General features: G+C 69.3%; 55 protein-coding genes, 1 tRNA gene and 1 other RNA gene (1 of these 57 only partly in view). 30 read left to right on the forward strand and 27 right to left on the reverse strand.

Annotated elements, in window-relative coordinates; translation table 11 throughout:
- The first annotated feature begins 102 nt into the window (after positions 1 to 102).
- The 4 genes from rplM to VGU03_RS15225 all read left to right on the forward strand — a co-directional run bounded on the left by rplM (position 103) and on the right by VGU03_RS15225 (position 3,284).
- Complete coding sequence (gene rplM, locus VGU03_RS15210) at positions 103 to 531, forward strand: 50S ribosomal protein L13 (protein WP_291193219.1); 429 nt, start codon at positions 103 to 105, stop codon at positions 529 to 531.
- A 65-nt stretch (positions 532 to 596) separates the two neighbouring features.
- Positions 597 to 989, forward strand: a complete 393-nt coding sequence (gene rpsI, locus VGU03_RS15215) for a 30S ribosomal protein S9 (RefSeq protein ID WP_327472728.1) — start codon at positions 597 to 599, stop codon at positions 987 to 989.
- A 54-nt stretch (positions 990 to 1,043) separates the two neighbouring features.
- A tRNA-Gln gene (locus VGU03_RS15220) sits at positions 1,044 to 1,117 on the forward strand.
- Positions 1,118 to 1,400: 283 nt separating this feature from the next.
- Positions 1,401 to 3,284, forward strand: a complete 1,884-nt coding sequence (locus VGU03_RS15225) for a chloride channel protein (RefSeq protein ID WP_327481967.1) — start codon at positions 1,401 to 1,403, stop codon at positions 3,282 to 3,284.
- Positions 3,285 to 3,332: 48 nt separating this feature from the next.
- Here the strand turns inward: VGU03_RS15225 and rpiA are convergent, their stop codons facing one another.
- From rpiA to VGU03_RS15255, 6 genes are all read right to left on the reverse strand, one after another.
- Positions 3,333 to 3,971: a ribose-5-phosphate isomerase RpiA gene (rpiA, locus tag VGU03_RS15230; protein WP_327481969.1), complete on the reverse strand. Its 639-nt coding sequence runs from the start codon at positions 3,969 to 3,971 to the stop codon at positions 3,333 to 3,335.
- A gap of 56 nt (positions 3,972 to 4,027) precedes the next feature.
- Entirely contained in the window at positions 4,028 to 4,495 is a 468-nt protein-coding gene (locus tag VGU03_RS15235) for an EVE domain-containing protein (RefSeq protein ID WP_327481971.1), read from the reverse strand.
- Positions 4,495 to 5,097, reverse strand: coding sequence for a 5-formyltetrahydrofolate cyclo-ligase (locus tag VGU03_RS15240; RefSeq protein WP_327481973.1), 603 nt, complete (start codon positions 5,095 to 5,097; stop codon positions 4,495 to 4,497). The genes VGU03_RS15235 and VGU03_RS15240 overlap by 1 nt, the downstream gene beginning before the upstream one ends.
- A 95-nt stretch (positions 5,098 to 5,192) precedes the next feature.
- Positions 5,193 to 5,378, reverse strand: a non-coding RNA gene (gene ssrS / locus VGU03_RS15245) — 6S RNA.
- Between the two features lie 7 nt (positions 5,379 to 5,385).
- Positions 5,386 to 5,703 carry a cell division protein ZapA gene (locus tag VGU03_RS15250; RefSeq protein ID WP_327481975.1) on the reverse strand — a complete coding sequence of 106 codons (318 nt, stop codon included), beginning with the start codon at positions 5,701 to 5,703 and terminating at the stop codon, positions 5,386 to 5,388.
- A gap of 1 nt (position 5,704) precedes the next feature.
- A complete protein-coding gene (locus VGU03_RS15255) occupies positions 5,705 to 5,929 on the reverse strand; it encodes a TIGR02449 family protein (RefSeq protein ID WP_327472742.1) in 225 nt (74 codons plus the stop codon).
- A 133-nt stretch (positions 5,930 to 6,062) separates the two neighbouring features.
- Between VGU03_RS15255 and VGU03_RS15260 the strand changes: the two genes are divergently transcribed.
- The 4 genes from VGU03_RS15260 to cydB all read left to right on the forward strand — a co-directional run bounded on the left by VGU03_RS15260 (position 6,063) and on the right by cydB (position 10,505).
- Positions 6,063 to 6,626 carry a UPF0149 family protein gene (locus VGU03_RS15260; RefSeq protein ID WP_327481977.1) on the forward strand — a complete coding sequence of 188 codons (564 nt, stop codon included), beginning with the start codon at positions 6,063 to 6,065 and terminating at the stop codon, positions 6,624 to 6,626.
- Positions 6,584 to 7,933, forward strand: a complete 1,350-nt coding sequence (locus VGU03_RS15265; RefSeq protein ID WP_327481979.1) for an aminopeptidase P N-terminal domain-containing protein — start codon at positions 6,584 to 6,586, stop codon at positions 7,931 to 7,933. Before VGU03_RS15260 ends, VGU03_RS15265 begins: the two co-directional genes overlap by 43 nt.
- Before the next feature lie 159 nt (positions 7,934 to 8,092).
- Entirely contained in the window at positions 8,093 to 9,493 is a 1,401-nt protein-coding gene (locus VGU03_RS15270; RefSeq protein ID WP_327481981.1) for a cytochrome ubiquinol oxidase subunit I, read from the forward strand.
- A 1-nt stretch (position 9,494) separates the two neighbouring features.
- Positions 9,495 to 10,505 (forward strand): cytochrome d ubiquinol oxidase subunit II, encoded by a 1,011-nt coding sequence (gene cydB, locus VGU03_RS15275; RefSeq protein WP_327481983.1) that lies wholly within the window; start codon positions 9,495 to 9,497, stop codon positions 10,503 to 10,505.
- Positions 10,506 to 10,550: 45 nt separating this feature from the next.
- Here cydB and pepQ read toward each other — a convergent pair whose 3' ends face one another.
- From pepQ to rph, 8 genes are all read right to left on the reverse strand, one after another.
- Positions 10,551 to 11,873: a Xaa-Pro dipeptidase gene (pepQ, locus tag VGU03_RS15280; RefSeq protein WP_327481984.1), complete on the reverse strand. Its 1,323-nt coding sequence runs from the start codon at positions 11,871 to 11,873 to the stop codon at positions 10,551 to 10,553.
- Positions 11,874 to 11,970: 97 nt separating this feature from the next.
- A complete protein-coding gene (locus VGU03_RS15285) occupies positions 11,971 to 12,315 on the reverse strand; it encodes a PilZ domain-containing protein (protein WP_327481986.1) in 345 nt (114 codons plus the stop codon).
- Positions 12,315 to 14,423, reverse strand: coding sequence for a DUF1631 family protein (locus tag VGU03_RS15290; protein ID WP_327481988.1), 2,109 nt, complete (start codon positions 14,421 to 14,423; stop codon positions 12,315 to 12,317). The genes VGU03_RS15285 and VGU03_RS15290 overlap by 1 nt, the downstream gene beginning before the upstream one ends.
- A gap of 69 nt (positions 14,424 to 14,492) precedes the next feature.
- A complete protein-coding gene (locus VGU03_RS15295) occupies positions 14,493 to 14,840 on the reverse strand; it encodes a PilZ domain-containing protein (RefSeq protein ID WP_327481990.1) in 348 nt (115 codons plus the stop codon).
- The gene (locus VGU03_RS15300; RefSeq protein ID WP_327481992.1) at positions 14,837 to 17,161 is read right to left on the reverse strand and encodes a DUF1631 family protein; all 2,325 of its coding nucleotides are present in this window, start codon (positions 17,159 to 17,161) and stop codon (positions 14,837 to 14,839) included. The genes VGU03_RS15295 and VGU03_RS15300 overlap by 4 nt, the downstream gene beginning before the upstream one ends.
- 25 nt (positions 17,162 to 17,186) lie before the next feature.
- A complete protein-coding gene (gene hemW / locus VGU03_RS15305; RefSeq protein WP_327481994.1) occupies positions 17,187 to 18,350 on the reverse strand; it encodes a radical SAM family heme chaperone HemW in 1,164 nt (387 codons plus the stop codon).
- Positions 18,351 to 18,357: 7 nt separating this feature from the next.
- Positions 18,358 to 18,948: an RdgB/HAM1 family non-canonical purine NTP pyrophosphatase gene (gene rdgB / locus VGU03_RS15310; RefSeq protein ID WP_327481996.1), complete on the reverse strand. Its 591-nt coding sequence runs from the start codon at positions 18,946 to 18,948 to the stop codon at positions 18,358 to 18,360.
- A gap of 1 nt (position 18,949) precedes the next feature.
- Positions 18,950 to 19,672 carry a ribonuclease PH gene (gene rph / locus VGU03_RS15315; RefSeq protein ID WP_327481998.1) on the reverse strand — a complete coding sequence of 241 codons (723 nt, stop codon included), beginning with the start codon at positions 19,670 to 19,672 and terminating at the stop codon, positions 18,950 to 18,952.
- 79 nt (positions 19,673 to 19,751) lie between these two features.
- Between rph and VGU03_RS15320 the strand changes: the two genes are divergently transcribed.
- A complete protein-coding gene (locus VGU03_RS15320; RefSeq protein ID WP_327482000.1) occupies positions 19,752 to 20,615 on the forward strand; it encodes a YicC/YloC family endoribonuclease in 864 nt (287 codons plus the stop codon).
- A 10-nt stretch (positions 20,616 to 20,625) separates the two neighbouring features.
- Here the strand turns inward: VGU03_RS15320 and VGU03_RS15325 are convergent, their stop codons facing one another.
- From VGU03_RS15325 to VGU03_RS15365, 9 genes are read right to left on the reverse strand one after another with little or no spacing between them, the layout of a single operon-like run.
- On the reverse strand, positions 20,626 to 20,868 hold the full coding sequence (locus VGU03_RS15325) for a hypothetical protein (RefSeq protein ID WP_327482002.1): 243 nt from the start codon (positions 20,866 to 20,868) through the stop codon (positions 20,626 to 20,628).
- Positions 20,865 to 21,437, reverse strand: coding sequence for a lipocalin family protein (locus VGU03_RS15330; protein ID WP_327482003.1), 573 nt, complete (start codon positions 21,435 to 21,437; stop codon positions 20,865 to 20,867). Before VGU03_RS15330 ends, VGU03_RS15325 begins: the two co-directional genes overlap by 4 nt.
- 11 nt (positions 21,438 to 21,448) lie before the next feature.
- Positions 21,449 to 22,531 (reverse strand): cyclopropane-fatty-acyl-phospholipid synthase family protein, encoded by a 1,083-nt coding sequence (locus tag VGU03_RS15335; RefSeq protein WP_327482005.1) that lies wholly within the window; start codon positions 22,529 to 22,531, stop codon positions 21,449 to 21,451.
- Positions 22,528 to 23,319, reverse strand: a complete 792-nt coding sequence (locus VGU03_RS15340; RefSeq protein ID WP_327482007.1) for a DUF1295 domain-containing protein — start codon at positions 23,317 to 23,319, stop codon at positions 22,528 to 22,530. The genes VGU03_RS15335 and VGU03_RS15340 overlap by 4 nt, the downstream gene beginning before the upstream one ends.
- Positions 23,316 to 23,849 carry a DUF2878 domain-containing protein gene (locus VGU03_RS15345; protein ID WP_327482009.1) on the reverse strand — a complete coding sequence of 178 codons (534 nt, stop codon included), beginning with the start codon at positions 23,847 to 23,849 and terminating at the stop codon, positions 23,316 to 23,318. The genes VGU03_RS15340 and VGU03_RS15345 overlap by 4 nt, the downstream gene beginning before the upstream one ends.
- Positions 23,846 to 25,120: a cyclopropane-fatty-acyl-phospholipid synthase family protein gene (locus VGU03_RS15350; RefSeq protein ID WP_327482011.1), complete on the reverse strand. Its 1,275-nt coding sequence runs from the start codon at positions 25,118 to 25,120 to the stop codon at positions 23,846 to 23,848. The genes VGU03_RS15345 and VGU03_RS15350 overlap by 4 nt, the downstream gene beginning before the upstream one ends.
- Positions 25,117 to 25,893, reverse strand: a complete 777-nt coding sequence (locus VGU03_RS15355; protein ID WP_327482013.1) for a DUF1365 domain-containing protein — start codon at positions 25,891 to 25,893, stop codon at positions 25,117 to 25,119. The genes VGU03_RS15350 and VGU03_RS15355 overlap by 4 nt, the downstream gene beginning before the upstream one ends.
- Complete coding sequence (locus VGU03_RS15360) at positions 25,890 to 27,179, reverse strand: NAD(P)/FAD-dependent oxidoreductase (protein WP_327482015.1); 1,290 nt, start codon at positions 27,177 to 27,179, stop codon at positions 25,890 to 25,892. Before VGU03_RS15360 ends, VGU03_RS15355 begins: the two co-directional genes overlap by 4 nt.
- A 1-nt stretch (position 27,180) precedes the next feature.
- On the reverse strand, positions 27,181 to 28,134 hold the full coding sequence (locus tag VGU03_RS15365; protein WP_327482017.1) for an acyl-CoA desaturase: 954 nt from the start codon (positions 28,132 to 28,134) through the stop codon (positions 27,181 to 27,183).
- Between the two features lie 147 nt (positions 28,135 to 28,281).
- On the opposite strand from VGU03_RS15365, the gene VGU03_RS15370 reads away from it, so the two are divergent.
- The gene (locus VGU03_RS15370; RefSeq protein ID WP_327482019.1) at positions 28,282 to 28,911 is read left to right on the forward strand and encodes a sigma-70 family RNA polymerase sigma factor; all 630 of its coding nucleotides are present in this window, start codon (positions 28,282 to 28,284) and stop codon (positions 28,909 to 28,911) included.
- Entirely contained in the window at positions 28,908 to 29,582 is a 675-nt protein-coding gene (locus VGU03_RS15375) for a ChrR family anti-sigma-E factor (RefSeq protein WP_327482021.1), read from the forward strand. Before VGU03_RS15370 ends, VGU03_RS15375 begins: the two co-directional genes overlap by 4 nt.
- A gap of 20 nt (positions 29,583 to 29,602) precedes the next feature.
- On the opposite strand, the gene VGU03_RS15380 is transcribed toward VGU03_RS15375, so the two are convergent.
- A complete protein-coding gene (locus tag VGU03_RS15380; RefSeq protein WP_327482023.1) occupies positions 29,603 to 31,015 on the reverse strand; it encodes a deoxyribodipyrimidine photo-lyase in 1,413 nt (470 codons plus the stop codon).
- Between the two features lie 242 nt (positions 31,016 to 31,257).
- On the opposite strand from VGU03_RS15380, the gene gmk reads away from it, so the two are divergent.
- The 6 genes from gmk (at position 31,258) to VGU03_RS15410 (ending at position 35,447) form a co-directional block, all read left to right on the forward strand.
- Positions 31,258 to 31,878 carry a guanylate kinase gene (gmk, locus tag VGU03_RS15385; protein ID WP_327482025.1) on the forward strand — a complete coding sequence of 207 codons (621 nt, stop codon included), beginning with the start codon at positions 31,258 to 31,260 and terminating at the stop codon, positions 31,876 to 31,878.
- 96 nt (positions 31,879 to 31,974) lie between these two features.
- Positions 31,975 to 32,802: an ABC transporter ATP-binding protein gene (locus VGU03_RS15390; RefSeq protein ID WP_327482027.1), complete on the forward strand. Its 828-nt coding sequence runs from the start codon at positions 31,975 to 31,977 to the stop codon at positions 32,800 to 32,802.
- A complete protein-coding gene (mlaE, locus tag VGU03_RS15395) occupies positions 32,799 to 33,569 on the forward strand; it encodes a lipid asymmetry maintenance ABC transporter permease subunit MlaE (RefSeq protein ID WP_327482029.1) in 771 nt (256 codons plus the stop codon). The genes VGU03_RS15390 and mlaE overlap by 4 nt, the downstream gene beginning before the upstream one ends.
- A gap of 20 nt (positions 33,570 to 33,589) precedes the next feature.
- Entirely contained in the window at positions 33,590 to 34,450 is an 861-nt protein-coding gene (gene mlaD, locus VGU03_RS15400) for an outer membrane lipid asymmetry maintenance protein MlaD (protein WP_327482031.1), read from the forward strand.
- A 29-nt stretch (positions 34,451 to 34,479) separates the two neighbouring features.
- Positions 34,480 to 35,151 carry an ABC transporter substrate-binding protein gene (locus tag VGU03_RS15405; RefSeq protein ID WP_327482033.1) on the forward strand — a complete coding sequence of 224 codons (672 nt, stop codon included), beginning with the start codon at positions 34,480 to 34,482 and terminating at the stop codon, positions 35,149 to 35,151.
- Positions 35,148 to 35,447: an STAS domain-containing protein gene (locus VGU03_RS15410; protein WP_327482035.1), complete on the forward strand. Its 300-nt coding sequence runs from the start codon at positions 35,148 to 35,150 to the stop codon at positions 35,445 to 35,447. The genes VGU03_RS15405 and VGU03_RS15410 overlap by 4 nt, the downstream gene beginning before the upstream one ends.
- 90 nt (positions 35,448 to 35,537) lie before the next feature.
- Here the strand turns inward: VGU03_RS15410 and VGU03_RS15415 are convergent, their stop codons facing one another.
- A complete protein-coding gene (locus tag VGU03_RS15415; protein ID WP_327482037.1) occupies positions 35,538 to 36,374 on the reverse strand; it encodes a VacJ family lipoprotein in 837 nt (278 codons plus the stop codon).
- A 190-nt stretch (positions 36,375 to 36,564) separates the two neighbouring features.
- On the opposite strand from VGU03_RS15415, the gene rpoZ reads away from it, so the two are divergent.
- The 7 genes from rpoZ (at position 36,565) to VGU03_RS15450 (ending at position 44,917) form a co-directional block, all read left to right on the forward strand.
- Positions 36,565 to 36,855: a DNA-directed RNA polymerase subunit omega gene (gene rpoZ / locus VGU03_RS15420; RefSeq protein WP_327472794.1), complete on the forward strand. Its 291-nt coding sequence runs from the start codon at positions 36,565 to 36,567 to the stop codon at positions 36,853 to 36,855.
- 91 nt (positions 36,856 to 36,946) lie between these two features.
- Entirely contained in the window at positions 36,947 to 39,127 is a 2,181-nt protein-coding gene (locus VGU03_RS15425; protein ID WP_414655972.1) for a RelA/SpoT family protein, read from the forward strand.
- A gap of 235 nt (positions 39,128 to 39,362) precedes the next feature.
- A complete protein-coding gene (locus tag VGU03_RS15430; protein WP_327482041.1) occupies positions 39,363 to 39,746 on the forward strand; it encodes a RidA family protein in 384 nt (127 codons plus the stop codon).
- A 102-nt stretch (positions 39,747 to 39,848) separates the two neighbouring features.
- Positions 39,849 to 41,966 carry an ATP-dependent DNA helicase RecG gene (gene recG / locus VGU03_RS15435; protein WP_327482043.1) on the forward strand — a complete coding sequence of 706 codons (2,118 nt, stop codon included), beginning with the start codon at positions 39,849 to 39,851 and terminating at the stop codon, positions 41,964 to 41,966.
- A gap of 90 nt (positions 41,967 to 42,056) precedes the next feature.
- Positions 42,057 to 42,989, forward strand: coding sequence for a nucleoside hydrolase (locus VGU03_RS15440; protein ID WP_327482045.1), 933 nt, complete (start codon positions 42,057 to 42,059; stop codon positions 42,987 to 42,989).
- A 138-nt stretch (positions 42,990 to 43,127) separates the two neighbouring features.
- Complete coding sequence (locus VGU03_RS15445; RefSeq protein ID WP_291194450.1) at positions 43,128 to 43,373, forward strand: type B 50S ribosomal protein L31; 246 nt, start codon at positions 43,128 to 43,130, stop codon at positions 43,371 to 43,373.
- Positions 43,374 to 43,621: 248 nt separating this feature from the next.
- Positions 43,622 to 44,917 carry a citrate synthase gene (locus VGU03_RS15450; RefSeq protein WP_327482049.1) on the forward strand — a complete coding sequence of 432 codons (1,296 nt, stop codon included), beginning with the start codon at positions 43,622 to 43,624 and terminating at the stop codon, positions 44,915 to 44,917.
- A gap of 88 nt (positions 44,918 to 45,005) precedes the next feature.
- Here VGU03_RS15450 and VGU03_RS15455 read toward each other — a convergent pair whose 3' ends face one another.
- Both VGU03_RS15455 and VGU03_RS15460 read right to left on the reverse strand, forming a co-directional pair.
- Entirely contained in the window at positions 45,006 to 45,683 is a 678-nt protein-coding gene (locus VGU03_RS15455; protein ID WP_327482051.1) for a hypothetical protein, read from the reverse strand.
- Between the two features lie 66 nt (positions 45,684 to 45,749).
- The gene (locus tag VGU03_RS15460) at positions 45,750 to 48,281 is read right to left on the reverse strand and encodes a penicillin-binding protein 1A (protein WP_327482053.1); all 2,532 of its coding nucleotides are present in this window, start codon (positions 48,279 to 48,281) and stop codon (positions 45,750 to 45,752) included.
- A gap of 250 nt (positions 48,282 to 48,531) precedes the next feature.
- On the opposite strand from VGU03_RS15460, the gene VGU03_RS15465 reads away from it, so the two are divergent.
- From VGU03_RS15465 to VGU03_RS15490, 6 genes are all read left to right on the forward strand, one after another.
- Complete coding sequence (locus tag VGU03_RS15465) at positions 48,532 to 49,590, forward strand: pilus assembly protein PilM (RefSeq protein ID WP_327482055.1); 1,059 nt, start codon at positions 48,532 to 48,534, stop codon at positions 49,588 to 49,590.
- The gene (locus tag VGU03_RS15470; protein ID WP_327482057.1) at positions 49,590 to 50,240 is read left to right on the forward strand and encodes a PilN domain-containing protein; all 651 of its coding nucleotides are present in this window, start codon (positions 49,590 to 49,592) and stop codon (positions 50,238 to 50,240) included. Before VGU03_RS15465 ends, VGU03_RS15470 begins: the two co-directional genes overlap by 1 nt.
- A complete protein-coding gene (locus VGU03_RS15475; RefSeq protein WP_327482059.1) occupies positions 50,237 to 50,899 on the forward strand; it encodes a type 4a pilus biogenesis protein PilO in 663 nt (220 codons plus the stop codon). The genes VGU03_RS15470 and VGU03_RS15475 overlap by 4 nt, the downstream gene beginning before the upstream one ends.
- Positions 50,896 to 51,438 (forward strand): pilus assembly protein PilP, encoded by a 543-nt coding sequence (locus tag VGU03_RS15480; protein WP_327482061.1) that lies wholly within the window; start codon positions 50,896 to 50,898, stop codon positions 51,436 to 51,438. Before VGU03_RS15475 ends, VGU03_RS15480 begins: the two co-directional genes overlap by 4 nt.
- 77 nt (positions 51,439 to 51,515) lie before the next feature.
- Positions 51,516 to 53,735, forward strand: coding sequence for a type IV pilus secretin PilQ (gene pilQ, locus VGU03_RS15485; RefSeq protein WP_327482063.1), 2,220 nt, complete (start codon positions 51,516 to 51,518; stop codon positions 53,733 to 53,735).
- A gap of 172 nt (positions 53,736 to 53,907) precedes the next feature.
- A protein-coding gene (locus VGU03_RS15490) for a MoxR family ATPase (RefSeq protein ID WP_327482065.1) crosses the window boundary here: on the forward strand, positions 53,908 to 54,874 show its 5' portion. The gene runs 29 nt beyond the window's last position; only the first 967 of its 996 coding nucleotides appear in the window; its start codon is at positions 53,908 to 53,910; the stop codon falls past the right edge of the window.

The following is a 54,874-nucleotide window of genomic DNA, read 5'->3' on the forward strand; positions in this document are numbered from 1 at the left end:
CTGGCAGGCTTGCGCGATCGATGACGGCTCCGCTATCATCTCGCGCCTTTGTTCCACCGATTCCGCTTACCGCCCTCGTGGCGGCAGACAGGTATTCTTCAAATGAAAACGTTCAGCGCCAAGCCGGAAAGCGTCAAGCGCGACTGGTACGTGGTCGACGCCACGGGCAAGACGCTCGGCCGTCTCTCCACCGAGATCGCCCGTCGCCTGCGCGGCAAGCACAAGCCGGAATTCACCCCGCACGTCGACACCGGCGATTACATCGTCGTGGTCAACGCCGAGAAGGTCGCGGTCACCGGCGCCAAGCTGGACGACAAGATGTACCACCGCTTCACCGGCTACGTCGGCAACCTCAAGAGCATGAACCTCAAGGACATGCTGGCCACGCACCCGGAGCGGGTGATCGAGATCGCCGTCAAGGGCATGCTGCCGAAGAACCCGCTGGGCCGCGCGATGTACCGCAAGCTCAAGGTGTACGGCGGCGCCGAACATCCGCATACCGCCCAGCAGCCGCAGGCGCTGGAGCTGTAATACGCGGTCCCTGCGTGCAAAAGCGGCCATCCGTGGCCGCACTTTCGAATAAGACCCGGAAACTTATGGCAATCCAGCAGAATTACGGCACCGGCCGCCGCAAGACCTCCGCCGCCCGCGTGTTCCTGCGCAAGGGCAGCGGCGCGATCGAAGTCAACGGCAAGCCGCTCGACCAGTTCTTCGGCCGCGAGACCTCGCGCATGATCGTGCGCCAGCCGCTCGAGCTGACCCAGAGCGCCGACAAGTTCGACATCAAGGTCACCGTCGCCGGCGGCGGTATCACCGGCCAGGCCGGTGCGATCCGTCTGGGCATCGCCCGTGCGCTGATCGAGTACGACGAAACGCTGAAGTCGCCGCTGCGCAAGGCTGGCTTCGTGACCCGCGATGCCCGCGAGGTCGAGCGCAAGAAGGTCGGTCTGCACAAGGCCCGCCGCGCCACCCAGTTCTCGAAGCGCTAATCCCGCTTCGAGGGACGATGCATCCGGTCAGAGCGCATCGGTCCCTTTAGTTCTTGGGAGATCGTCTAACGGTAGGACAACGGACTCTGACTCCGTTTATCTAGGTTCGAATCCTAGTCTCCCAGCCAACGCAAGAGGCCCACCATCGGTGGGCCTTTTTTTGTGCGTGTGATCCTCAGGCAGGAAAGCGACGGATCCCGGAAGCGACCTTCCGGATCATGCGAATCCTGCGAAGCGAGCCACACCGGGGGTGCATGGTCCGGTACCGGACCTGGCTCGAGTCGGGTTAGGCGTGCCGTGCCGTTGCCGGTGGATGTACGTCGTTCCGGATGCGGGTCGGCCCCTGCAGCGCCGCTCTTCGGTTCCGGCCGCCGCAAGCGTAAAATCCCCGTTTTCCATCGCGGTTTTCCCATGACACCTCCCACCGAGAATCCGGCGCACCCCGGCGTGCGCCTGGAAGGCAGCACCGATGCCTTGCCTCTGTCCCCTGCGTTGGGGGTCAGCCTCGACGCCACCCGCATGCCGCGGCGCTCGACCCTGGTCGACCGCCGGGTGTTGCGCATCACCGCGGTGGCGGTCGTGCTCGGCGTAGCGGCCGCCTTCATCGCCCAGGTGCTGACCGGCCTGATCGGGCTGGTCACCAACCTGGCCTTCTATGGCCGCTGGTCGAGCGCTTTCTCTTCCCCGGCCGGCCATCATCTGGGCGCCTGGGTGATCGTGGTGCCGGTGGTCGGCGGCCTGATCGTCGGCGCGATGGCGCGCTGGGGGTCGCGGGCCATCCGCGGGCACGGCATTCCCGAGGCGATGGAGCAGGTGCTGCTCAACGAATCGAAGATCCCGCCGCGGATCACCTTCCTCAAGCCGGTATCCTCGGCGATCGCGATCGGCACCGGCGGCCCGTTCGGCGCGGAAGGCCCGATCATCGCCACCGGCGGCGCGCTGGGATCGTTCATCGGCCAGTTGCTGCGGGTGACCGGTGGCGAACGCAAGGTGCTGCTGGCTGCCGGCGCTGCAGCCGGCATGGCGGCGGTGTTCGCCTCGCCGGTGGCGGCGGTGGTGCTGGCGGTGGAGCTGTTGCTGTTCGAACTGCGTCCGCGCTCGCTGATCCCCGTGGCGTTGGCAACCGTGGCCGCCACTTCGGTGCGCTACGCCTTCCAGGGCACCTCGCCGGTGTTCGCGATGCCGAACCTGGCCGAGCCGGGTGCCGTGGCGCTGGCCTGCTACGTGGCCGTGGGCGCGTTGCTCGGCCTGGTCAGCGTGGGCGTCACGCGCATCGTCTACGGCATCGAGGACGCGTTCGAGCGGCTGCCGATCCACTGGATGTGGTGGCCCGCGCTCGGTGGCGTCGCGGTGGGCGTGGTCGGCTATTTCGCGCCGCTCACCCTGGGCGTGGGCTACACCAACATCGAGGGCATCGTCAGCGGCAGGTTCACCTTGCACACGCTGTTCTTCCTGTGCCTGATGAAGTTCATCTCCTGGTCGATCTCGCTGGGCAGCGGCACCTCCGGCGGAACGCTGGCGCCGCTGTTCACCATCGGCGGCGCGCTCGGCGCGCTGATCGGCCTGGGCCTGGCCGCACTGCTGCCGCACTTCGGCATCGACCCGCGCATCGCCGCGCTGGTGGGCATGGCGGCGATCTTCGCCGGCGCCTCGCGGGCGCTGCTCACGGCGGTGGTGTTCGCCTTCGAGACCACCGGCCAGCCGGCCGGCCTGCTGCCGCTGCTGGGCGGTTGCACCGCGGCCTACCTGATCTCGGCGCTGCTGATGCGCAACACCATCATGACCGAGAAGATCGCCCGTCGCGGCGTGCGCGTGCCGTCCGAATACGCGGCCGACTATCTCGACCAGGTGGCGGTGGGCGATGCCTGTTCCCGCCAGGTGGTGACCCTGCGCGCGAGCCAGACGCTGGGCGAAGTGCGCCACTGGCTGGGTGAGGGTTCGCCCGAGGCGCAGCACCAGGGTTATCCGGTGATCGACGAGCACAACCAGGTGCAGGGGGTGCTCACGCGGCGCAGCCTGCTCGACCCGCAGTGGTCCTACACGCTGACGCTGGGCGAGCTGGTCATCCGCCCCCCGATCATGGTCAAGGAGGACCACTCGTTGCGCGAGGCCGCCGACCACATGGTGGCCGAGCAGGTCGGCCGGCTGATCGTGGTGAGCAAGGACGCGCCGCACCGGCTGGTGGGCATCATCACCCGCGGCGACCTGCTGAGCGCGCACAAGCGCCGGCTGCAGGAGGCGCGCAACGCGAGCCGCCACCTGCGTTTCGGCAGGAAAGGCGTGCGTACCGCCTGAAGTGGCGCTCCCCGCGGGCGGGCTCGGGCCCGCCTGCGGGTTCCGGCGCTACATTTCGCGGTCGCCGATCAGCACCACGTCGGCCGGCCGGCGGGCGAATAGGCCGACCGTGACCACGCCCGGAATCTGGTTGAGTTCGGCCTCCAGCGCGACCGGATCAGTGATCTGCCAGCCGTGCACGTCGATCACCCAGTTGCCGTTGTCGGTCACCACGCCGTCGCGCCAGACCGGATGGCCGCCGCGCTTGACGATCTCGCGACCGACCAGGCTTCGCGCCATCGGGATCACCTCGATCGGCAGCGGGAAGCGACCGAGCAATTCCACCCGCTTGCTCGAATCGATGATGCAGACGAACTGCGCGCTCGCCTCGGCGATGATCTTCTCGCGCGTGAGCGCTGCTCCGCCGCCCTTGATCAGCCGCTTGTGCGGGTCGCACTCGTCCGCGCCATCGACGTAGAGCGACAGCGGTCCGGTCGCGTTGAGGTCGAGCACCGGGATGCCGTGCTTCTTGAGCTGCGCGGTGGATTGCTCCGAGCTCGACACCGCGCCGTGGACGCGCTGCTTGATCTGCGCCAGCGCATCGATGAAGTAGGCCACGGTCGATCCGGTGCCGACGCCGACGATGGCGCCGTCCTCGACGTAGCGGATGGCGGCTTCGCCGGCGAGGCGCTTTTCGTTGGTGCTCATGGAAGGGTTCCGCAAGGTGGGTAGTCGGTTCAGGCCGGGCTGCCGGGGCGGCCGGTTCACTCCAGCGCGAGGATGAAATCCCAGTCCCGCGTATCCACGGGCATCACCGAAAGCCGGTTGCCCTTGCGCACGAGCGCCATGTCGATGAGCGCGGGCTGGCTCTTCAGCTCGTCCAGCGTGATCACGCGCTTGAGCTTGCGCACGAACTTGACGTCCACCAGGAACCAGCGCGGGTTGTCGCGCGAGCTGGCGGGGTCGAAGTACTTGCTCTTGGGATCGAACTGGCTGGGGTCCGGATAGGCTTCGCTGGCCACCGCGGCAAGGCCGGCGATGCCCGGCTCGGCGCAGTTGGAGTGGTAGAAGAACACCTGGTCGCCCTTGCGCATGCCGTCGCGCATGAAGTTGCGCGCCTGGTAGTTGCGTACGCCGTCCCATGGTTCGCGCTTGCGCTGCTTCAGGTCGTCGATGGAGAAGGTGTCCGGCTCGGACTTCATCAGCCAGTGGGTATAGGGCCGCGCGTTCATCAGGGAGCCTCCGGGTGGCAGTCGATCAGCTCGCGGTCGGTGGCGACGAAGTCGAGCCGCACGTCCCAGGCCTCCGGCTTGATCGCGGGCAGCTCCTGGAAATCGTAGGCGATGCCGACCAGCAGCGGCTCGGTCGGACGCGCCTGTTCGGCGAGAAAGGCGAAACTGCGGTCGTACCAGCCGCCGCCGTAGCCGAGCCGATGGCCGTGGCGGTCGAAGCCCAGCAGCGGCACCAGCACCAGGTCGAGCTGGAACGGCGCGAACCACTCGCGCGGCGCGGCCGGTTCGGGAATGCCGAAGCGGTTGGGCTGCACCGCCTCGCCGGCGGCCCACGGCGCGAAGCGCAGCTGGCGGTCTTCGCCGAGCATCGGCAGCAGGAACCGCTGCCCGCGTGCGGCCAGGGGAGGAATCACGAGGTTGAGCGGCAGTTCGCCGTCGCAGGCCCAGTAGCCGGCCACGCGCGCGTCGGTGTGGTACTCGGGAAGCTGTTCGAGGCTGCGCCGCAGGCCTTGCGCCGCCGCGATGCGCTGGGCCGGCGTGAGCGCGCGCCGCTGGGCGGCCAGATGCTGGCGCAGTTCACGGCGTTGGGCGGTGACGTCCACGTTCGCGCATCTCCCGGACGGCTGGCGCGGCGGGGCCGCTCGCACCGCCGAGCCGGCGTTGGGATCAACGTCGGCCGGCGGCGGGGAATGGGGTGGCGTCAACCGCGATGCCGCTGCACACCAAACGACCTTGATCCCTTTGGATCAGGTGGGAGGGCACCATGGCCTTCGAGGCTTTCCGCTCGCGGCGGACATGCACAACAGCCATGTGAAACCGACCCGGGGTCGTATGTAGGAACAAGGCAAATGTAAGAGTGTGCTGGCGCACACCGCAGAAAACGCCGGGACCTATCTTACTTGCGCGTCCAGCACGGCATCAAGCTTTCGACGCAGCGCAGCGAGCCCATCAGCCACGCTGCGATCGGTGCCGTCGTGCTGCTTGCGCAGGGCGAGGAACTCATGGGTGACGCTGATCGCCGCCAGCACCGCCAGGCGGTCGAAGCCGGGCGTCCTGGCGTTGGCGCGTAGCTCGCGCATCTTGCGGTCGAGGAAGGTCGCCGCTTCCAGCAGGCCATCGCGCTCTTCGGGCGCACAGGCGATCAGGAACTCGCGGTCGAGCAGGCGCAGCGCGACGGGTTCGGCGGCGGGAGGGGGCGTGGAACTCATGTCAGCCGTTGTTCTCGAGGGCTTTCAAGCGTTGGATCATCGCCTCGACGCGGCTGCGGGCCTGGTCGTTGCGCGCCATCAGGCCCGCCCGTTCGCTGGCCAGTTGTTCCTGGCTGTGGCGCAGGCTGCGGTTTTCCTCCTGCAGCCGGCGGACCAGCTCCAGCAAGCGATCCAGCTGCTGGTTCAGGGTGGCCAATTCCTGCTGGGCGGGGTCGGGCGTGCTCATGGCGTGAAACTATAGCAAGGGACAGGTTCAGGGAAGCGGCGCGCTTCGCGACCGTCGTCGCAGGCCGGGCATGGTCCCGTGCCGTGGCGCGCCTGCATTAGACTTCGCGATCATCATCGCCGGACCCCATCCCATGACCGCACACGACCTGGTCGGCTACGACGAACTGGATGCCGCCATCGTGCGGTTGAAGCTCGGATCCGATGCCAGCGAGCTGCACGGTTCGCTGTGCGGCTTCCTGGCGGGCGGCGGCGCGCTGGGCCGGCAATCCCTGTTGGCGGCGCTCGAACTGGAGGGCGAGGGCACCACGCCGTCGACGCAGGACCGCGTGCTGCTCGATCGCCTGGCCAGCCAGACCCGTGGCGAGCTGGCCGATCCGGAACTGGGTTTCGAGCCCTTGCTGCCCGCCGACGACCGTCCGCTTTCCGAGCGCGCCGAGGCGCTGGTGGAATGGTGCCGCGGGTTCCTCGGCGGCTTCGGCCTGGCCGGCGCCGGCGCGCACGCGCAGTTGTCGGACGAGGCGCAGGAGATCCTGCGTGACCTCACCACCATCGCCGGCTCCGCCTTCGACTTCGGTGACGAGAGCGAGGACGAGGACGCGCTGATCGAGGTGCACGAATTCGTTCGCATGGGCGCCATGCTGCTGTTCACCGAATGCCAGGGCGCCCGGCGCCAGGCGGGCGATACGCTGCATTGAGCATCGCGACGGCCGAGTTCGCGCGCCGCCGGCGCCAGCTGATGCGCATGGCCGGCGCCGATGCGGCGCTGCTCGTCGCCGCCGCGCCCGAGCGCATGCGCAATGCCGATGCGGCCTGGCCGTACCGCCAGGATTCGGACTTCCATTACCTCACCGGCTTCCCCGAGCCCGAGGCCGTGCTCGCGTTGTTGCCAGGACGCGCGCACGGCGAGGTGGTGCTGTTCTGCCGCGAGCGCGACCCCTCGCACGAGCGCTGGCATGGCACGGTGGCCGGCACCGAGCGCGCGGTGAGCGTCCACGGTGTGGACGATGCTTTTCCCATCGAGGACATCGACGACATCCTGCCCGGCATGATCGAGGGCCGCGCGCGGGTGTATTGCCACTTCGGCCGCGAGCCGGACTTCGACGCGCGCCTGCTCGGCTGGATGCGCCGGCTGCGCCAGCTGCGCGGCGGCGGGGTGGTGCCCAAGGAGTTCGTGGCGCTGGGTCATCTGTTGCACGACCTCAGGCTCTACAAGTCGCGCGGCGAGCTCAAGCTGATGCGCGAAGCCGCCGCCATCGCCGGCGAGGCGCACCTGGCGGCGATGGCCGCCGCGAAACCGGGCCGGCTCGAGTACGAGGTGGAAGCCGAGCTGCTGCGGGTGATGCGCAGCCGCGGCGCGGTGGCGGCGTTCCCGCCCATCGTGGCCGGCGGCGCCAATGCCTGCACCATGCATTACCTGGCCAATCGTGCGCCGCTCAAGGACGGCGACCTGCTGCTGATCGACGCGGGCGCCGAGGTGGAGTGCTACGCCTCGGACATCACCCGCACCTTCCCGGTCAACGGTCGCTGGACGCGCGAGCAGCGCGCGCTGTACGAGGTGGTGCTGGCCGCGCAGCAGGCGGCGATCGACCAGGTACAGCCCGGCTGCCCCTTCGACGCTGCGCACCACGCGGCCGTGCGGGTGATCGCCGAGGGGCTGTGTGCACTGGGGCTGCTCAAGGGCAGCGCCGACGCGGCGATCGAAAGCGGTGCGTACAAGGCGTTCTTTCCCTCCAAGACCGGACACTGGCTCGGCCTGGACGTGCACGACGTGGGGGACTACCGGGTCGACGGCCAGGCGCGCCTGCTCGAGCCCGGCATGGTGGTGACGGTGGAGCCCGGCATCTACGTGCCGCCCGACCTGCGTGGCGTGGCCGAACGCTGGCGGGGGATCGGCATCCGCATCGAGGACGACGTGGCGGTGACCGCGGAAGGCAACGTGGTGCTGACCGCAGCGGTGCCCAAGGAGCCGGCGGAACTGGAGCGGGTGTTGGGCGCGAGATAGGCAATCGCTCCGGTTGCCCTCGTCCGCCTGACGGCGCCTTTCCCCGCGTGGTGGGGAAGGCTCGGCAGCAGGATGACGGCGCGGCACGATGTCGCGCTGTCGCAGCCGTCACGCCCGACGCGCCTATAGTCGCCGGCGCCCTTCCCAGCGGAGTGACGCATGACTGCGGAGTTCCTGTCCCGCCTGCAGTTCGCGTGGGTGATGTCCTTCCACATCCTGTTTCCCGCCTTCACCATCGGGACGGCGGCGTGGCTCGCCTTCATCGAGGGCGTGTGGCTGGTCAAGCGCACCGACCTGTGGCGCGACCTGTACTTCTTCTGGCTGAAGATCTTCGCGGTCGCCTTCGGCATGGGCGTGGTGTCGGGCATCGTGATGAGCTTCCAGTTCGGCACCAACTGGGCCGGCTTCTCGATCGTGGCCGGCAACGTGGTGGGGCCGCTGCTCAACTACGAGGTGCTGACCGCGTTCTTCCTGGAGGCCACCTTCCTGGGCGTGATGCTGTTCGGCTGGAAGAAGGTCAGCGACCGCATGCATTTCCTGGCCACCTGCATGGTCTCGCTGGGCACGCTCTTGTCCTCGTTCTGGATCATGTCGGCCAACAGCTGGATGCAGACGCCGGCCGGCTACGTCATCCGCGACGGCGTGTTCGAGCCGGCCGACTGGTGGCAGGTGATCTTCAATCCCTCATTCCTGGTGCGCCTGCCGCACATGGTGCTGGCGGCGTTCATTTCCACCGCGATGGTGATCGGCGGCGTATCGGCCGTCTATCTGCTGAAGGGCCGCTTCGTCGACCGCGCCGGGGCGACGCTCAAGCTGGCGCTCGCCTTCCTCGCCATCGTGATCCCGATCCAGATCGTGATCGGCGACATGGCGGGCCTGAAGGTGCGCCAGTACCAGCCGGCCAAGCTCGCCGCGATCGAGGCGCGCTGGACCACCGAACGCAGCGTGCCGCTGACCTTGTTCGCCTGGCCGGACGAGCGGGCGGAGGCCAACCGCTACGCGGTCGAGCTGCCGCACCTGGGCAGCCTGATCCTCACCCATTCCTGGGACGGCGAGGTCAGGGGCCTGAAGGATTTCCCGCGCGACGAGCGACCGCCGGTGGCGATCCCGTTCTACTCATTCCGCGTGATGGTGGGGCTGGGCCTACTGATGCTGGCGCTGGCGCTGGTCGGCCTCTGGCGCTGGAAGCGCGGCACGCTGTTCTCCGGCCGCGGCTATCTCACCGCCTGGGTGGTGATGATCCCCTCCGGCTTCATCGCCCTGCTGACCGGCTGGTGGGTGGCCGAGGTGGGACGCCAGCCATGGGTGGTGCAGGGGCTGATGCGCACCACTCAGGCGGCGAGCCCGTTGCCGGTGGGCAGCGTGCTCGCCTCGCTGATCACCTTCGTGGTGGTCTACATCGGCATCTTTGGTGCGGGCCTGTGGTACCTGTTCAAGCTGTTCCGCGACGGCCCCCTGCCGGCACCGCAGCGCGAAGCGCCGGCCACGCCGGTGCATGGCAGCCACCACCGCACGCCGGCGCGGCCGCTGTCGGCGCCCGACGACCCGATGGGAGACTGACATGGACTGGGCAACCGTGCTCCCCGTGGTCTGGTATTTCATCATCGGCTTCGCGGTGATGATGTACGTGCTGCTGGACGGCTTCGTGCTGGGTCTGGGGATCCTGCTGCCGTTCGCCGATGACGAGCACCAGCGCGACCACATGATGAACACCGCCGCGCCGATCTGGGACGGCAACGAGACCTGGCTGGTGCTCGGCGGCGCCGGGCTGATGGCGACCTTCCCTAAGGCCTATGCCGTGGTGCTGTCGGCGCTGTACCTGCCGATCCTGGTGATGCTGATCGCGCTGATCTTCCGCGGCGTGGCGTTCGAGTTCCGCTTCAAGGCGCACACCTCGCGCTGGCTGTGGGGTGTGGCCTTCAGTGTGGGCTCGCTGCTCACCGCCTTCGCGCAGGGCCTGATCCTGGGCGCGCTGGTCGAGGGCATGCCGCTGACCGGCGGCAAGTACGTGCACGGCGCGTTCGGCTGGTTCAGCCCGTTCGCGGTGATGACCGGCGTCGCGGTGGTATTCGGCTATGCGCTGCTGGGCGCGGCCTGGCTGGTCTTGAAGACCCAGGGGCGGCTGCAGCGCATCGCCTTCGATCTCACCCGCCCGCTGATGCTGGCGGTGATCGCCTTCATGCTGATGGTCAGCGCATGGCTGCCGTTCCTGGATTCGAAGCTGATGGAGCGCTGGTTCACCGGCGCCCATCTGCTCTACCTCTCGCCGGTGCCGATCCTGACCGTGCTCAATGCGGCGCTGCTGTGGCGCGCGGTGCTGAAGAACCGCGAGGTGCAGCCGTTCGTGCTCGCGCTGTGCTTCTTCGCGCTGGGCTTCATCGGCCTGGTGGTGGGCATGTGGCCGAACATCGTGCCGCCCGACATGACCATCTGGGAGGCCGCCTCGCCGCCTTCCTCACAAGGCTTCGTGCTGGTCGGTGCGGCCGTGCTGATCCCCGCCGTGCTGGCCTATACGGTCTATTCGTACCGCGTGTTCCGCGGCAAGGTGCTGGCCGGCGAGGGCTATCACTAGTTTGTCTCCCGCTCCCCCGGGGCAGCCGGGGGAGGGAGTGGAGGCTCAGGCCAGTTGCGCGAAGGCGTCGCGGGTAAGGTTCTCCGGCGCGCCGTCGGTACACGCCACGTCGTCCTCGATGCGGATGCCGCCGTAGGGGCGGAAGGCATCGACGCGCGCCCAGTCGACGTCCTTCGCCGCCGGGTTGGCCCGAAGCTCGTCCAGCAGCATGTCGATGAAGTACAGGCCCGGCTCGATGGTGACCACCATCCCCGGCTCCAGCACGCGCGTCATGCGCAGGTAGGGGTGGCCTTCGGGGCGGGCGATGGTGCCGCCTCGCTCGCTCTGCTGGAAGCCGGCCACGTCGTGCACCTGCGCGCCGATAGGGTGGCCCAGGCCGTGCGGGAAGAACGCGGAGGTCACGCCGCTGGCGACGGCATCCTCGGCGTTCATGCGGATGAAGCCGTGTTCGCGCAGCACGTCGGCGAGCACGTGGTGGGCGTGGATGTGCAGCTGCGGGTAGCTCTGCCCGGCGCGCACCTGGTCGGCGAAGCCGCGCTGGGCCGCATCGACGCTGTCGATCAGCGCCTGGAACTCGCTCTCGTCGGCGCCGGCGTAGGTGCGCGTGATGTCGCTGGCGTAGCCGGCACAGCTGGCGCCCGCGTCGATCAGGAGTGACCGATGCGCCGGCGGCGGCTGGCGGTCGAAGTTCGTGTAGTGCAGCACCGCGCCGTGCTCGTTGAGGCCCACGATGCTGGCGTAGGGGAGCTCCGCGTCGATCTGCCGCGCGGCGGCGAGATAGGCCAGGTGGATGCCGAACTCGCTGTGGCCGCCGCGGAAGGCCCGCTCGGCGGCGCGGTGCGCGCGTGCGCCGATGCGGCTGGCCTCGCGCATCAGCGCCAGTTCGTAGGGCGTCTTGTAGGAGCGGTGCCAGTGCAGATAGTCCAGCACCGGCTGCGGGTTGTTCGCCTCGACGCCCTCGATGGAAGGGCAGGCCGGGCCGATCACCGCATTGCGGCCGCTCTTGGGCAGCGCCGCGACCGCCTCGGCGGCGCTGCGCACGACCCGGATGTCGAACTGGTCGACCCAGTAGCCGCTGGGCGCGGCCGGCACCACGTGCCAGTAGTCGCGTGGCTGCACGAACAGCAGGGTGGGCTTCGCGCCCGGCGCGTAGACGATCCAGCTGCCAGGCGCGTCGGTCAGCGGCAGCCAATGGCGGAAGTGCGGGTTGGCGACGAAGGGGAAGTCCTGGTCGTCGAGGAACTTGTTGAGCGGTGCGCCTGCGGCGATCAGCAGCCGGTCGAAGCCACCCAGGGCGAGCGCCTCGTCGGTGCGCTTGCGCACGGTAGCCAGGTGTCGGGCGTAGAGCGGGGCGAGCTGGGCGGTCATGCGGCTTCCTTCATCGGGCGGCAGGCGCGGGCGCTGCCGGTGGGGAGTCCGTCATGATCGCGCGGCGGCGGGCGCAGGGCTACCCGCGTGGGCCGCTTCAGCCGTGCGTGTCCAGCCAGCGCTGCAACTGGGCCGTTTCCTCTTCGCCGATGGCGATGATGCGGTAGCCGGCCCAGACCTGGCCGGGTGTGGCGGCCTCCTCGTGCCACTGCTCCTGTACGCCCACTTCGATCATCGGCGGCGTCGCGCCCAGGCCGGGCAGCGGCAGGCGCAGCTGGTAGATCGCCTCGCTGCGCGGTGCCTCATGGCCGATCAGCAGCATGCCGCCGGCCGACAGGTTGCCCAGCTGGCCCATGCGCCGGCCGCTGATCGCATCGATCACTTCGGCGGCGATGTTGACCGGCTTGCGCTGGGCGCGGCGGCTTTCCTGCGGGTCGGGCATCACGAACGGGCTCCGGGTATCGGGCCGGGCTGGCGCAGGCTGTCGGCCAGCATGCGCCAGGCGCGGTCCAGGTCGCTCTCGTTAACGGCCGGGATCTCGCGGACTTTACCGGTGGTTATCGCCTGGGCCAGTTCGGACAGGCTGATCTCCTCGGCGCGCTGGCCCTGGCGGGTGACCAGCAGTCCGCGCGCCGCGCGGGTGGAATACCAGGCCAGCTTGCGGCGCACCCGCCGCCCGTCGGGCTCGGTGAACTCGAACCACGCGCCGGCGTGCTGGCCCAGGCGCTGGTGCAGGCGCAAGGCTTCCGCCGAGAGTACGGCCGGCGCGGTTCCGATGGGCGCGTCGGGCGCGCCGCGCTGCCTGAGGCGCATGGCCACGCCTGTGGCGTCCGGCGCATCGGCATCGTGCAGCACCGCGCCCGCACCGATCAGCCGCTGGGCGACGTGAGTGGCCTCTTCGCCGCGCATGCCGATCTGCTGCAGCCCGGCCTCGACCTCCGCCTGCAGGGTGCCCAGGTTGCCGGGCGGCAGGCGGCCGAGCAGTTGGTCGGTGATCACCAGGCGGCGCGCGAAGGTTTCGCTCTGTTCGCCATGGCGCAACAGGGTAAGCGCAAGCACGTCGGACCAGGCGTGTTCGAGCAGGGCGCGCAGGGCGGCGCCGGGCGGTGCCTTGGCGATCAGCCCGGCGAGCAGTTCGCCGGCCCGCTGGCGCGCCTGTTCCAGACGTTCGCGGCCCTGCATCGCCTCGACCTGACGGCGCTCGGCCGCCTGTGCCTTGCGCTGCCATTGCGCGAGCAGGCGTTCCAGCTCGGTGCCGAGTTCCGCGTACAGCGTTGGCGCGGGCGGCTCGCGCTCGAGGCGCTCGAGCAGGGGTTCGAGCGCGGCCAGCAGGCCGACGTCGTCCTCGTCCAGCCAGTCGCGGGCGGCGGCGAGCAACTGGTCGAGCAGCAGGCGCGCGGGGTGTTCGCGGCGGTCGAAGAAGCCGCCATCGGCAATCGCAGCGCGCAGGAGCGGCAGTTGCGCGCGGTCGAGCAACGCATGCGCCGCCGGCGGCAGCGGCCGGCGCAGGATGTCGAACAGGCGTACGACCAGCACCAGTGCGTCGTCGGCCTGCGGTCCGGGCAGGATCGGCACGGCTTCGATGGGCTGCCCGGCGTTGAGCTGGTCCACCAGCCTTTCGTGCAGGCGCTGGGCATGCCGAAGCAAGCCCGGATCCGCGTGGCGGGAGGCTTGCAGGGCAGCCAGCGCGGCCTGCAGTTCCTCCGCGCCGGCGAAGCGGGCATGCGCGTCCACCGGGCGCGGCCCGCGCTGGCGCGACAGCAGTTCGCGCAGGTCGCTGCCGGATGGCGCCGCCGGTGCGGCCTCGGGAGCCGGCGCTGCCGGCAGCGGGCGCTGGCGGCGCGGTTGCCGTGGCGTACGCGGCAGCGGGAAGGGCCGCAGCCGCGGCAGGATGCCGGCAGCCGCGAGGTGGCCGTTGATCACCTCGTGCAGTGGCGTCAGGCCCTGGATCAGCTTGCCTTCCACCGCCTGCAGCAACAGCAGGTGGTGCTCGGCCGGCAGCCCCAGCGCCGCGCTGGAATCGCGGAAGGCCTTGACCATTGCCTGCGGCCCCAGCGGCATCGCCTCGCCCTCCAGCGGCGGGATGCCGACGAGCACCGCCAGCCGGTAGCCCAGCTCCACCAGCAGCGGGCCGCCGCGGGCGGCGCTGCGGGCGACCAACTGGTCCAGTGCGGCGGTCAGCTCGTGCTCGAGCGGATCGAGCAGGCTCAGGGTCAGGCCCGCGGCGGGCGCCTTGGCGGCTGCCGGTGCGCCCATCCGCACCAGGCCCTGGTCGATGCAGTCGATGAAGCGTTCTTCGAACGCCTGGCGATCCTGCACCAGGCGCTGCCGGGTGGCCTGATAGCGTTGCTGGTCCAGATGGCTGCGGGCGTGGGCCGATCGCTCGTGCAGCGCGCGATCGAAATCGGCCAGGCACTGCCGCAACGGGCCGGGCAACCACTCGCGGCAGAGCTGGCGGGTTTCGTCGATCAGCCGGCGAGTCTTAGCCGGCCAGTGCGCTGGCGCGGCGTCCGTGATCGAGCGATGCCGCCCCGGTTGTTCGACATCCATGGGAAGCCTTGCCAATCCGCGATGCCGGGAAGTCTATGCCGATGACGCAGGCGCGTCACCGTGGACGGTTCAGGCGCGCTGCAGCCACTGCACGAGGGTGAGCGCATCCTGCGGCGCGATCGCGATGATGCGGTAGCCGACCCAGACCTGGTCGGCGTTGGCCGCCTGGTGCCACTGTTCCTGCAGGCCCAGCTCGATGGCGGTGGTGCCCTGGGGGCCGCCGGCCAGCGGCAGGCGGACCTGGAATACCGCTTCGCTGCGCGGGCGGTCCGGACCGACCAGCAGGACGCCGCTGGCCGAGACATTGCAGAGGTGGCCCAGCGGCCGCGCGCTGATCGCGTCGGTGACCAGCGGCGAGACGGCCGCGCGCTTGCGTGGCGCGCGGCGTTGTTCCAGCGAGATGACCTGGGCGGTCATGCGCGCGCTGGCGGACGCAGCAGGCTGCCGGTCAGGGCACGCCAGGCACGGTCGAACAAGCCCTCCTTCGCCTCCGCCCGCTCGCGCACATGGCCGGCGGCGATCGCCGCCGCCAGCTCGCGCAGATTCATCTCCGCCACGCGCTGGCCGCGCCGGTTGACGAACAGGGTGTTGCCGGTCAGCGGCGAGAACCAGGCGAGCTTGCGCCGCGAGGCGGAGCCGGTTTGCGGGTCGACGAATTCGAACCAGCTGCCGAAAGGCAGTTGCCGCAGGCGGTTGTGGATGCGCGCCTCCTGCGGACCGAGCGGCGGTTCGGGCGCTGGCGCGGCGGCGGCCGGCTGCGGTTCCTGTCCGCGCTGCTCGCCCAGCCGCTGGCGCTGCTTCAGGCGCAGGGCCAGGTCGGTGGCGCTGGGTGGTTCGGCGGCCAGCGCGTAGGCGGCCAGCGCGGGCATGTCCGCACTGGCGCCGGCGGGCGCGGCTGGCGGGGCGGGCTCGGGCATTCGCGCCGCACCGGGCTCGCCGCCGATCAGCCGCTGCGCCACCTGCTCGGCCTCCTCGGCCTGCATGCCGATCTGCTGCAGGTGGTCTTCCACAGCCAGGCGCAGGCCAGGCGGATCGTCCACCGGCAGGCGGCCGAGCAGCTGGTCGGTCAGGCGCAGCCGTTCGGCGAACGCCTCGCTGTCCTCGCCGTGGCGCAACAGCGCCAGCGCCAGCACGTCCGACCAGGCGCGGTCGAGCAGGGCGCGCAGCAGGCCGCGCGGCGTGGCTTCGGCAAAGCGCGCCGCCAGCACTTCGGTGGCCCGTTGGCGCGCCTGGTGCAGGCGTTCGCGGCCCTGCATCGCTTCCACCTGGCGCCGCTCCGTGACCTGCGCCTTGCGGCTGAGCTGGGCCAGGTGGTGGCGAATGTCCGCCAGCAGGCTGGTGTACAGCCCGGCGCTGGGCGGCTCGCGCTGCGCACGGGCCACCAGGCGATTCAGTTGCGTGGCCAGGTCCGGGTCGATGTCGGCGCCGTCGCCCCAGTCGTTGCTGGCCTCGGCCAGCGTGCCCAGCAGGTGGCGCGCGGGATGCTCGGCCTGCTCGAAGAAGGAGCGGTCAGCCATCGCCATGCGCAGGATCGGCACCTGCAGTTCGCCGAACACGGCGCCGGCGCCCGGCCCGTGCTGGAGCTGCTGGCCGAGCTGCTCGAACAGGCGGGCGACCAGTTCCACTGTGTCCTCCTGCTCCGAGGTGAGTGCGGTGCGCGGGGCGCCCGCGGGCTTGCCGGCGTTCAGCTGGGTCAGCAGTTCTTCGCGCAGACGCTGTGCGCTGCGCAACTCGCGGGTGGCGCGGCCGGTGACCTGGACCAAGTGCCGTTGCAGCGCGCCCAGGGCGATCTCCAGTTCGGCGGGCGTGGCGGCCGGGCCGCTGGCGGCGTGCATCTCGCCCGGGCGCTGGCGTGCCAGCAGATCGCGCAGTGTCTCCAGCACCGCGATCGGCTCGTGGCTGGTGGCGGCGGGCGATGCGGCAGCCGTTTCGGCGGCCGGAGCAGGGGCCTTGATCGAGGGAGGCGCGGGTGGCGCGTGGGCTGGCCGCGCACCGGCGAAGGCGCGCAGGTGGGGCAGGATGCCGCCGGCCAGCAGGTGGGCATTGACCGCCTCGTACAGCGGGGCCAGTACGGGCGTCAGCTTGCGCTCGAGCGCCTGCACCAGCAGCAGCTGGTGCTCGGATGGCATCTCCAGCGAGGGCAGTGCGCGGCGCACGGCGGCGGCCAGGTTCTGCGGCGATGCCGGCAAGGCGTCGCCCTCCAGCGGCGGCGCGCCGACGAGCACGGCCATGCGGTAGGAAAGTTCGGCCAGCACCGGGCCGGTGTGCGCTTCACCGCGGGAGGTCAGCTGCTCCAGCGCTGCGTTGAGTTCGTGCTCCTCGCGGCCCAGCAGGCTCAGCGACGGGGCGGCTGCGAAGGGATCTGCCGCTTCATGCTCGTCGCCCAGCCGCGCGAAGCTCTCGGCGAGGTGGTCGGAGACCTTCCGCAGGAAGTTTGCCCGCTGCAGCCGGGCCATCGCGCGGCTGTCGAAGCAGCGCTGCTGGTCGAGGTGGCTGCGGGAGCGCTCGGCCTGCTGGTAGAGGGCCTGGTCCAGTGCGTCCAGTGCGTCCAGCACCGCCGGCTCGAGGCGTTTGCTGCACAGCCCGCGCAGATCGGCCACCAGGCGCTGGACACGCATGGGCAGGGAGTGCAAGGTGGCCCGGTCGTCCGATCCGGGGCTGGGCGCCTGGTACTGCCTTTGCTCGACATCCATGACGCAGTTCTCGGATTTTTGACGATCGGTAGTGTAGGCGGCCATGGACCTGTCCGCCATAGGCCGATCTTCAGTCCAGGAACAGCCCGATCAGGTCATTGAGAAAGCGTTGGCCCAGCGGGGTCGGCTGCAGCCGGTCCGGGTCCGGCCGCAGCCAGTCTCGAGCGCAGGCCCGGGCGAGGGCGGGCGCGATGCGCTCCGGCGGCAGGCCGGTCCGCTCGGTAAACGTCCGCAGCGGCACGCCTTCGTGCAGGCGCAGCGCGTTGAGCATGTATTCGAACGGCAGTTCGCCCGGCGCCACCGCGCCGTCACCGCCGATGCGCGCGGCGCCACCGGCCGCCTCCAGGTAGCTGCGCGGGTGGCGGCTCTTCCAGCGCCGGCGCACGGTGCCGGCGGCCGCGTCGGTGAGCTTGCCGTGGGCGCCGGCGCCGATGCCCAGGTAGTCCCCGAATTCCCAGTAATTGAGGTTGTGCCGGCAGCGCCGCTGCGGCCGGGCGTAGGCGGAGATCTCGTACTGGCCGTAGCCGGCCTCGGCCAGGCGGGCCTCGCAGGCCTCCTGCATCGCCCAGGCATGGTCGTCGTCCGGCAGCGGCGGCGGGTTGGCGGCGAAGGCGGTGTTGGGTTCCAGGGTGAGCTGGTAGTGCGAGATATGGGTGGGGGCGAGCGCGATGGCGCGCTCCACGTCGGCCAGGGCGCCTGCGAGCGACTGCTGCGGCAGTGCGTACATCAGGTCCAGGTTGAGGTTGGCGTAGCCGGCGTCCTGCGCCGATTTCACCGCGGCCTCGGCCTCGGCGGCCGAGTGGATGCGCCCCAGCCGCTTGAGCTTGTCGTCCTCGAAGCTCTGGATGCCGAAGGACAGCCGGTTGACGCCCGCCGCGAGGTAGCCGTCGAAGCGGCCGTGCTCGACCGTGCCAGGATTGGTTTCCAGCGTGATTTCGCAGTCCTCGGCGAACGGCAGCCGCATGCGGGCGCCCTCGAGGAACCGCGCGACGTGCTCGGGCGCGAACAGGCTGGGTGTGCCGCCGCCGAAGAACACGCTGACGATCGGCCGGCCATCCGCCGCGTCGCCGAAATCGGCCAGGTCGGCGTCGAGGTCGGCCAGCAGCGTGTCGATGTACGTGGCATAGGGCGGCTCGCCGCGCAGGCCGTGCGAGTTGAAATCGCAGTACGGGCATTTCTTCACGCACCAGGGCATGTGCACGTACAGCGCCAGCGGTGGTGCGATCAGCGGCATGGCGGCGCTAGGAACCGAGCCGGGCGTGCAGCCGCGCCAGCGCCTGGCCGCGATGGCTCAGGCGGTTCTTGAGCCCAGGCTCGAGCTCGGCCGCCGACAGCGACTGGCCATCGGGCAGGAACAATGGGTCGTAGCCGAAACCGCCGCCGCCGCGTTCGGCCTCCAGCACGCGGCCGTGCCAGCGGCCTTCGGCGATCAGCGGCGCCGGGTCGTCGGCATGGCGCAGCAGCACCAGTACGCAGATGAAGAACGCGCCGCGCTTCTCGGCGGGCACGCCTTCGAGCGCGCGCAGCAGTTTGGTGCGATTGGCCGCAGCGTCGCCGTGGGTGCCTGCGTAGCGCGCCGAATAGAGACCCGGCGCGCCATCGAGCTGCTCCACGCACAGGCCCGAGTCGTCCGCCAGCGCCGGCAGCCGGGTGATCCGCGCGGCGTGGCGCGCCTTGAGCAGCGCGTTCTCGACGAACGTGGTGCCGGTTTCCTCGATGTCGAGCACGCCCAGGCTGCCCTGGGTCACCACTTCGAAGCCGCTGTCGGCCAGCAGGTGCTCGAACTCGGCGAGCTTGCCGCGGTTGCCGCTGGCCAGGACCAGGCGCCGCATGTCAGCCCTCCGCCAGCGCCGCGCGCTGTGCGGCGACCAGTTCGGCGATGCCCTTTTCGGCCAGCACCAGCATGGCGTCCATCTCGATGCGGCGGAACGCGTGGCCCTCGGCGGTGCCCTGCACCTCGATGAAGCCGCCGCCGTCGTTCATCACCACGTTCATGTCGGTGTCGCAGGCCGAATCCTCGGCGTAGTCCAGGTCCAGCACCGGCTCGCCCTGGTAGATGCCCACCGACACGGCCGCGACCGCGCCGACGATCGGGCTGCGCTTCAAGTTCTCGCGCTGCATCAGGAAGTGCACCGCGTCGACCAGCGCCACGTAGGCTCCGGTGATCGCCGCGGTGCGCGTGCCGCCGTCGGCTTGGATCACGTCGCAGTCCAACGTGATGACACGCTCGCCCAGCGCCTGGCGGTTGACGCAGGCGCGCAGCGAGCGGCCGATCAGCCGCTGGATCTCCAGCGTGCGGCCGCCCTGCGCGCCGCGCGCGGCCTCGCGCTGGGTGCGCGTGCCGGTGGCGCGCGGCAGCATGCCGTACTCGGCAGTGACCCAGCCCTCGCCCTTGCCGCGCAACCACGGCGGCACGCGGTCCTCGATGCTGGCGGTGCACAGTACGCGGGTGTCGCCGAAGCTCACCAGCACCGAGCCCTCGGCATGGCGGGTGTAGTGACGCTGCAGCGTCACCGGGCGAAGCTGGTCGCTGGCGCGGCCGCTCGGTCGGGTCATGGCGGTTCTCGGTTGGGCAAGGCGGGGCGCGAGAGTTTACCATTGCCGCCTTTGCCGCCCGACCGCCGAGGCTCCACGCATGATCCGCAGCATGACGGCCTACGCCAGTGCCGAGACCCAGGGCCCCGCAGGCGCGCTCAGCTGCGAGCTGCGCACGGTCAACCACCGCTACCTGGAGCTGAGCCCGCGCCTGCCCGAGGAGCTGCGTGTCTTCGAGCCGGCGTTGCGCGAGCGCGTCGCTGGGCGCCTCTCCCGCGGCAAGGTGGACCTGACCGTGCGGTTGCGCGGTCCGGATGCGCGCGGCGAATCGCTGCAGGTCGACGAGGTGACGCTCGGCCGGCTCGCCAACTTGAACCGCGAACTGGCCGGGCGCTTTCCCGGCATGCAGGTGCAGCTGACCGAACTGCTGCGCTTCCCCGGCGTGCTCCGCCAGGCCGAAACCGACCCGGAGGCACTGCAGGCCGCGCTCTTCGACGTGCTCGACCGCGCACTCGATGCACTGGCCGCCACCCGCGAGCGCGAAGGCGCGCAGCTGGAAACGATCCTGCGCGACAAGCTCGATGCCATCGAGCGCATCGTCGCGCAGGTGCGCGCATGGATGCCGGAGATCCGCTCCGCCCTGCGCGCCCGCCTCGAAACGCGCCTGGCCGACCTCAAGCAGCCGGCCGATCCCGGGCGGCTGGAACAGGAACTGGTGCTGCAGGTCACCCGCAGCGACGTCGACGAGGAGCTCGACCGGCTGACCACGCACGTCGCCGAAACCCGCCGCGTGCTGGGCCTGAAGGAACCCGTCGGCCGCCGGCTGGACTTCCTGATGCAGGAGTTCAATCGCGAAGCCAACACGCTCGGCTCCAAGTCGGTCGATGCGCGCAGCACGAATGCGGCGGTGGAACTGAAGGTGCTGATCGAGCAGATGCGCGAGCAGGTGCAGAACATCGAGTGAGGCCTCGCGCTCAAGGGACCAAACTCGTCTGATGCCGAAGGGCCATCAGGGTGGAAAAAGCAGGCTGACGAGGCGTGCCGGCCCGCGCCAGCCCGAACCACTGCAAACGAATGGCGAAGGCCTGGCCGGCCGCGACGGTCAAGGTCGGATAGCGGCCGGGAAATCTCGCCGTCGACGGAACCGAAGACCCCGCATGGGACAGCCATTCGACCACCGACATCGCCCACGCCATCGGGGCGAGCGGATATTTCAAGGGCAGGCCCCGGCGAAGGTCTGGCTGCCGGCCCCTGTCTCGGGCCAATGTTGCGGTGCCTTGGCGATCCTGGTCACGTCGTAGCCCATCGCCGCTGCGCGATCGAGCATCGCCTGGTAGTCCGCCGCGCCCACCTGCGGCGTGCGCGCCATGTACCAGAGGTAGTCGCGTGCATCGCGCACGACCATCACCTGGCTGTAGTCCGGCTTCAGCCAGCCGACCACGTACTGCGCGCTCAGGAACGCGAACAGGTGCACGCGCCATTGTCCGTTGCCCGTGCCCTGCACCACGCTGGCGCTGGAATGAAGCAGTTTCACCGGCGCGTCGAACCCTTCTGGCCGCATGCGGAACCAGGTGCAGATCGTGCCGTCCGGATCGAGGCTGTAGGTTTCCACCGGATTGTGCCCGCCGCGCTCGTAGCGGGTCGGAATGGACGCGATCACGTACCAGCGCCCCATGAAGCGGGGCAGGTCAGGCACCGGCACCGGCGGGATCGGCGATCGGGCGCTGGCGCAACCGGCGGCGAGCAGCATGGACAGGCAAAGCGAGACGAAACGGCCCGTGGTCATGGCAGGCTCCTTCAGGCGCCACGCGCGAAGCGGTAGTGGGCGACCAGCCACTCGCGGCCGCCGGCATGGCCGAACAGTTCCGCGCAGGCCATCCAGAACATCCGCCAGCGCTGGAACCACAGCCGCGCGTGCGGGCCGTAGGCGGTCGTCAGTTCGGCGAGCACTGCCTCGCGCGCGGCGTCCTGGCGCGCCAGCCATTGATCGGCGGTGCGCTGGTAATGGCGGCCGTCGACCAGCCAGCGCTGCTCGATCGCCAGGTCGCGCTGGAACCACAGGAGCGTATCGGCCGCGGGCATCAACCCGCCGGTGAAGAAGTGCCGGCCGAGCCAGTTGTCCTGGCCCTGCGTTTCGAACGGGTACATGAGCGTGCGGTGCGCGAATACGTGCACGAACAGCTTGCCGCCGGGACGCAGCCACTGCGCGATGCGCCCGAGCAGCATGTCGTAATTGCGCATGTGCTCGAACATCTCCACCGACACGCAGCGGTCGAAGCGGTCGGCGTCGAGGGCGAGCGTGTTGGCGTCGGCGGTCATCACGCGCACGTTGGCCAGGCCGCGGGCGCGGCATTGAGCTTCGATGTGCCGGCGCTGGCCGTTCGAGTTGGAGACGGCCAGGATGTTGGCGCGCGGGTAATGCTCGGCCATCCACAGCGTGAGCGAGCCCCAGCCGCAGCCGAGCTCGAGGATGTCCTGGCCATCGGCCAGTTCCGCCCGCTCGCCGTACAGCGCGAGCATCGCCTCCTCGGCCTCGGCCAAGGTTTCGTCGCCGCGCGGGTAGTAGCAGCACGAGTACTTCAGGCGCGGCCCCAGGCAATGCTCGAAGAACGCCGCCGGCAGCTCGTAGTGCTGGGCGTTGGCCGCGTCGGTGTGAAGCGCGACCGGGCTCTGGCGCAGTGCCTCGAGGCGGCGGGCGTAGCGCCCGGCGACCTGCTCTGGGCCGCCGGCGCGTTCCTCGGCCAGCCGCTGCGCGCAGAGCCGGCGGATGCCCAGGCGCAGCAACGCATCGGGGAGCAGGCCGCGTTCGGCCAGGCCGAGCAGCCCGGGGGCGGGTCGGTCGGCCGAGAGCTCGGCGGAATCCAGCGTGATGGTCGTCATGAACCGCTCCTCGTAGGGTGCCTGGGGAACCAGGGGAAGAACATGGGCGTGCTTCGTTGATAGGCGAGGTAGTCCTCGCCGCGGTTGCGCAGGGCCTGGGCCTCGGTCCAGGGGATGCCGCTCAGCCAGCGCAGGAAGGCGAACATCAGTACCGGGCCGAGCCAGGCCAGCCAGGCGTGTGGCGCGCCGCGGGCAAGCGCCACATAGGCGAACCAATGCAGCCATTCGAAGAAGTAGTTGGGATGGCGCGAATAGCGCCACAGGCCGTCGCGGCAGGTTCTCCCGAGGTTCGCCGGATCGGCGCGAAAGAGCGCCAGTTGCGCGTCGGCGAGCGCCTCGCCGCCGACCCCGAGCAGCCAGATCAGCACGCCGGCCAGCAGCCAGCCCGGCCGCGTATCCGGGTTTCCGGCCACGGCGAGGAACGGCAGCGCGAAAAGGACGACCAGCGCGGCCTGCGCCTGGAAGAACAGCCACCAGCGCAGCGCACCGTCGCCCCAGTGCGCCCGCAGTTGCCGATAGCGGCCGTCCTCGTCCCCGCCGCGCACGCGACGCCACAGATGCCAGGCCAGGCGCGCGCCCCACGCGCCGCCGAGCACGGCCAGGCACAGCCGCGGAACCGGCGCGCCGCGTCCCAGTGCGGCCAGCAGCAAGGCGCTGCAGGCCAATCCCGCGGACCACAGCACGTCCACGATGCCGGCATTGCGCCTGCGCTGCTGCCACCACCAGCCGGCGGCCATCATGGTCGCGGCAAGCAGCCACGCCAGCAGCAGGGCCAGCCACGGGCTCATGCGTGGGCCTGCCGGGGCAGCTGCAGCAGCCAGTGCCGCGCCAGCGACGTGAGTAGCGGCGTGGCCACCGCCCAGCCCAGCGCGATCGCCAGCAGCGGACGCCACACTGGCGTCGCCAGCACCAGGGCATGCCAGCCGCGCGCCGCGCCAAGGTAGGCCAGCGGCCCGCCGATCGCGCCCAGCACGGCGGACAGCCACGGCCGCGCGTGCAGGTAGCGGAACAGCGGCACGATGGTCAGGGCGAAGGCCACCCACAGCGCCAGCAGCCACGCCGGTGCGGTCGCGCCGGGCCAGGGCGCGGCGTAGCGCAGCAAGCCGCTGCCGGTCCAGAGGGTTTCCAGTGCCAAGCCGAGCACCAGCGCCGTTGCGGCCAGGCGCAGGTCCACCAGGCGCGTGCGTGAGGTGGCGAGGCGCCACGCGGCGAACAGCGCGACCGCGAGCACGCCCGGCCAGGCATGGCCGCGACCGGCGCCTTCGATCGCGACCAGCCAGGCCAGCTCGTAGGCGGCCAGAGTGATCCAGGGAGTCACGCAGCCACCGTGCCCCGCCAGCCCGGCCTGGCCAGCAGCAGGTGCGCCACGCCGATCGAGCGCTCGCGGAAACCGCCCTCGCAATAGGCCAGGTAAAAGGTCCACATCCGGATGAAGCGCTCGTCGAAGCCCTGCGCGCGCACGGCCGGCAAGCGGGCGATGAAGCGCTCGCGCCAGGCCTCCAGGGTTCGCGCGTAGGAGTCGCCGAAATCGCGCAGTGCGACCAGGCCCAGGTCGCTGGCGCGCGTCTTGGCCGCAAGCAGCGCGTGGATCGACGGGATGAAGCTGCCCGGAAAGACGTGGCGCTTGATGAAGTCCACCGAAGCCAGCGCCTGGGCGTAGCGGTGGTCCTCGATGGTGATCGCCTGCACCAGCGCGAGCCCCTCCGGCTTGAGCAGCCGGCCCAGTTGCGCGAAGTAGGCTTCCAGGTACGGTGCGCCCACCGCCTCGACCATCTCGATGGAGACGAGCTTGTCGTACTGGCCGCGCAGCTCGCGGTAGTCGGCAAGCTGCACGTCGATGCGGTCGTCCAGGCCCGCCGCCGCCACGCGCGCCCTGGCCAGCGCGTACTGCTCGCGCGAGATGGTGGCGGTGGTGACGTGGCAGCCGTGGTGCCGCGCCGCGTGCAGTGCGAAGCCGCCCCAGCCGGTGCCGATCTCGATCACGCGGTCGCCCGGCTGCAGCGCCAGCTGCCGGCAGATCGCCTCGAGCTTGCGGGTCGAGGCCGCCTCCAGCGTGTCGGCGGGGCCGTCCCACAGCGCCGAGGAGTACATCAGGTCGGCGGACAGGAACAGGCTGAAAAAGTCGTTGCCCAGGTCGTAGTGCGCGGCGATGTTGCGCCGGCTGCCGCCACGGGTGTTGCGGCGCAGCGCGTGCCACCCGCGCATCGCAGCGCCGCCCAGGCGCGCCAGCCCGGTTTCCATGCCATCGAGCAGGTCGCGGTTGCGCACCAGCAGACGCACCAGCAGCACCAGCGCGGCCGCCTCGTCCAGGCCCGTGGCACGGCAGCGCCACAGTCCGGCCATGAACGCCTCCCCTGCGCCGACGCTGCCCCGCCGCGCCAGCGCGCGGTAGAAGGCCGGATCGAGCACCTCGATGTCGATCGTGGGCAGCGGGCCCCCGACCGGACCCAGCTCGGTCGTGCCCAGCGCGTCGTGCACGCGCAGGCGGCCGTGGCGAAGGCCGCCCAGACGGGCGAGCAGACGGTTGCGCAGCAGGCGGTCGACGGCGCCCGGAAAGGGAACCGATGTGTCGCGCGGGACAGCACTCATGGCGTACCTCGGGAAGCGGCAGGATGGTCGTGGACGGGGTTGCGCTTGAGCCACAGGCGCAGGGCTTGCCAGTGGATCGCGCCGATCACCTGGGCGGTCATCAGCGGGTAGCGCCACAGCACCCGCGCCAGCGTGGCGCCGGTCAGCGGCAGCCGCCGCAGGGCCAGCGAGGCATCGAACTCGCGCTTGCCCCCGCGCAGCACATCCATGTGCACGAGCAGGTCGTCGCCGGGGGTGGTGAAGCGCCAGTCGTAGTCGCGCGCCAACGCCATGAACGGCGAGACGTGGAAGGTCTTGGGGAACGACCAGGCGAGGACGCGGCCGCGCCGCTGGGCGCCGCCCACCGGCAGCACGTAGGCGTGGCGCTCCTTCCACGGCGTGTTGGTGATCTCGGCCAGGATGCACTCGAGCGTGCGGCCGTCGGCTGCGAAGCAGTAGTAGAAGCTGACGGGATTGAACGCGTAGCCGGCGTAGCGCAGGTGGGTGAGCAGGCGGATCGGACCGTCCGGCCGCTGGCCGGTCGCCTCGGCGACACGCGCGCGTACCGCGTCGGCCAGCGGCAATGCCGCGGGCGCGAGGTAGTCGTCGCGGCGGAACTGGGCCAGGTTGCGCCGGTCCACCGACCACAGCCAGCGTCCGGCGAACACGCGGTCGAGCTCGTCCAGGTCCAGGTAGAGCTGGGCCATGCGGTACCGGAAAGCATGCGCATGCGGCGCCAGCCGGCGGTGGCGCACGGTCCCCTCGTAGATGGCGCTGGCGAGCGTTGCGCTCATGCGGCGCCGGCGACCAGCCGCCGCGGCGGGCGCGCGGCGCCTCGCTGCCACTCGATGCCGAAGGCGGCCGCCACCTCGACCGCGCTGCGCAGGCCGTCCTCGTGGAAGCCCCAGCCCCAGTAGGCACCCGCGAACCAGGTTCGGTTCACACCCTGGATCTCGGCTTTGCGCCGCTGTGCGACCACCGCGTCGCGCGTGTACACCGGATGGTGGTACTGCAATTGGCGCAACACCCGTGCCGGGTCGATCGCATGCGTGCGGTTGAGCGTGACCACCAGCGGCTCGGGGGAATCGATGCCCTGCAGCAGATTCATGCAATAGCTGACCGTGCAAGGCGCTTCCGGCTCGCGCGGCACGAATGCGTTCCAGGCGGCCCATGCCTTGGGATGGCGCGGCAGCAGCCGGCGGTCGGTGTGCAGCACCACCTCGTTGGCCTGGTAGGGCATCGCGCCCAGGATGGCGCGCTCCCGCCCACTGGCGTCGGCGAGCAGCGCAAGCGCCTGGTCGCTGTGGCAGGCCAGCACGACCTGGTCGAAGCGTTCGCTGCCGGCCGTACTGCGCACGCTCACGCCCAGCGCGTCGCGGACGATGGAAAAGACCGGGCAGGCCAGTCGCTCCTGCACGCGCCAGCGACGGCGCAGGGCCTCCACGTAGCTGGCCGAACCGCCCTTGACCACGCGCCATTGCGGCCGGTCGGCCACCTGCAGCATCTGGTGGTTGGCCATGAACTGCACCAGATAGCGCGCGGGGAAGGCGAGGATCTGCGCGGGGGGCGAGGACCACAGCGCCGAGGCCATCGGCACCAGGTGCTCGTCGCGGAAGGCGGCGCCGTAGCCGTGCGCCTCGAGGTACTCGCCCAGCGTGGGGTCGTCACCGCGCGCGTCGAGCAACGCCGGCGCCTCCCGGTAGAAGCGCATGATGTCGCGCACCATCCCCAGGAAGCGCGGCGAAAACAGGTTGCGCCGCTGGCAGAAAAGGGTGTCGAGCGTGGCCGCGTTGTATTCGCGCCCGCTCGCCTCGTGTTGCACCGAGAAGCTCATCGTGGTCGGCTGTGACGCGATCCCCAGCTCCCCCAACAGCATCGTCAGGAGCGGGTAGTGCCGCGGGTTGTGCACGATGAAGCCGGTGTCCACCGCATGGCGCTGCCCGCGCAGCTGCACGTCGTGCGTGTGGGTATGCCCGCCCAGGTAGGCGTTGGCCTCGAACAGCACCACCTCGTGGTGGCGTGACAGCAGCCAGGCCGAGCCCAGCCCCGCGATGCCCGAGCCGATCACCGCGATGCGCATGTCAGCGCTCCGCCCGCGCCAGCACCCGCGCGGGCACCGGCTTGAGGTCGTGGACCAGCCCCAGCAGCGCCATCAGCTTCAGGCCGTACCAGGTCAGGTCGATCTCCCACCAGCGGAAACCCTGCCGCGCGCTGCCGGGGAAGAAGTGGTGGTTGTTGTGCCAGCCCTCGCCGAAGGTCAGCAGCGCCAGCCACAGGTTGTTGCGGCTCTGGTCGCGCGTGGGGAACCGGCGCGAGCCGAAGCGATGGGCGAGCGAGTTGATCGTCACCGTGGCGTGGAACAGCGCCACGGTGGAGACGAAGAAGCCCCACACCACCATCTGCATGCCGCTGGTGTGCAGGTGCGGCGCGGTGTGTCCGAGCCATGCGCCGAAGCCGTAGAGCGCCAGCACCAGCATCGCCGGCACCAGCGTGTCGAAGCGGTCCAGCAGCCTCAACTCGGGGAAGCGCGCCAGGTCCGGCACCCGCTTGAAGTCGGTGGCGAACGCGCGCGGGGTGAGGAACCAGCCCATGTGGCTCCACAGGAAACCGCGCACGCTGGGCGAATGCGGATCGAGCGCCGTGTCCGCATGGCGGTGGTGGTGCCGATGATGGGCCGACCACCAGAGCGGCCCACGCTGCACGCAGGCCGCACCGATCAAGGCGAAGGCGAACTGCACGCCGCGCGAAGTGCGGAAGGTCCGATGCGAGAAATAGCGGTGATAAAACCCGGTGAGCGCGAACATGCGCACGGCGTACAGTGCGCTGGCGGTAAGCACGGCCGTCAGCGACACGCCAGTCCAGATCGCGGCGAGGCAGCCGAGGTGGATCAGCGCGAACGGCACCGCGCGCAACCAGTCGATGCGGTCCGCCGTCGATTCATCCGCCGGTGCGGGTGCGCCGGCGTCGAACCATAGGCGCAGGCTGGCGCCGAGGCGGCTCGGCGGGCGGGCGGCGGTGAGGGAACGGGTCGGCATGGAGGTGGTCCGGGTTGGCTCTGACGTCATTACGTGTCGAGCCGGCAAACGGATGCATCGCCGGCACCGCGTCGTCATGCATCCAACCGGGCCGCTCGCGCGTAAGCGTGTCGAGTGGCCGTATGGGGCCGCGGGAATTGGCTTACGATGAAACCCGAATCCACCGGCGGAACATGTTCGCCTTTCGAGGCGATACGCATCGTGTCGACTTCCAAACTGCCAGCGAACGATGGACACGACTGGTCGACCGAGATGGTCGCGGTCGCGCAGCGGCGCGACCGCGCCAGCTTCATGCGCATCTACGACCACTTCATGCCGCGCGTATGCCTCTATCTGAGAGGCATGGGCTCGACCACGGCGATCGCCGAGGAACTGGCGCAGGAGACCCTGCTCAGGTTGTGGCAGCGGGCGGCATCCTACGATCCCTCGCTCAGCCGCGTGTCCACCTGGCTGTTCCGCATCGCCCGCAACCTGCATATCGACAGGGTGCGCAAGGAAGCCGGCTGGATGCTGGTGCAGGATGCGCTGGAAGCCGAGGAGGCCGACCACGACGGGCGCGCCGCATCCTCGGCCGAAGCCTACGTCGAACACATCCGGATCAAGGCCTGCATCGACAGGCTTCCCGCCACCCAGGCCCGGCTCGTCCGCATGTCCTACTTCGAAGCAAAATCCCACCACGAGATCGCCCAGGAGCTGGACATGCCGCTGGGCACGGTCAAATCCGGCTTGCGCCGGGCCTTCCTGAAGTTGCAGGCCGACGTGCGAGGTGCCGCATGATGCCCGCGCACCATCTGGATCCGGCCACGGTGGTGGCCTATGCCGCCGGCGCCCTGTCCGAAGCGATGGCGGTGGTGGTCGCGACCCACCTGGCGGGTTGCGACCATTGCCGTGCACAGGTGCGCGATGCCGAACGGATCGGTGGCGTGCTGGTCGAACAGCAGCAGCCGGACGCGGCCGGCGCCGCGCGCCGGGACCAGTTGCGGGCGCAGATGATCGAGCGGCTGGACGAGAGCCCCGCGATCCCCGCCCAGGCAGCGCCGGCGCCAGCTCCCACCGTAGCGGACCCGGACTCTCTGCCCGCGCCGCTGCATACGTATTTCGGACGCTCCTTCGGCACGCTCAAGTGGCGCTGGATGGCGCCGGGCGTGCACTGCATCCGCAGCCGGGTCGTCAGTGGCGGGCAGCTGTTCATGCTCAGGATCGCACCGGGCAAGAGCATGCCGCTGCACAGCCACGGCCGCAGCGAGCTGACCCAGGTCCTGCGCGGCGCCTATAACGACGTGCTTGGCCATTTCGGCCCGGGCGACGTCGCCGACCTGGACAGCGAGGTGACGCACCAGCCGGTGACGGCCGTCGGCTTGCCATGCATCTGCGTGGCGGCACTGGATGCGCCGTTGCGTTTCCCCGGCTGGTTCGCGCGCAGGCTGCAACCGCTGGTCGGCTTGTAATCGCGCCTCCTAGCGATGCCTCAGGCCCGCGCGATTCCCTGCCAGGCGGCGAGCGCCTCCTCGCGCGAGCTTGCGAGGTCGACCATCGGTGACGGGTAGCCGCGGGCGGCCAGCGCGGACGGGTCGCGCCACGGTTCGTGCAGCAGTCGCGCGGGCAGGTCGGCCAGTTCCGGCAGCCAGCGCTTCAGGTACGTCGCCTGCGGATCGAATCGGGCCGCCTGAGTGCAGGGATTGAACACGCGGAAGAATGGCGCTGCGTCGGCTCCGCAGCCGGCGGTCCACTGCCAGCCGAGCGTGTTGTTGGCCAGGTCCGCGTCCACCAGCGTGTCCCAGAACCAGCGTGCGCCGTGGCGCCAGTGCTGGCGCAGGTTCTTGGTGAGAAAGCTGGCGACCACCATGCGCACCCGGTTGTGCATCCAGCCCGTGCGCCACAGCTCGCGCATGCCGGCGTCCACCAGCGGCACGCCGGTGCGGCCTCGCTGCCAGAGTGCGAGGGCGGCCGGATCCTCGCGCCAGTCGAACCGGTCGAAGCGCCGGTCGAACGGCGACTCGGGGGTGTGCGGGAAGTGATAGAGCAGGTGATGGGCGAACTCGCGCCAACCGAGTTCGCGCAGGTACGGCTCCAGGCCTGGCGCGTCCGCGCCCGCGCTGGCGGCGCGCCGGTGCAATGCGTGGTGGATCTGCCTAGGGGTGATCTCTCCGAAGTGCAGGTGCGGCGACAACCTCGAGGTACCGTGGCGCGCGGGCAGGTCGCGGCCATGCGCATAGTCGGCCAGCGCGTCGTCGCCGAACAATTCCAGTTGCTCCAGCGCGCCGGCTTCGCCGGGAAGCCATGCGTCCGCCAGGCCGGCGGCCCAGGGATGGGCCGGCAGCAGGCCCAGTTCCTCCAGCGGCAGGCTGCCGGGAAGCGAAACCCATGCATGCGCGCGTGCCGCGGGCAGGGGCGCCAGCGGCAGCAGTTGCTGGCGCAGCTTGCGCCAGTAAGGGGTGAATACCCGGTAGGGCGAGTCCTGTGCCGTGGCCACTTGCCAGGGCTCGCGCCACAGGTTGCCCGGATGGCTTTCCACCGCCAGGCCTGCGGCGCGAAGCGCGGCCTTCAGCCGGCTGTCCTGCGCAATGGCCGCAGGCTCGTAGCGGCGGCTCCAGTAGATCGTACCGGCACCGCATGCGGCGGCCAGCCGGCGCAACGTGGCCAAGCTGTCGCCCCTGGCCACATGAAGCTGTCCGCCCTGTGCGGCGAGCCCACCCTGCAGTGCCCGGAGGCTGTGGTGCAGCCACCAGCGGCTGGCCGCGCCAGGGGCCCATCGCGTGTCCTCTGCGGGGTCGTGCACGTAGACCGGCAGCACTTCCGAGTGGGCCGCGCAGGCAGCCGCCAGCGCAGGGTGGTCGGCCAGGCGCAGGTCCCGTCGGAAAAGTACCAGGGCAGTGCTCATGCGAGGTGGTCGGCAGCCGGTAGATCAGCTTGTACGTTGCCGCAGGGTTTTCGGATTCCGCAGGGCTCGCCCCGATATGCTGCGCCCGGCGCGGTGCCTCGCATTGGCTATACTTCCGCGATGAACGACGCGCCCTTGGTTGTGCCCCATTCCACTCTCGTGAGGTGCCCGGCCAGGCCGGGGCTCGTCGCGCCCGCCGAAGGCGTGCGTCGTGTGCGTCTCCGCGCCCGGAGCCGGCGCGCATGAGCATGGAGCGGGGTACGCTGTTCATCGTCGCGGCACCGTCCGGAGCGGGCAAGTCCACCCTGGTCAACGCATTGCTCGAACGCGAGCCGTCGATCTCGCTGTCGATCTCGCACACTACGCGGCCGCCGCGGGTGGGCGAGCAGTATGGGCGCCACTACTACTTCGTCGAGCGTGAGGAGTTCGAGCGGCAGATCGCGGCCGGCACCTTCCTCGAGCACGCCGAGGTGCACGGCAATTTCTACGGCACGTCGCTGGCGACGGTGCAGGCCTTGCTCGACCAGGGCCGCGACGTGCTGCTGGAGATCGACTGGCAGGGTGCCGCGCAGATCCGCCGCGCCAAGCCCGATTGCGTGAGCGTATTCATCCTGCCGCCCTCCCGCGCCGAGCTGGAGCGGCGCCTGCGCGGGCGCGGCTCGGACGCGCCGGAGGTGATCGAGCGCCGCCTGCACAACTCGCGCGAGGAGATCGCGCATGCGCACGAGTTCGACTACATCGTGGTCAACGACGGCTTCGAGGACGCGCTTGCCGACCTGCAGGCGATCGTGCGCGCGGTGCGGCACCGCGGCCAGCTGCAGTGCAAGCGGCACGAGGCGCTGATCGCCGAACTGCTCGCCTGATCCGCTCCCGCCCCCCGGCACCGGTTAAACGAGTGGGAGGGGACGCAAAGGCCGCAGCTTGGCCTGCCTTCACCGCTCGGCTACCTTTACCAGCTTATGACCGCCCCCGCCGCCCCCTCCGAACCGCTGGTGCGCATCCGTGGCCTGACCACGGTGCTCAACGGCAAGACCATCTTCGACGCGCTGGACCTGGACATCCCGCGCGGCAAGGTGACGGCCATCATGGGCCCCAGCGGCACCGGCAAGACCACGCTGCTCAAGCACATCACCGGGCAGATGCGCGGCGACGCCGGCCAGGTGCTGGTGGACGGCAGGAACGTGCCCGAGCTTTCGCGCGAGAAGCTGTTCGCGCTGCGCGAGAAGATCGGCTACCTGTTCCAGAACTCAGCGCTGCTGACCGACTTCGACGTGTTCGAGAACGTCGCCTTCCCGCTGCGCCAGCATACGCAGCTGCCCGAGGTGCTGATCCGCAACATCGTGCTGACCAAGCTGCAGGCGGTCGGCCTGCGCGGCGCCGCCGGGCTGATGCCGGCCGAGCTTTCCGGCGGCATGGCGCGGCGCGTGGCGCTGGCGCGGGCGATCGTGTTCGACCCCATGCTGATCCTCTACGACGAGCCGTTCGTGGGCCTGGACCCGATTGCGCTCAGTCAGGTGCTCAAGCTGATCCGCACGCTCAACGAGACGCTGGGCATCACCAGCGTGCTGGTGGCGCACGAGCTGGAGGCGATCAAGCAGGTGGCCGACGTGGTCTACCTGATCGCCAACGGCAAGGTGGTGGCGCAGGGCGATCCCAGGACCATCGCCGACGACGGCTCGCCCTGGACGCGGCAGTTCTTCGGCGGCGCGATCGACGGCCCGGTGCCGTTCCAATACCCCGCCGGCGACTACGCGCAGGCGCTGGGCCTTGACGGAGCCGCACGATGAGCACCCAGCCGCAACGCAACGTGATCGCCAACGCGCTGGCGCAGATCGGCGAGGCCGGCCTGTTCCTGCTGACCCTGCTCGCGGCGGTGCCGCGCAGCCTGCGCCACGCGCGCGAGACGGTGCGCCAGCTGTGGTTCGTCGGCGCGATGAGCCTGACCATCATCATGGTCTGCGGCCTTTTCGTGGGCATGGTGCTGGGACTGCAGCTCTACTACGTGCTGTCGATCTTCGGCGGCACGGCGGCCAGCGGCACGGTGGTGGCGATCGCGATCTACCGCGAGCTCGGTCCGGTGGTCACCGCGCTGCTGTTCGCCGGCCGCGCCGGCACCTCGGTCACCGCCGAGATCGGCCTGATGCGCGCAACCGACCAGCTGGCCGCGATGGAGATGATGGCGGTCGACCCGATCGCCTACGTCATGGTGCCGCGCTACCTCGCCGGCCTGATCGCGATGCCGCTGCTGTGCGCGGTGTTCTGCGCGCTGGGCATCTTCGGCGGGCATCTGGTCGGGGTGACCTGGCTCGGCATCGACAACGGCACCTTCTGGTCGAACATGACCGCCACCGTCGACGTCTGGAAGGACGTGATCAACGGCATCCTGGTCAAGAGCCTCGCCTTCGGCGCGGTGGTCTCGCTGATCGCCGTCTACCAGGGCTACACCACGCCGCCGACCAGCGAAGGCGTGGCCTATGCCACCACCCGCACCGTGGTCGCCTCGTCCATCGCGATCCTCGCGCTGGACTTCGTGCTGACCGCGTTTTTGATGTGATTTCGTTGAGGACCTGAGCCGTGAGCCAGAGAAACTCCTACGCCGTGGGCACCGGCCTGTTCATCGTGCTCGGCTTCGCCGCGCTGGCCTACCTGGCGACGCAGACCACCTCGGTGGCCAACACCCACCAGGGCGCGAGTTATACGGTGCAGGCGCATTTCGCCAACATCGGCCAGCTCAAGGAGCGCGCACCGGTGAAGGTCGCCGGCGTGCGCGTGGGCCAGGTGCGCTCGATCTCGCTCGATCCCAAGCGCGAGGCGGCCGACGTCACGCTGGCCATCGACGAGCGCTACAGCCACATCCCGGACGATTCGATCGCCACCATCTTCACCAGCGGCCTGCTGGGCGACCAGTACGTAGGCATCGAATACGGCAGCTCGAAGAAGGATCTGGCCCAGGGCGGCACGCTGGCGCGCACCAAGCCGGCGCAGCAGCTGGAGGAGATGCTGGGCAAGTTCTTCGGCGCCGGTGGCGTGGCCGACAACCTGGGCGGCAGCTACACGCTCAAGGCCCGCTTCAGCAACGTCGGCGCGCTTTCGGTCGGCGCCCCTGTGAAGATGGCGGGCGTGCCGATCGGCAGCGTCACGGCGGTGCATGCCGACCCGGCCAAGCTGGACGCCGAGGTGGAAATGGCGATCGACAAGAAGTACGACCAGATCCCGGACGATTCGGCCGCCGCGGTGTTCACCAGCGGTTTGATCGGCACGCAGTACGTTGCGATCCAGCCCGGCGGCTCGCCGGAGTTCCTCAAGAACGGTGACGAGATGGTGCTGACCCAGTCGGCGATGCAGCTCGAAGACCTGATCGGCAAGTTCCTGGTCAACGGCTCGCCCTCCGAAAAGAAAGAAGCCCCCGCCGAACCTCCCGCCGGCAAGCACTGAGCCGCCGGCCACCCCCAAGGAGTTTTCCCATGTTGCGCACTCTGGCTTTCGCCGTGGCCATCGCGTTCGGCGCCGTGGCCGCCTCTCCCGTGCTGGCCCAGGATGCCGCCGCGCAGGCGCCGGCTGCCCAGTCCACCCCGGAGCAGGTGGTCAAGGAGATCGCCCATCAGCTCGACGTCACCATCGCGGGCCACCGCGAGGAGCTGAAGAACGACAAGGAAAAGTTGATCTCGGTGATCGACGACGTTTTCCTGCCGCACTTCGACATCGACTACGCCTCGATCCTGGTGCTGGGCCGCCACGCGCGCGAGGCCACGCCCGAACAGCGCGAGCGTTTCGCCAAGGCGTTCTACAACTCGATCACCCACCGCTATGCCGAAGGCCTGCTCAACTACACCAAGGGCGCCGTGCAGGTATTGCCCTTCAGCGGGGACCTGAACGACAAGCGCACCGTGGTGCGCACGCAGGTGGTGCTGGACGACGGCAAGCGGCTCTCGGTCGACTACGCCTTCCGCAAGAGCAAGGACGGCGACTGGAAAGCCTATGACGTGATCATCGAGGGCATCTCCTACGTCACCAACTACCGCAACCAGGTGGACGCTGAAGTCCGCAAGGTCGGCATCGAGAAGCTGATCTCCAACCTGGAGCAGCAGGGCGAGAAGGCGCTGGAGACGATGGACAAGGACGCCAAGTCCTCGTGAGCGCGGACGCTTTCAGGCTGGATCGCGCGACGCCCGGCACGCTCGGCATCGCCGGCGTGCTGAGCTTCGACACGGCCGCCGCCGCGCTGGCGGACATCATGGCGGTGCTGGCGGCCGGTCCGATCGCGCGGCTGGACCTGGCTGGCGTCGAGCGCAGCGACAGCGCGGGACTGGCCTGCATTCTTGCGGCCAAGGCGCAGGCGCAACGCCTTGGCCGTCCGTTGGACGTGGTCAACATGCCCGCCGGCATGCGCGCGCTGGCCCAGGTCTGCGAGGTCGATGCGCTGGTCGCTTGAACGGACCCGCGCCGCCCATGAAAAAAAGGGCCCCACGGGGCCCTTTTTCGTGGGCGGCTTCAGCTCGCCGCCGCGGTACCCGGAACCGGCCTAAGGCTGCTGGTTCTGCTTGCTGGCGTCCTTGTGCTTGTTCTCCCACTGGTGTTGCTCGTCCAGCAATTGGTCCGGATCGAAGTTGTCCTCATTCAGGCCCTGCATCTGCTGGATCACCTCGGCCGGCGGGTTGCCGTCGTAGATCTGATACACGCGCTGCTGGCGGTAGGCGTCGCGCATGAACACGTACGGATCGTAGGCGGACTTGAGGAAACCCTCCGCATCGATGCCGCGCGAGCGCAGCGTCACCAGGTACACCATCTGCGGCAGGTACTGCTGGCCGTAGTCATAGTGGTTGTTGCGCGCGTAGATCGACAGCGGATCGAAGAAATAGCTGTCCACCGGCAGGCGCCATACGTCGCGCGCGGTGGTGGGGCCGACGAAGGGCAGCACGAGGTAGTCGCCGTCCGGCACGCCCCAGCGCGCCAGGGTCACCCCGAAATCGTTGTCCTCCAGCGGGATGCCCAGCTGGCTGGCCGGGTCGAAGAAGCCACCCAGGCCCAGCGTGAGGTTGACCAGGAAGCGCCCGGTGCTCTGCAGCGCCTGCTTGGGGCGCGCCTGCAGCAGGTCGTTGGCCACCGTGACCGGCATGCGCAGGTTGGTGAAGAAATCGCTCATCGAGCGGCGCACCGGCGCGTTGGTCACCTTGCGGTAGCCCACCGCGACCGGGCGGATCACCGCCTTGTCCATCGCGTCGTTGAAGGCGTAGACCTTGCGGTTGTACTTCTGCAGCGGATCGTCCGTGCGCGGCTTGGCGATGGTGCAACCGGCCAGCAGGGCCACGGCGGCCAGCGGCAGCAGGCGACTGAAGGAAAGACGGGGCAGGGAGGACATCGGTCGAAGAGATCCGCAACGGGTACCGCAAAAGTGTACCGCCTGGTTTTATATTTTGCAGTCAGACGGATCGGCGCCAGCTGTCCGGCGATCGAACCGCGCATGATACGCGCATGCCACATTGCCAGCCAAGCCGCCGCTCCGTTACACTCCCGGCTCTCTAAGTCGCTTTAATGCTTGAGGATTTCGCATGGCCCGCATTACCGTGGAAGATTGCCTCGAGGTGGTCGACAACCGCTTCGAGCTGGTGCTGATGGCGACCAAGCGCGCCCGCCAGCTGGAAAAGGGTGCCGAGCCGGCGGTCAATCCCGACCACGACAAGCCCACCGTGCTCGCCCTGCGCGAGATCGCCGACCGCCGCATCGACCAGGCCACGATCGATGAGATCGACCGCGCCGAGCGCGAGCGCGCCGAACGCGAGGCGCTGGAATGGGCGGCCGCCGAGGTCGACGACGACCTTTCCAAGGGCGGCGACGACTGATGCGCGCCGGCGGCTGCCGATGGCGCAGTCGCACTGCCGGCATCGCCGGCATCCTTGCCCTGTCCGGGCCTGAGCCGCACGGAAGCATCATCTGAACGGGGGGCGTGAATCCATGACGGCGACCACGCCCCCCGTCCCTGTGGATGCGTCCGTGCTGCCCCCTTATGTGTTGGCGCTCAAGGAGCGCGCGGCCTATCTCCCCGAGGCGCAGGTGGCGCGCGTACTGCGCGCCTATGAAGTGGGCGCGCACGCGCACCGCGGCCAGGCGCGCAAGAGCGGCGAGCCGTACATCACCCATCCGGTCGCCGTCGCCGGCATCCTGGCCGAGCTGGGGCTGGACGCCGAGACCATCATCGCGGCCATCCTGCACGACACGCTGGAGGACACCGAGCTCGGTCGTGGCGACATCACGGCGGAGTTCGGCGAAGTCGTCGCCGACCTGGTCGACGGCGTCACCAAGCTGGACAAGATGCGCTTCTCCAGCCGCCAGGAGGCGGATGCGGAAAGCTTCCGCAAGATGTTGCTGGCGATGGCGCGCGACATCCGCGTGATCCTGATCAAGCTGGCCGACCGGCTGCACAACATGCGCACGCTCGGCGCCAAGGAACCATCGGCGCGCCGCCGCATCGCCCGCGAGACGCTGGAGATCTACGCACCCATCGCCCAGCGCCTGGGCATGAACAAGTTCAAGGCGGAGTTGCAGGACCTGGGTTTCCGTGCGCTCTATCCGGACCGTTACCGCGTCATCAGCGAGCGCATCCGCGCCGCGCTCGGCAACCGCCGCGAGGTGATGAGCAAGATCGAGCACACCCTCGCCGCCCGGCTGGCCGCCGAGCACCTGCCGGCCCGCGTGGTCGGGCGCATCAAGTCGGCGTGGAGCATCTATTCGAAGATGCGCAACGAGCACAAAAGCTTCGCCCAGCTGATGGACGTGTACGGCTTCCGCGTGGTGGTGGATACCGCGATGAGCTGCTACATGGCGCTGGGCGCCGTGCATTCGCTGTACAAGCCGGTCGACCGCCGCTTCAAGGATTTCATCGCGATACCCAAGGCCAACGGCTACCAGTCGCTGCATACCGTGCTGCTCGGGCCGTTCGGCGCACCGATCGAAGTGCAGGTGCGCACCGCCGAGATGGACTCGGTGGCCGAGCGCGGCGTCGCCGCGCACTGGGCCTACAAAACCGATTCGGGCCCGGCCAACAGCGCACAGGCGCGCGCGCGCGAATGGCTCTCGGCGCTGGCGGACAGCCAGGCGCACACGCCTTCGTCGGCCGAATTCATCGAGAACGTCAAGATCGACCTGTTCCCCGACGAGGTCTACCTGTTCACTCCGCGTGGCGACATCCTCGCGCTGCCGCGCAACGCCACGGCGCTGGACTTCGCCTATGCCGTGCACACCGACGTGGGCGACCACGCGGTGGCCGCGCGGGTGGACAAGAAGCTGCTGCCGCTGCGCACCAGGCTGGAGTCCGGACAACTGGTGGAGATCATCACCGCGCCATCGGCGGTGCCCAACCCGGCCTGGCTGGAATTCGTGGTCACCGGCAAGGCGCGCACGGCGATCCGCCAATACCTCAAGCACCTGCAGCACGAGGACGCGGTCGACTTCGGCCACCGCATGCTCGATCGCGCACTGGATACCCTGGGCACCAACATCGATGCGATCCCGGCCAAGGTGCTCGACCGCTTCCTGGAGGAGGCCAAGCTGCGCCGGCTGGAAGAGTTGCTGGCCGACATCGCGCTGGGCAACCGCATGCCCGACCAGGTGGCGCATCATCTGGTCGCCTTGCGCGGCGGCGGGCGCGCGACGGTGGCGCCGCATGCCGCCGAGAAGATCCGCATCACCGGCGCCGAGCGCGGCGTGCTCAGCTTCGGCAACTGCTGCCATCCGCTGCCGGGCGACGAGATCATCGGCTACCTTTCTTCCGGCAAAGGCATCGTGGTGCATCGCGTGGAATGCCCCAATGTCGCCGAGTTCCGCAAGTCGCCCGAGCGCTGCGTGGCGATCGAATGGGACCGCGACGTGCAGGGCGACTACCGCGCGGAACTGCGCATCGAGGTCATCAACCGCCCCGGCGTGCTGGCGACCGTCGCCGCGGCGATCGCGGCGGCCGACTCCAACATCGAGAACGTCGAATACGTCGAGCGAGACGCCGCTGCTGCCACGCTGCTGTTCGCGATGGAAGTGAAGAACCGCAAGCACCTGGCCGACGTGATCCGCCGTGTGCGGCGAACCGGCGTGGTCAGCGGCGCCTATCGCTATCCGCTCTGAACGATGGCCACGGCGCTGCTCGTCATCGATCTGCAGGTGGGCGTGCTCTAGGGCTGCTTCGACGCCGACGGCGTGGTCGCCCGTACCGGCGCGCTGGTGGAGCGCGCGCATGCCGCGGGCGTGCCGGTGGTTTGGGTGCACACGTTGATGAGGACCTCCCGCCGGGCAGCCCGCTGACCGGGTCCCGGCGCAGGCGGTTTACACTGGTGGGCCTTACCTGCCACGAGGTTCCGCCATGACCCGCAGCATCATCCACTCCGAACAGGCGCCCGCCGCGATCGGCCCCTACTCGCAGGCTGTCCGCCACGGCAACACGGTGTACTTCTCCGGCCAGACGCCGCTGGATCCGGCCACCGGCACGCTGGTCGAGGGCGACATCAGCACGCAGACGCGGCGCGTGTTCGACAACCTGGCGGCCGTGGCCAGGGCGGCCGGCGGCTCGTTCTCCCAGTTCGTGCGCGTGGGCATCTACGTGACCGACCTGGCCAACTTCGCCGCGGTGAACGCCGTGATGGCCGAGTACTTCCAGCAGCCTTATCCGGCGCGTTCGACCATCGAAGTTTCCGCCTTGCCCAAGAACGCGCAGGTGGAGATCGACGCGATCATGGTGCTTGATTAGGTGCGTTTATCCGTCCGCGTCGGGGGCTGACCACCCGGCGTGGCGGGCACCGACAATGCCGTGCTGCATCCCTGCGATGCGCTGGGCTAGGCTAGGCAGCCCATGCCCGTACGCAACGCCCGCGCCGTCGCCCCGCCTGCCGCCGCCGATCCCGGATCGCTGCCGGTCGACGCGCTGCCGGGCGTGGGTCCGGCACTGGCCCAGGCGCTGGCGCGCCTCGGCCTGGAACGCGTGCAGGACCTCTGGTTCCACTTGCCGCTGCGCTACGAAGACCGTACCCGCGTCACCCCCATTGCCGACCTCAGGGCCGGCGAGCGCGCGCAGGTGCTGGGTATCGTGGAGGCGATCGAACGCGGCTTCCGCTACCGGCCGCAGCTGAAGATCGCTGTCGGCGACGATTCGCACCAGACCCTGCTGTTGCGCTTCTTCCACTTCAACCGCGCGCAGGCGGAGCAGCTCAAGCCGGGCCTCAGGCTGCTTTGCTACGGCGAAGTCCGCCACGGCTCGCAGGGCCTGGAGATGGTCCACCCGCAGTACCAGCGCGTGGGCGACGAAGGGGCGGTGGCTATGGACGAGCGTCTGAGTCCGGTCTATCCGACCACCGAAGGACTCGGACAGAAACGGCTGGCCGGCGTGATCGACAAGGCGCTCGCGCTGCTGCCGCCGGATGCGACGCTGGAGCTGATCCCGTCGGCGCTGTGCGCCGCGCACGGCCTGGGTTCGCTGCGTGAGGCATTGCTGTACGCCCACCGCCCGCCGCCGGATGCGCCGCTGGCGGAGCTCGCCGGCGGCCGGCATCCGGCGCAACAGCGCCTGGCCTTCGAGGAACTGCTCACCCAGCACCTGAGCCTCAAGCGCATGCGCGCGGCCGTGCGTAGTCGCCACGCGCCGGCGCTCGATGGCGACGGCGAACTGCGCGCGGCCTTCGTCGGTCGCCTGCCGTTCGAGCTCACCGGTGCGCAGCGGCGCGTGGCGGACGAGATGTTGGGCGACCTGGCACGGACCAGGCCGATGCTGCGCCTGGTGCAGGGCGATGTCGGCAGCGGCAAGACGGCGGTTGCCGCGCTGGCGGCGCTGGCGGCCGTGGAGGCGGGCTGGCAGGTGGCGTTGATGGCGCCCACCGAGCTTCTTGCCGAGCAGCACCTGCGCAATTTCCGCCATTGGCTGGAGCCCCTTGGCGTGGCGGTCGAGTGGCTGGCCGGCAAGCAGCAGGGCAAGGCGCGCGCCCATGCGATGGCGCGCGTCGCCGAAGGCGCGCCGGTGGTGATCGGGACGCATGCCCTGATGCAGGAGGGCGTGGCCTTCCTGCGTCTGGGCCTGGCCATCGTCGACGAACAGCACCGCTTCGGCGTGCAGCAGCGTCTGGCCCTGCGCGACAAGGGCCTCGAGGGCGAGCTGGTGCCGCACCAGCTGGTGCTCACCGCCACCCCGATCCCGCGCACGCTGGCGATGAGCGCCTATGCCGACCTCGACGTCTCCTCCATCGACGAGCTGCCGCCGGGCCGTACTCCGGTGCAGACCGTCGCGGTTTCCAATGCGCGGCGCGCTGAAGTGATCGCACGCATCCAGGCCGCCTGCGCACAGGGGCGGCAGGCCTACTGGGTCTGCACCCTGATCGAAGAGTCCGAGCAACTGCGCGCGCAGGCCGCCGAAGTGGCGCACGCCGAGCTTTCGGCCGCGCTCGTGGACTGCCGTGTGGGGATGATCCATGGCCGCATGAAGCCGAAGGAAAAGCAGGCCGTGATGGATGCCTTCAAGGCCGGCGAGCTGGCGGTGCTGGTCGCCACCACCGTGATCGAGGTCGGCGTCGACGTGCCCAACGCCAGCCTGATGGTGATCGAGAACAGCGAGCGGCTGGGCCTGGCCCAGCTGCACCAGTTGCGCGGGCGGGTCGGCCGCGGCGCGATCGCTTCGAACTGCGTGCTGCTCTACCAGCCGCCGCTGGGCCAGCTCGCGCGCGAGCGGCTGAACGTCATGCGCGAGACCTGCGACGGCTTCCGCATCGCCGAGAAGGATCTCCAGTTGCGCGGCCCCGGTGAAGTGCTCGGCACACGCCAGACCGGCCAGCTCGCCTTCCGCATCGCCGACCTTTCCCGCGACGCGCACCTGCTGCCGGCCGTGCAGCAGGTCGGCGAAGCCATGCTGCGCCAGCAGCCGCGCGCGGCCGAGCGGCTGATCGAGCGCTGGATCGGCGGCGCCGCGCGTTACGCGCATGCCTGATCGGACGCGGGCCCGGGTCGTTCCCGCCTCGGCTATCCATCCCGCGTTGCTGCGCCTTAAGCTTGCGGTTTTTTCCCAGGCGAGACAGGCATGACCCGACCGCAACTCCTGATCGACACCGACCCCGGTGTGGACGACGCGCTGGCCATCCTGATGGCGCACGCGCAAGCCGACGTGGCGGGCCTGTCCGTCGCCGCCGGCAACGTGGGCCTTGAGCACACGGTGCGCAACGCGCGCGTGCTGGTCGACCTGCTCGGCGCGCGCATACCGGTGTTTCCGGGTTGCGCCACGCCGCTGGTACGCCTGCCGGAGGAGGATGCGGCCTTCGTGCACGGCCGCGATGGTTTCGGTGACGTCGGCTTTGCCGTGCCCGCGGGCCAGGTGGCGGATGAAGCCGCCGCGCTCGCGCTGCTGCGGCTGACCCGCGAGCGGCCAGGCGAGCTCACGCTGGTGGCGCTGGCTCCGCTGACCAATCTGGCGCTCGCGTTGCGGCTCGATCCGGCCCTGCCGGCGCGGGTGAAGCGGCTGGTGGTGATGGGCGGCGCGGTGACCGGGCAGGGCAACACCGGCCGGATCCCGGCCGAATTCAACATCGGCTTCGACCCCGAGGCCGCACACGTGGTGTTCGAGGCGTTCGGCGACTTCGACCTGGTCGACTGGGAGCTGACCCTGCGCCACGCGTTCGATGAAAGCGAATTCGACGCCTGGCTGGCGGCGGGCGATGCGCGCGCGAGGTTCTACGGCAGCATCTGCCAGGTGGCGCGCAAGACCAACCGCGAGCGCGGCCGCCGCGGGATCATCGCGGCCGACGCGCTGGCGATGGCGGTGGCCATCGATCCGTCGGTGGTGGTGCGCAGCGAGCGGCGCGCGGTCGCCGTGGAACTGGACGGGCGCCTGACCCGCGGCGCCACCGTGGTCGACTGGGCCGGACGGCTGGGCCGTCCGGCCAACGCGAACGTGGTGCTGGAGCTGGACCAGGAGCGGTTCGCGGCGATGGTGCGGCGAGCGCTTGGCGCCGCCTGAGGCCGGAGCAGGCTTTTACCCCTTCCCGCGCGGTGCAGGGGAGGGGTCGTGCGTGCGGCCTGGCCCGCGGGCAAGTTGACCCCACCGGCACCCGGTCGCTACAATGCCGCTCTTTTCACCCGCCGCTTTGAGTCCGTCATGAAGCCCGATATCCATCCGAACTACCGCCCGGTGGTGTTCCAGGACCTCTCGTCCGATTTCGCGTTCCTGACGCGCTCGACGATCGCCACCAAGGAAACCGTCAAGTGGGAAGACGGCAACGAGTACCCGCTGGTCAAGGTGGATATCTCCAGCCATTCCCATCCGTTCTACACCGGCAAGCAGAAGAACATCGACGCCGGCGGCCGCGTGGACAAGTTCCGCCGCCGCTACGGCCAGAAGTAAACCGGACGATCAGGCTCGCCGCCGCGGCAGTGGCGGGCGCTGCACATGGACACGGGGCGGGCCATCGGCTCGCCCCGTGTTCTTTTGCGTGCCCTGTGCTGGGTCCATCCGCGGACGGATGTTGAGCGGGCGATGTGCGATAATGCGGCGGTTGCATCGGCTGCCTTCCCCCGGCGCGATGCCATTCCTTGCCGGCTGGCCCCTCTGTGCGCACGCCCGCCGGTGCGTCTTTCGTGAAGGAGGTTTCCGTGTCCGATTCCAAGGTCGTCAAGCTCGTCGATGAATCGAGCAACCGCAGCAGCACGCTGCCTTTGCTCAGCGGGACCCTGGGTCCCTCCTGCATCGACCTGGGCACGCTGTACAAGGACACCGGCCACTTCACCTACGACCCCGGCTTCGGTTCGACCGCCAGCACCAAGAGTGCGATCACCTACATCGACGGTGATCAGGGCGTGCTGCTTTACCGCGGCTATCCGATCGAGCAGCTGGCCGAGCAGTCGACCTTCCTGGAAGTGGCCTACCTGCTGCTCAATGGCGAGCTGCCCAAGCAGGAGGAGTTCGCCACCTTCGAGCACCAGATCACGCATCACACGATGATGCACGAGTCGCTGAAGAACTTCTTCCAGGGCTTCCACCACGACGCGCACCCGATGGCGATGCTGGCCGCCTCGGTCGCTTCGCTGTCGGCGTTCTACCACGACGACCTCAACGTCGAGGACCCGGCCGACCGCAAGCTTGCCGCGATCCGCCTGATTGCCAAGATGCCAACCATCGCCGCGGCCTGCTACCGCTATTCGATCGGCTGGCCGTTCCGCTATCCGCGCAACAACCTCGAGTACGTCGAGCGCTTCCTGCACATGATGTTCGAGGTGCCGAGCGAACCGCTCGCGCTCAATCCGGTCGCGGCCAAGGCGCTGGACCTGCTGTTCATCCTGCACGCCGACCACGAGCAGAACGCTTCGACCTCGACCGTGCGCCTGGTCGGTTCCACCGGCGCCAATCCCTACGCCTCGATCGCCGCAGGCATCACGGCGTTGTGGGGCCCGGCCCACGGCGGCGCCAACGAGGCGGTGCTCAAGCAGCTGGAAGAGATCGGCTCGCCCGACCGCGTCGAGACCGCGGTCAAGCGCGCCAAGGACAAGAACGACAGCTTCCGCCTGATGGGCTTCGGCCACCGCGTCTACAAGAACTTCGACCCGCGCGCCAAGATCATCCGCGAGATGTGCCACAAGGTGCTGGCGGAGCTGGGCGTCAACGATCCGCTGCTCGACGTGGCGATGAAGCTGGAAGAGGCCGCGCTGAAGGACGAGTACTTCGTCGAGCGCAAGCTCTATCCGAACGTCGACTTCTACTCGGGCATCATCTACAAGGCGCTGGGCATCCCAACCGAGATGTTCACCGTGATGTTCGCGATCGCCCGCACCGCCGGCTGGATCTCGCACTGGATCGAGCAGCACGAAACCCCGGGCTCGCGCATCGGCCGTCCGCGCCAGATCTATACCGGTGCCGACGTGCGCGACTACGTGCCCTCCGGCAAGCGCTGAGTTCACCGGTTCCGCAAAAAAAGCGCCCCGGCAATGCCGGGGCGCTTTTTTTTCGGCGCGTTTTTCTTCCGGCGCGGCGAATGCCTGCCTAGCGCCGCACGGCGGCGAGCATCCGTTCGAACTCGTCGCCGGCCTCGTTCCCTTCCAGCAGCAGATCCTCCACCACCGCCAGCGAGGCGCGCCGCATCGGCTTCTCCTCGATGCGGTCCAGCGGCGCCTGGCGCAACGCGTCGCGGGGCATGACCGTCAGGTCGAAGGGCAGGTTGTCGGCGGCGAACAGCAGCACCGGGTAGTCGACCTGCTCCTCGCGGCTCAGGCGCAGGCGCCGGGTCTGCAGTTCGGCGGGCACGCCGTGTTCGCGCAGGAACAGCGTGACGGCATCCGGGTCGTCGCTGAAGACGTGCAGGCAGACGGCCGAATGCTCGTCCGCCGTGCCCTCCAGCACCGGCCCGACCAGGCGCGGATCGAACCGCGCCAGGAAGCGCATCGCCTCCAGCGCCGCCTCGCGGCGGGCCTTCAGCTGCTGCGGCTGGCTGTCGGCGTCGAACAGGCGCTGGCGCTCGCGCAACGCCTGTTCGATCTCCTGGTTGCGCGGCAGCGCCTGCGCGTCGTGGATGCCCAGCCGCTCGGCGGCCTTGAGCTTGGCGTGGTGGAAGTCGCGGATGCCGTGCTCGCTCATCAGCCGGGCGGCCTCCTGGGCCACCCGCAGCCGGTTGCGCTGCTGGCGATCGTGCGCATGGATGCGATGGTGCTCGCCGCGTGCCATGGTCGTCGCTCCTTGGAAGGCTGGATCGACAGCCAAGCCGATCCGGCGTGAGGGCTGCGTCGCCCCTCAGAAAATGTCGTAGGGGTGCTGTTCGTCCTGGTTCTGCTGTTGCTGCGCGGCCTGGGCGCGCAGGCGGTCGACGTCCTCCACCTTGAAGATCTCGTTCATCGCGTTGGGGTTGTCCGGCGTAGTCGGCAAGCCGGTCTGCCGGTCGATCTGCACGGTGGCGATGCCCGGCGGCATCGGCAATGCGTTGGAAGGCAGGCCCTTGAGCACGCTGCCCATGTAGTCCATCCAGATCGGCAGCGCCGCCTGTGCGCCGAACTCGCCCACGCCGCGGGAACGGCCCAGCGAGCTGAAATCGTCGAAGCCGACCCACACCGAGGTCGACAGGTCGCCGTTGAAGCCGACGAACCAGGCGTCGCGATGGTCGTTGGTCGAGCCGGTCTTGCCGGCCAGATCGTCGCGGCCGAGCGCCTTGGCCGCGAAGCCCGTGCCGCGCAGGATGACGTCCTTCATCAGCGAGGTGATGAGGTAGTCGTTGCGCACGTCGATCACCTGCGGGGCAAGCAGCGGCGGATGCGCGCCTTCGCCGTGCACGTCGGCCGGCAGCACGGCTTCGCCGACGCCCGCGGCCGTGCTGCTGCCAGCGGGTGTCTGTGCCACCGCGTTGGCCGGGTGCGCGCTCATGTCGGCCGGCGGCGGCCCCGGCGGGCGCGTATCGAGCAGGCGTTCCTGGCAGGTGCGGCAGGCGCGGGTGGGACTGGCCAGGTAGACCGGCTTGCCGCTGCGATCGTCGATTTCCTTGACGAAGTAGGGCGTGACCAGGTAACCGCCGTTGGCGAACACCGCGTAACCGCGCGCCATGCCCATCGGCGAGACCGACGCCGTGCCCAGCGCCATCGACAGGTTGTTGGGCAGCGCATCGAGCGGGAAGCCGAAGCGGGTGATGTATTCGCGCGCATAGCGCACGCCGATGGCGTCGAGCAGGCGCACCGACACCAGGTTCTTCGACTGCACCAGCGCCTCGCGCAGGCGCATCGGGCCATCGAACTTGCCGTCGTCGTTCTCCGGCGTCCACAGGCCGTTGGGCCGCGAGGGATCGGGCAGGGCCAGTGGCGCGTCGTTGACGATGGAAGCCGGCGTGAAGCCGCGGTCGAATGCAGCCGAGTACAGGTAGGGCTTGAAGCTGGAGCCGGGCTGGCGCGCCGCCATCACCGCGCGGTTGAACTTGCTGCGCAGGAAGTTGAAGCCGCCGACCAGCGCCTGGATCGAGCCGTCCTCCGGGTCGACCGAGACCAGCGCGCCCTGCACCTTGGGCAATTGGGCCAGCTCCCAGTCGCCTTTCTCGTTGCGCGCCACGCGCACGATGTCGCCGCGCTTGAGCACGGCATCCACGCTCTTGGGCGCGGGCCCGATGTGGCTCTCGTCGCGGTAGGCGTGCGCCCAGGCGACGGCGGCCATGTCCAGCGTGACCGTCTGCCGGCTGGCCAGGTAGAGCGTCGCCTCGGTCGCGCTGGCGGCGGTGACGATGGCCGGCTGCATGCCGGAGATGTCGGTTTCGCCGGCGAGCTGGCGATCGAGCTCCTCGCCGCTGGCGTCGGCTGGCAGGTCGCGGTGCGCTTCCGGGCCGCGCCAGCCGTGGCGGCGGTCATAGGCGACCAGTCCGTTGCGCAGCGCTTCCACCGCCGCCAGCTGGCGCCCGCTCTGCACGGTGGTGCGCACCACGTAACCTTCGGTCAGGGCGTCGTTGCCCAGGCGGTCGAGCGCCTGCAGGCGCACCATCTCGGCCAGATAGGGCGCATCGACCTCGATCGGTTGCTCGTGCGCATAGGCATCGTTGGGTTCGTCGATCGCCTGCTCGTACTCGGCCTTGCTGATGTAGTGGTGCTCGAGCATCTGCCCGAGCACCCAGTTGCGCCGCGTGAGCATCCGCTTGGGGCTGTTGATCGGATTGACCACCGAGGGCAGCTGGAAGGTCGAGGCGATGGTGGCGCACTGGGCGATCGTCAGTTGGTCCAGCGTCTTGCCGTAGTAGTACTCCGCTGCCGCGGCCACGCCATAGGAGCGGTGGCCCAGGAACATCTTGTTGAGGTAGAGCTCGAGGATCTGGTCCTTGGTCAGCTCGTTCTCCATGCGCAATGCGATGAAGATCTCGGTCAGCTTGCGCGAGTAGAGCTTCTCGGGGCTCAGAAAGAAGTTGCGCGCGACCTGCTGGGTGATGGTCGAGCCGCCCGGACCCTTGTCGCCGCCGGAGATGATCACGTGCCAGCCGGCGCGCGCGATGCCGTGCCAGTCCACGCCCGGGTGGCTGTAGAACTCCGCGTCCTCCGCCGAGAGCACCGCGTGCTTGAGCTTGTCCGGCACGTTCGCGATGGCCACCGGGATGCGGCGGGTCTCGCCGAAGGTGGCGATCAGCTTGCCGTCGGCGCTCAGCACGCGCAGCGGCACCTGCATGTGATAGTCCTTGAGCACCGCAACCGAGGGCAGGCGGGGGGCGATGAGCCAATAGGCGACGCCGACGGCGGCGAGGGCCAGGAGCAGGCCACAGAAGGCCAGGATCAGGGCCCAGCGCAGCAAACGCTTAAAAATTCGCATAGTTTGGAGGAGCGAGACTCAAGTCAAAACACGATTGAGTATAGATGCTGCAGTATCGACCGCCCGGCGATCCTTAGGCTGGGTCGCGAAATCCGCCGCCGCTCCCCGGCGTCAATCAAATGTGCAGGCCATCACGCCATTTTGTTGAGAAAGTTCGCGTAGGCCGTTGCGATTGCGTTAATTTTTGGCTTTAATGCCTGCGCGCATCCGCCGGTTTCCGGCCTGGGCGCCAGGGGCAAGGGGGAAAAAAGTGGGTCTCTTTACACCCAAGAAGCCGCCGCTGATCGGCGTCGACATCAGTTCGACCGCGGTCAAGCTGCTGCAGCTGAGCCAGGCCGGTGGCCGATACCGCGTGGAACACTACGCTGTCGAGCCGCTGCCCCCCAACGCCGTGGTCGAGAAGAACATCGTCGAGGTCGAGGCGGTGGGCGAGGCGATCCGTCGTGCGCTCGCGCGTTCGGGCTCCAAGCTCAAGCACGCGTCCGCCGCCGTCGCCGGATCGGCCGTGATCACCCGCATCGTGCCCATGTCGGCCGATCTGTCCGAGGAAGACCTCGAAGGGCAGATCCAGGTCGAGGCCAACCAGTACATCCCCTACCCGATCGACGAAGTCAGCCTCGACTTCGAGGTGCTGGGCCCGGTCCGGGACAACCCGGACATGAACAACGTGCTGCTGGCCGCCTCGCGAACCGAGAACGTGGATATGCGCGTGGCCGCGCTGGACCTGGGCGGCCTGACCGCGCGGGTGGTCGACGTGGAGGCGTTCGCGATGGAGAACGCCTTCGCCATGCTGGTCGACCAGCTCAACGTCGGCCGCGATGCGCTGGTCGCCGTGGTCGACATCGGCGCCACCATGACCACGCTGTCGGTGCTGCGCCATCAGCGCACGATCTACTCGCGCGAGCAGGTGTTCGGCGGCAAGCAGCTGACCGACGAGATCATGCGCCGCTACGGCCTCTCCTACGAGGAGGCCGGACGCGCCAAGCGCAAGGGCGGCCTGCCCGAGTCGTACGAGGCGGAGGCGCTGGAACCGTTCAAGGAGGCGCTGATCCAGCAGATCAGCCGCCTGCTGCAGTTCTTCTTCGCCGGCAGCGAGTACAGCAAGGTCGACCAGGTGGTGCTGGCCGGCGGCTGCGCCTCGATCGAAGGACTCTGCCCGATGCTGGAGGAGCAGCTCGGCGTGCCGTGCATGGTGGCCAACCCGCTGGCGCGCATGTCGCTGGCGCCCAAGGTGCAGGCGCAGTCGCTGGCGCAGGACGCCCCGGCGCTGATGATCGCCGTCGGCCTGGCGCTCAGGAGTTTCGACTGATGGCACACATCAACCTCCTTCCCTGGCGCGCCGAACGGCGCAAGCAGCGCGAACGGGAATTCTTCATGCAGCTGGGCGCCGCCTTCGTGGCGGCGCTGTTGGTGCTATTCCTGTGGTCGTTCTGGATGAGCCTGCGCATCGACAACCAGAACGAGCGCAACGCCTACCTGCAGGGCGAGATCAAACAGCTGGACGAGCGCATCGCCAAGATCAAGGACCTCGAGAAGGTCCGCCAGCGCCTGCTCGCCCGCAAGCAGATCATCGAGCAGTTGCAGGCCAACCGCTCGCAGATGGTCCATCTGTTCGACGAACTGGTGAAGACGATCCCCTCCAGCGTGCGCCTGACCAGCATGAACCAGAACGGCGGCTCCATGGTGCTCCATGGCGTGGCCCAGTCCAACGCCAGCGTGGCCGAGTACATGCGCAGCCTCGACGCTTCGCCCTGGATGGGCGGCGCCGATCTGGAGAAGACCCAGATCACCTACCGCACCGGGCGCATGCCCTACACCTTCGGGCTCAACGTGAAGCTCAGCGAACCCAGCACCGAAGAGGCTGGCAAGACGCCCGTGCTGCTGCAGGGCAATCCGGCACCCGCGGCGCCGGCATCCACTGCCGCACACGCGGCCGTCAGCGGGGGGGCGCGCAAATGAAGTTCTTCGACGAACTGCGCAATCTCGACCGCAACAACATCGGTGGCTGGTCCAAATCGATCAAGATCTTCTTCACCGCCCTGGTGTTCCTGGCGGTGATGGGCCTGGGCTGGTACCTGCACGTCAGCGACCAGCAGGATTCGCTCCAGCAACTGGCCTCGAAAGAGGAATCGCTCAAGCAGGAGTTCTCCCAGAAGCAGGCCAAGTCGGTCAACCTGGAGGCACTGCAGCAGCAACTGGACGAGATGCAGGACATGCTGCGCCAGCTGCTGCGCCAGCTGCCGAGCAAGACCGAGATGCCCGAACTGCTGGTGGACATCTCACAGACGGCGCTGTCCTCCGGGCTGGAGATCCAGAGCTTCGACCCGGGCGGCGAGCAGCCCAAGGAGTTCTACGCGGAGAAGCCGATCAGCCTGAAGATGGTCGGCACCTACCACCAGTTCGGCAATTTCATCAGCGGCGTCGCTTCGCTGCCGCGGGTGGTGATCCTCACCATGCATGACGTCTCGTTGACGACACAGTCGCCGATCGGCGCCAACGGCGAGCCGCCACCGGGCGGGTTGCTGGTGTTGCAGGGCACGGTCAAGACCTACCGTTACCTGGAAGACGAGGAAAGCGCCGAGAGCAAGACCGACGCCAAGGCGAGGGGGCGCAAATGAGCAGGTTCGCTGTGACCAGGCCCGCCCACGTGGCGCGGCTGCTGTTGATGCTCGCCGCCTTGCTCGTGCTGGCCGGCTGCACCCGCGGCATGTCGGATCTGCGTGATTGGGTGAACCAGGAAAAGAGCAAGAAGGGCGCGCCGATTCCTCCGCTGCCGGTCATCAAGACGTTCGAGACCTTCCAGTACTCCGACGACGGCAAGCGCGATCCGTTCAGCGCGAGCGCGGCCGAGCTGCAGCCCACCGCGTCCGCCAGCGGCCCGCGCCCGGACGAGGGCCGGCCCAAGCAGCCACTGGAAATGTTCGCGCTGGACAGCCTCAGGATGGTCGGCACGGTCGGCCTCGGTGCGGGCATGGAAGCGCTGGTGAAGGACCCCGGTGGCGTGATCCATCGCGTCCATCGCAATGAATACATGGGGCAGAACTACGGCCGGGTCACCGCCATCGCGGAAGACCACGTCGACCTGGTCGAACTGGTTTCCAATGGCAATGGCGGCTGGATGGAACGTTCGGCCAGCATCGGGCTCGGCGAGAAATGAACACAGGGGCTGACGCAATGAGCAACCACATCCAACCTGTCCGGGGCCGAGCCATGCGCCATGCACGCCGATGCCTGATGACGTGCCTGCTGATCGTCGCGGCCGCATGGGCTGGCGACGCCCTGGCAGCCGCCAACACGCTCAAGGGGATCAGCTACGACACGCTGCCTGGCGGCGCCGTCGAACTGCACCTGAATTTCGCGGGCGGTCCGCCGCAGCCGCGTATCTTCACCACCGGCAACCCACCGCGCATCGCGGTGGATTTTGCCGACACCGACAACAGCGCGCCGCGCCATGTCGACATCGGCAAGGGCTCGACCTCGGGCGTTTCGGCGGTTTCCGCCGGCGGGCGCACCCGCGTCGTGGTCGAGCTGATGCGCGAGGCCTCCTACCGCACGCGTGTGGACGGCAACGACCTGGTGCTGACGGTCAACAACGGCAGCGACGCGCAGACCACGACCACCGCCTCGACCATCGATCCGACCAAGGCGCTGCCTTCGGCCATGGGCGGCCCCACGGTCTCCGGCATCGACTTCCGCCGCGGTCCCAAGGGCGAAGGCCGCGTACTGGTCAACTTCAGCGGCGCCGGCGCCAATGCCGACATGCGCCGCGAAGGCGACAAGCTGGTCGTCAAGCTAAGTCACGTCACCCTGCCGGCAGCTCAGGCGCAGCGCCTGGACGTGCTGGACTTCGCCACGCCGGTGCAGACGATCAATACCCGCGCAGGCATGGGCGGCGGGGCGACCATGGAGATCACCTTCAAGGGCAACGTGGAGACCTCCTCCTACCAGACCGCCGACCAGTTCGTGGTCGAGGTCGCGCCCAAGAAGGCCGCCGCCGCAGGCGACGGCGCCCTGACCAAGGGCGAGCCGCCGGTCTACAGTGGCAATCGCGTCACCTTCAACTTCCAGGACATCCCCGTGCGCTCGGTGCTGCAGCTGCTGGCCGAGTACTCGGGGCAGAACCTGGTCGCCTCCGACAGCGTCCAGGGCAACATCACCCTGCGCCTGTCCAACGTGCCCTGGGATCAGGTGCTGGACGTGATCCTGCGCGCCAAGGGCCTGGACAAGCGCCGTGACGGCAACGTCATCTGGATCGCGCCGCAGCAGGAACTGGCCGCCTACGAACAGAACCTGGCCGAGGCCCGCCTGAAGGCCGAGGACACCGCGCAACTGGTCACCGACTACATCCCGATCAGCTACGGCAAGGCTTCGGACATCGCCCAGCTGCTCACCAGCGGCAGCAAGAGCGGCGGTGGCGGCGGCGGTGCCGGCGGTGGTACCCGCGGCTTCCTGTCGCCGCGCGGCAGTGTGTCCTTCGACGAGCGCACCAACACCCTGCTGCTCAACGAAACGCCCGACAAGATCCGCGAGCTGCGCCAACTGATCAGCGTGCTCGACCGCCCGGTCCAGCAGGTGCTGATCGAATCGCGCATCGTGGTGGCGACCGATGATTTCACCCGCGAACTGGGCGTCAAATGGGGCGTGCAGGCGACCCACACCACTTCGGGCGGGCACGTCATCAGCACCAGCCCGAACGGCGGGGCCAACGGTGCGGCCGACCTGGGCATCAACACCAGCAACGTGCAGAACAAGTACGCGCAGGACCTGCGTGACTGGGTCGCCGGCGGTCAGCAGGGCCCGCAGCCGCGGCCGGGCGCGATCACCTACCAGACCGGCAATAGCGGCTTCAATGTCAACCTGCCGGTCAGCGGTCCCAGCGGCAGCTTCGGCCTCGCCATCCTGGGCGCCAACTACCTGGTCGACCTGGAGCTCTCCGCGGCCCAGACCGAGGGTCGTGGCGAGGTGATCTCCAGCCCGCGCGTGATCACGGCCAACCAGCAGGAGGCGGTGATCCGCCAGGGCCAGCAGATCGGCTACGTGACCTACCAGAACAGCGCGACCGGCGCCGCCGGCAGCGGCACCGCCACGGTGCAGTTCAAGGACGCCGTGCTGGAGCTGCGCGTGACGCCCACGATCACCGCGGACAGCCGTGTGTACCTGAAGATCAACGTCAAGAAGGATGCGCTGGCCAAGTTCATCGACGCGCCGGGCAGTGGCCAGGTGCCGCAGATCGACACCCGCGAGATCAACACCTCGGTGCTCGTGGACAACGGCCAGACCGTCGTGCTCGGCGGCATCTACGAGATCACCAAGGCCAACAGCACTTCCAAGGTGCCGGGCCTGGGCGACATTCCGGGGCTCGGCGTGCTGTTCCGCTCGACGACGCGCAGCAACAGCAAGGCCGAGTTGCTGATCTTCGTCACGCCACGCATCCTGAGCGAGACCTTGCAGTAAGCCGATCGCGATGCAGTACGGGAAGGGCGGCCTCGGCCGCCCTTCCTGTTTTCAGGCCCGCAGAATTTTTTTCCGGCCGCATGCAATCCGGCACACGTGGGCCCTCCACCCGCGCCCGTAAACTTCCGGCCGTTGCCGCGGTCATTACCGCGTTACTCCTTACGGACCGCCGATGGATACTCCGCATACCGCTCCGCCGAACCGCCTGCAGCAAGCCTTCGCGCACCTGCGTGAAGAACTGCAGCGCGACGTGATCGGCCAGCCGCACCTGATCGAATGCCTGCTGATCGCCCTGCTGGCCGACGGCCACCTGCTCGTCGAAGGCGCGCCGGGCCTGGCCAAGACCACGGCGGTGAAGGCGCTGGCCGCGCGCATCGAGGCGGACTTCCACCGCGTGCAGTTCACCCCCGACCTGCTGCCGGCCGATCTGACCGGCACCGACGTGTTCCGTCCGCAGGCGGGCAGCTTCGAATTCGAGCGCGGTCCGCTGTTCCACAACATCGTGCTGGCCGACGAGATCAACCGCGCGCCGGCCAAGGTGCAGTCGGCGCTGCTGGAGGCGATGGCCGAGCGGCAGATCACCGTGGGCCGAAGCACCTGGCGCCTGCCGGACCTGTTCCTGGTGATGGCCACGCAGAACCCGATCGAGCAGGAAGGCACCTTCGCGTTGCCCGAGGCGCAGCTCGACCGCTTCGTGATGCACGTGACCATCGGCTATCCGGACGCCGCCTCGGAGCTGGCCATCCTCAAGCTCGCCCGGGAGCAGGCGCGCCGCGCCCTGCATCCGGCCGCGCCGCCGCATGCGCTGCTCAGCCAGGCCGACGTGTTCGCCGCCCGCGACGCGGCGCTGGCGGTGCACGTGGCGCCGGCGCTGGAGGAGTACCTGGCGCAATTGGTGCTCGCCACGCGTGACGCCGGCCGCTACGGGCCGGAACTCGAGCGCTGGATCGCCTGGGGCGCCAGCCCGCGCGCCACCATCGCGCTGGATCGTTGCGCCCGCGCGCATGCCTGGCTGGCGGGGCGCGACTACGCACTGCCCGAAGACGTGCACGGCATCGTGCACGAGGTGCTGCGCCATCGCGTGCTGCTGAGCTACGAGGCCGAGGCCGAGGGCGTGCGCAGCGACCAGGTGATCGACC

This window comes from Frateuria sp. (assembly GCF_035944355.1).
Taxonomy (GTDB): Bacteria; Pseudomonadota; Gammaproteobacteria; order Xanthomonadales; family Rhodanobacteraceae; genus Frateuria_A.

Bases quoted from the DNA above. Each gene is read 5' to 3' on its own strand.
- VGU03_RS15470 (WP_327482057.1), top strand. From the start codon at position 49,590: ATGGCACACATCAACCTCCTTCCCTGGCGCGCCGAACGGCGCAAGCAG.
- VGU03_RS15235 (WP_327481971.1), bottom strand. From the start codon at position 4,495: ATGAACGCGCGGCCCTATACCCACTGGCTGATGAAGTCCGAGCCGGAC.
- VGU03_RS15365 (WP_327482017.1), bottom strand. From the start codon at position 28,134: ATGCCGACCCGTTCCCTCACCGCCGCCCGCCCGCCGAGCCGCCTCGGC.
- rph (WP_327481998.1), bottom strand. From the start codon at position 19,672: ATGACCCGACCGAGCGGCCGCGCCAGCGACCAGCTTCGCCCGGTGACG.
- VGU03_RS15390 (WP_327482027.1), top strand. From the start codon at position 31,975: ATGACCGCCCCCGCCGCCCCCTCCGAACCGCTGGTGCGCATCCGTGGC.
- VGU03_RS15460 (WP_327482053.1), bottom strand. From the start codon at position 48,281: ATGCGAATTTTTAAGCGTTTGCTGCGCTGGGCCCTGATCCTGGCCTTC.
- VGU03_RS15340 (WP_327482007.1), bottom strand. From the start codon at position 23,319: ATGAGCCCGTGGCTGGCCCTGCTGCTGGCGTGGCTGCTTGCCGCGACC.
- VGU03_RS15300 (WP_327481992.1), bottom strand. From the start codon at position 17,161: ATGGCCGCCTACACTACCGATCGTCAAAAATCCGAGAACTGCGTCATG.
- VGU03_RS15225 (WP_327481967.1), top strand. From the start codon at position 1,401: ATGACACCTCCCACCGAGAATCCGGCGCACCCCGGCGTGCGCCTGGAA.
- hemW (WP_327481994.1), bottom strand. From the start codon at position 18,350: ATGCCGCTGATCGCACCACCGCTGGCGCTGTACGTGCACATGCCCTGG.
- VGU03_RS15445 (WP_291194450.1), top strand. From the start codon at position 43,128: ATGAAGCCCGATATCCATCCGAACTACCGCCCGGTGGTGTTCCAGGAC.
- VGU03_RS15335 (WP_327482005.1), bottom strand. From the start codon at position 22,531: ATGACGACCATCACGCTGGATTCCGCCGAGCTCTCGGCCGACCGACCC.
- gmk (WP_327482025.1), top strand. From the start codon at position 31,258: ATGAGCATGGAGCGGGGTACGCTGTTCATCGTCGCGGCACCGTCCGGA.
- VGU03_RS15255 (WP_327472742.1), bottom strand. From the start codon at position 5,929: ATGAGCACGCCCGACCCCGCCCAGCAGGAATTGGCCACCCTGAACCAG.
- pilQ (WP_327482063.1), top strand. From the start codon at position 51,516: ATGACGTGCCTGCTGATCGTCGCGGCCGCATGGGCTGGCGACGCCCTG.
- VGU03_RS15330 (WP_327482003.1), bottom strand. From the start codon at position 21,437: ATGACCACGGGCCGTTTCGTCTCGCTTTGCCTGTCCATGCTGCTCGCC.
- rpiA (WP_327481969.1), bottom strand. From the start codon at position 3,971: ATGAGCACCAACGAAAAGCGCCTCGCCGGCGAAGCCGCCATCCGCTAC.
- VGU03_RS15405 (WP_327482033.1), top strand. From the start codon at position 34,480: ATGTTGCGCACTCTGGCTTTCGCCGTGGCCATCGCGTTCGGCGCCGTG.
- VGU03_RS15360 (WP_327482015.1), bottom strand. From the start codon at position 27,179: ATGCGCATCGCGGTGATCGGCTCGGGCATCGCGGGGCTGGGCTCGGCC.
- VGU03_RS15415 (WP_327482037.1), bottom strand. From the start codon at position 36,374: ATGTCCTCCCTGCCCCGTCTTTCCTTCAGTCGCCTGCTGCCGCTGGCC.
- rdgB (WP_327481996.1), bottom strand. From the start codon at position 18,948: ATGCGGCGCCTGGTCCTGGCCAGCGGCAACCGCGGCAAGCTCGCCGAG.
- pepQ (WP_327481984.1), bottom strand. From the start codon at position 11,873: ATGACCGCCCAGCTCGCCCCGCTCTACGCCCGACACCTGGCTACCGTG.
- cydB (WP_327481983.1), top strand. From the start codon at position 9,495: ATGGACTGGGCAACCGTGCTCCCCGTGGTCTGGTATTTCATCATCGGC.
- recG (WP_327482043.1), top strand. From the start codon at position 39,849: ATGCCCGTACGCAACGCCCGCGCCGTCGCCCCGCCTGCCGCCGCCGAT.
- rpsI (WP_327472728.1), top strand. From the start codon at position 597: ATGGCAATCCAGCAGAATTACGGCACCGGCCGCCGCAAGACCTCCGCC.
- rpoZ (WP_327472794.1), top strand. From the start codon at position 36,565: ATGGCCCGCATTACCGTGGAAGATTGCCTCGAGGTGGTCGACAACCGC.
- VGU03_RS15370 (WP_327482019.1), top strand. From the start codon at position 28,282: ATGAAACCCGAATCCACCGGCGGAACATGTTCGCCTTTCGAGGCGATA.
- VGU03_RS15265 (WP_327481979.1), top strand. From the start codon at position 6,584: ATGCCAGGGCGCCCGGCGCCAGGCGGGCGATACGCTGCATTGAGCATC.
- VGU03_RS15290 (WP_327481988.1), bottom strand. From the start codon at position 14,423: ATGGATGTCGAACAACCGGGGCGGCATCGCTCGATCACGGACGCCGCG.
- VGU03_RS15320 (WP_327482000.1), top strand. From the start codon at position 19,752: ATGATCCGCAGCATGACGGCCTACGCCAGTGCCGAGACCCAGGGCCCC.
- VGU03_RS15380 (WP_327482023.1), bottom strand. From the start codon at position 31,015: ATGAGCACTGCCCTGGTACTTTTCCGACGGGACCTGCGCCTGGCCGAC.
- VGU03_RS15355 (WP_327482013.1), bottom strand. From the start codon at position 25,893: ATGAGCGCAACGCTCGCCAGCGCCATCTACGAGGGGACCGTGCGCCAC.
- VGU03_RS15430 (WP_327482041.1), top strand. From the start codon at position 39,363: ATGACCCGCAGCATCATCCACTCCGAACAGGCGCCCGCCGCGATCGGC.
- VGU03_RS15250 (WP_327481975.1), bottom strand. From the start codon at position 5,703: ATGAGTTCCACGCCCCCTCCCGCCGCCGAACCCGTCGCGCTGCGCCTG.
- VGU03_RS15295 (WP_327481990.1), bottom strand. From the start codon at position 14,840: ATGACCGCCCAGGTCATCTCGCTGGAACAACGCCGCGCGCCACGCAAG.
- VGU03_RS15440 (WP_327482045.1), top strand. From the start codon at position 42,057: ATGACCCGACCGCAACTCCTGATCGACACCGACCCCGGTGTGGACGAC.
- VGU03_RS15270 (WP_327481981.1), top strand. From the start codon at position 8,093: ATGACTGCGGAGTTCCTGTCCCGCCTGCAGTTCGCGTGGGTGATGTCC.
- VGU03_RS15480 (WP_327482061.1), top strand. From the start codon at position 50,896: ATGAGCAGGTTCGCTGTGACCAGGCCCGCCCACGTGGCGCGGCTGCTG.
- VGU03_RS15350 (WP_327482011.1), bottom strand. From the start codon at position 25,120: ATGAGTGCTGTCCCGCGCGACACATCGGTTCCCTTTCCGGGCGCCGTC.
- VGU03_RS15455 (WP_327482051.1), bottom strand. From the start codon at position 45,683: ATGGCACGCGGCGAGCACCATCGCATCCATGCGCACGATCGCCAGCAG.
- VGU03_RS15375 (WP_327482021.1), top strand. From the start codon at position 28,908: ATGATGCCCGCGCACCATCTGGATCCGGCCACGGTGGTGGCCTATGCC.
- VGU03_RS15260 (WP_327481977.1), top strand. From the start codon at position 6,063: ATGACCGCACACGACCTGGTCGGCTACGACGAACTGGATGCCGCCATC.
- VGU03_RS15285 (WP_327481986.1), bottom strand. From the start codon at position 12,315: ATGCCCGACCCGCAGGAAAGCCGCCGCGCCCAGCGCAAGCCGGTCAAC.
- VGU03_RS15475 (WP_327482059.1), top strand. From the start codon at position 50,237: ATGAAGTTCTTCGACGAACTGCGCAATCTCGACCGCAACAACATCGGT.
- mlaE (WP_327482029.1), top strand. From the start codon at position 32,799: ATGAGCACCCAGCCGCAACGCAACGTGATCGCCAACGCGCTGGCGCAG.
- rplM (WP_291193219.1), top strand. From the start codon at position 103: ATGAAAACGTTCAGCGCCAAGCCGGAAAGCGTCAAGCGCGACTGGTAC.